Source organism: Fimbriimonadales bacterium (assembly GCA_035559795.1).
Classification (GTDB): Bacteria; Armatimonadota; Fimbriimonadia; order Fimbriimonadales; family ATM1; genus DATMAR01.
In genome coordinates this window covers 57672-115342 of the sequence record DATMAR010000013.1, presented here as the reverse complement: position 1 = coordinate 115342, position 57671 = coordinate 57672, and the positions used below count along the sequence as shown (strand labels likewise).

General features: G+C 46.9%; 52 protein-coding genes and 2 tRNA genes (2 of these 54 cut by a window edge). 28 read left to right on the top strand and 26 right to left on the bottom strand.

What is annotated here, in order from left to right:
• The 7 genes from VNK96_10255 to VNK96_10225 all read right to left on the bottom strand — a co-directional run.
• Nucleotides 1-1194 carry the 5' portion of a tetratricopeptide repeat protein gene (locus VNK96_10255; protein ID HWP32087.1) on the bottom strand. 303 nt of this gene lie to the left of the window's left edge, so the window shows 1194 of its 1497 coding nt (coding positions 1-1194); its start codon is at nt 1192-1194; its stop codon lies beyond the left edge, outside the window.
• 97 nt (nt 1195-1291) lie between these two features.
• Nucleotides 1292-2485, bottom strand: coding sequence for a tetratricopeptide repeat protein (locus VNK96_10250; GenBank protein ID HWP32086.1), 1194 nt, complete (start codon nt 2483-2485; stop codon nt 1292-1294).
• 132 nt (nt 2486-2617) lie between these two features.
• Nucleotides 2618-3424: a ribonuclease H-like domain-containing protein gene (locus VNK96_10245; GenBank protein ID HWP32085.1), complete on the bottom strand. Its 807-nt coding sequence runs from the start codon at nt 3422-3424 to the stop codon at nt 2618-2620.
• Between the two features lie 12 nt (nt 3425-3436).
• Complete coding sequence (locus VNK96_10240; protein HWP32084.1) at nt 3437-4546, bottom strand: J domain-containing protein; 1110 nt, start codon at nt 4544-4546, stop codon at nt 3437-3439.
• A 60-nt stretch (nt 4547-4606) separates the two neighbouring features.
• Entirely contained in the window at nt 4607-5821 is a 1215-nt protein-coding gene (locus tag VNK96_10235) for a type II secretion system F family protein (GenBank protein ID HWP32083.1), read from the bottom strand.
• Nucleotides 5822-5867: 46 nt separating this feature from the next.
• A complete protein-coding gene (gene folK, locus VNK96_10230) occupies nt 5868-6407 on the bottom strand; it encodes a 2-amino-4-hydroxy-6-hydroxymethyldihydropteridine diphosphokinase (GenBank protein ID HWP32082.1) in 540 nt (179 codons plus the stop codon).
• A complete protein-coding gene (locus VNK96_10225) occupies nt 6382-7167 on the bottom strand; it encodes a M15 family metallopeptidase (GenBank protein HWP32081.1) in 786 nt (261 codons plus the stop codon). Before VNK96_10225 ends, folK begins: the two co-directional genes overlap by 26 nt.
• A 608-nt stretch (nt 7168-7775) precedes the next feature.
• Here VNK96_10225 and VNK96_10220 point away from each other — a divergent pair.
• Nucleotides 7776-8324, top strand: coding sequence for a phosphatase PAP2 family protein (locus VNK96_10220; GenBank protein HWP32080.1), 549 nt, complete (start codon nt 7776-7778; stop codon nt 8322-8324).
• A 109-nt stretch (nt 8325-8433) separates the two neighbouring features.
• On the opposite strand, the gene VNK96_10215 is transcribed toward VNK96_10220, so the two are convergent.
• The 4 genes from VNK96_10215 to VNK96_10200 all read right to left on the bottom strand — a co-directional run bounded on the left by VNK96_10215 (nt 8434) and on the right by VNK96_10200 (nt 12897).
• Nucleotides 8434-9348 carry a hypothetical protein gene (locus tag VNK96_10215; GenBank protein ID HWP32079.1) on the bottom strand — a complete coding sequence of 305 codons (915 nt, stop codon included), beginning with the start codon at nt 9346-9348 and terminating at the stop codon, nt 8434-8436.
• A gap of 323 nt (nt 9349-9671) precedes the next feature.
• Entirely contained in the window at nt 9672-10238 is a 567-nt protein-coding gene (locus VNK96_10210; GenBank protein HWP32078.1) for a hypothetical protein, read from the bottom strand.
• Nucleotides 10216-11877, bottom strand: coding sequence for an N-acetylmuramoyl-L-alanine amidase (locus VNK96_10205; protein HWP32077.1), 1662 nt, complete (start codon nt 11875-11877; stop codon nt 10216-10218). Before VNK96_10205 ends, VNK96_10210 begins: the two co-directional genes overlap by 23 nt.
• Before the next feature lie 36 nt (nt 11878-11913).
• Nucleotides 11914-12897: a hypothetical protein gene (locus VNK96_10200; protein HWP32076.1), complete on the bottom strand. Its 984-nt coding sequence runs from the start codon at nt 12895-12897 to the stop codon at nt 11914-11916.
• A gap of 136 nt (nt 12898-13033) precedes the next feature.
• Here VNK96_10200 and VNK96_10195 point away from each other — a divergent pair, with 136 nt between their 5' ends.
• The 3 genes from VNK96_10195 to VNK96_10185 all read left to right on the top strand — a co-directional run bounded on the left by VNK96_10195 (nt 13034) and on the right by VNK96_10185 (nt 16153).
• Nucleotides 13034-13753, top strand: a complete 720-nt coding sequence (locus VNK96_10195) for an aquaporin (GenBank protein ID HWP32075.1) — start codon at nt 13034-13036, stop codon at nt 13751-13753.
• A 195-nt stretch (nt 13754-13948) separates the two neighbouring features.
• Nucleotides 13949-15289 carry a S41 family peptidase gene (locus tag VNK96_10190; protein ID HWP32074.1) on the top strand — a complete coding sequence of 447 codons (1341 nt, stop codon included), beginning with the start codon at nt 13949-13951 and terminating at the stop codon, nt 15287-15289.
• Nucleotides 15290-15520: 231 nt separating this feature from the next.
• Nucleotides 15521-16153, top strand: coding sequence for a superoxide dismutase (locus VNK96_10185; GenBank protein ID HWP32073.1), 633 nt, complete (start codon nt 15521-15523; stop codon nt 16151-16153).
• A gap of 187 nt (nt 16154-16340) precedes the next feature.
• On the opposite strand, the gene glyA is transcribed toward VNK96_10185, so the two are convergent.
• Nucleotides 16341-17627, bottom strand: coding sequence for a serine hydroxymethyltransferase (gene glyA, locus VNK96_10180; GenBank protein HWP32072.1), 1287 nt, complete (start codon nt 17625-17627; stop codon nt 16341-16343).
• A 173-nt stretch (nt 17628-17800) separates the two neighbouring features.
• On the opposite strand from glyA, the gene VNK96_10175 reads away from it, so the two are divergent.
• The 7 genes from VNK96_10175 to VNK96_10145 all read left to right on the top strand — a co-directional run bounded on the left by VNK96_10175 (nt 17801) and on the right by VNK96_10145 (nt 26729).
• Nucleotides 17801-18223: a c-type cytochrome domain-containing protein gene (locus VNK96_10175; GenBank protein ID HWP32071.1), complete on the top strand. Its 423-nt coding sequence runs from the start codon at nt 17801-17803 to the stop codon at nt 18221-18223.
• Nucleotides 18193-19368, top strand: coding sequence for a hypothetical protein (locus VNK96_10170; protein ID HWP32070.1), 1176 nt, complete (start codon nt 18193-18195; stop codon nt 19366-19368). The genes VNK96_10175 and VNK96_10170 overlap by 31 nt, the downstream gene beginning before the upstream one ends.
• 71 nt (nt 19369-19439) lie before the next feature.
• Nucleotides 19440-19643 carry a dodecin family protein gene (locus VNK96_10165; protein HWP32069.1) on the top strand — a complete coding sequence of 68 codons (204 nt, stop codon included), beginning with the start codon at nt 19440-19442 and terminating at the stop codon, nt 19641-19643.
• 563 nt (nt 19644-20206) lie between these two features.
• Nucleotides 20207-21370, top strand: coding sequence for a CofH family radical SAM protein (locus VNK96_10160; GenBank protein HWP32068.1), 1164 nt, complete (start codon nt 20207-20209; stop codon nt 21368-21370).
• 92 nt (nt 21371-21462) lie between these two features.
• Entirely contained in the window at nt 21463-22845 is a 1383-nt protein-coding gene (locus VNK96_10155; protein ID HWP32067.1) for a hypothetical protein, read from the top strand.
• A 40-nt stretch (nt 22846-22885) separates the two neighbouring features.
• Complete coding sequence (gene uvrA / locus VNK96_10150) at nt 22886-25768, top strand: excinuclease ABC subunit UvrA (GenBank protein ID HWP32066.1); 2883 nt, start codon at nt 22886-22888, stop codon at nt 25766-25768.
• Between the two features lie 52 nt (nt 25769-25820).
• A complete protein-coding gene (locus VNK96_10145; GenBank protein ID HWP32065.1) occupies nt 25821-26729 on the top strand; it encodes a bifunctional riboflavin kinase/FAD synthetase in 909 nt (302 codons plus the stop codon).
• A 62-nt stretch (nt 26730-26791) separates the two neighbouring features.
• On the opposite strand, the gene VNK96_10140 is transcribed toward VNK96_10145, so the two are convergent.
• Together VNK96_10140 and VNK96_10135 are read right to left on the bottom strand one after the other, a co-directional pair.
• Nucleotides 26792-29815, bottom strand: coding sequence for a BTAD domain-containing putative transcriptional regulator (locus tag VNK96_10140; protein ID HWP32064.1), 3024 nt, complete (start codon nt 29813-29815; stop codon nt 26792-26794).
• Between the two features lie 64 nt (nt 29816-29879).
• The gene (locus VNK96_10135) at nt 29880-31211 is read right to left on the bottom strand and encodes a hypothetical protein (GenBank protein ID HWP32063.1); all 1332 of its coding nucleotides are present in this window, start codon (nt 31209-31211) and stop codon (nt 29880-29882) included.
• 268 nt (nt 31212-31479) lie between these two features.
• Here VNK96_10135 and VNK96_10130 point away from each other — a divergent pair, with 268 nt between their 5' ends.
• Nucleotides 31480-31986: a hypothetical protein gene (locus tag VNK96_10130; GenBank protein HWP32062.1), complete on the top strand. Its 507-nt coding sequence runs from the start codon at nt 31480-31482 to the stop codon at nt 31984-31986.
• Between the two features lie 57 nt (nt 31987-32043).
• Here the strand turns inward: VNK96_10130 and VNK96_10125 are convergent, their stop codons facing one another.
• Nucleotides 32044-32712, bottom strand: a complete 669-nt coding sequence (locus VNK96_10125; protein ID HWP32061.1) for a response regulator transcription factor — start codon at nt 32710-32712, stop codon at nt 32044-32046.
• 20 nt (nt 32713-32732) lie between these two features.
• The gene (locus VNK96_10120; protein HWP32060.1) at nt 32733-33854 is read right to left on the bottom strand and encodes a hypothetical protein; all 1122 of its coding nucleotides are present in this window, start codon (nt 33852-33854) and stop codon (nt 32733-32735) included.
• 423 nt (nt 33855-34277) lie between these two features.
• Between VNK96_10120 and VNK96_10115 the strand changes: the two genes are divergently transcribed.
• The gene (locus VNK96_10115; GenBank protein ID HWP32059.1) at nt 34278-34943 is read left to right on the top strand and encodes a dienelactone hydrolase family protein; all 666 of its coding nucleotides are present in this window, start codon (nt 34278-34280) and stop codon (nt 34941-34943) included.
• 269 nt (nt 34944-35212) lie between these two features.
• Here the strand turns inward: VNK96_10115 and VNK96_10110 are convergent, their stop codons facing one another.
• Together VNK96_10110 and VNK96_10105 are read right to left on the bottom strand one after the other, a co-directional pair.
• The gene (locus VNK96_10110; GenBank protein HWP32058.1) at nt 35213-35725 is read right to left on the bottom strand and encodes a GNAT family N-acetyltransferase; all 513 of its coding nucleotides are present in this window, start codon (nt 35723-35725) and stop codon (nt 35213-35215) included.
• Nucleotides 35726-35979: 254 nt separating this feature from the next.
• Nucleotides 35980-37995, bottom strand: coding sequence for a S8 family serine peptidase (locus VNK96_10105; protein HWP32057.1), 2016 nt, complete (start codon nt 37993-37995; stop codon nt 35980-35982).
• 177 nt (nt 37996-38172) lie between these two features.
• Between VNK96_10105 and VNK96_10100 the strand changes: the two genes are divergently transcribed.
• Nucleotides 38173-38589, top strand: coding sequence for a hypothetical protein (locus VNK96_10100; protein ID HWP32056.1), 417 nt, complete (start codon nt 38173-38175; stop codon nt 38587-38589).
• Nucleotides 38590-38687: 98 nt separating this feature from the next.
• Here the strand turns inward: VNK96_10100 and VNK96_10095 are convergent.
• Nucleotides 38688-38772, bottom strand: a tRNA-Leu gene (locus VNK96_10095).
• Between the two features lie 197 nt (nt 38773-38969).
• Between VNK96_10095 and VNK96_10090 the strand changes: the two genes are divergently transcribed.
• From VNK96_10090 to phoU, 8 genes are all read left to right on the top strand, one after another.
• Complete coding sequence (locus VNK96_10090) at nt 38970-39140, top strand: hypothetical protein (GenBank protein HWP32055.1); 171 nt, start codon at nt 38970-38972, stop codon at nt 39138-39140.
• The gene (locus tag VNK96_10085; protein HWP32054.1) at nt 39137-39709 is read left to right on the top strand and encodes a hypothetical protein; all 573 of its coding nucleotides are present in this window, start codon (nt 39137-39139) and stop codon (nt 39707-39709) included. The genes VNK96_10090 and VNK96_10085 overlap by 4 nt, the downstream gene beginning before the upstream one ends.
• 421 nt (nt 39710-40130) lie before the next feature.
• A tRNA-Gly gene (locus VNK96_10080) sits at nt 40131-40205 on the top strand.
• A gap of 49 nt (nt 40206-40254) precedes the next feature.
• Nucleotides 40255-41550 carry a trigger factor gene (gene tig / locus VNK96_10075; protein ID HWP32053.1) on the top strand — a complete coding sequence of 432 codons (1296 nt, stop codon included), beginning with the start codon at nt 40255-40257 and terminating at the stop codon, nt 41548-41550.
• Nucleotides 41551-41611: 61 nt separating this feature from the next.
• Complete coding sequence (gene clpP, locus VNK96_10070; GenBank protein HWP32052.1) at nt 41612-42199, top strand: ATP-dependent Clp endopeptidase proteolytic subunit ClpP; 588 nt, start codon at nt 41612-41614, stop codon at nt 42197-42199.
• A 32-nt stretch (nt 42200-42231) separates the two neighbouring features.
• Nucleotides 42232-43503, top strand: a complete 1272-nt coding sequence (clpX, locus tag VNK96_10065) for an ATP-dependent Clp protease ATP-binding subunit ClpX (protein HWP32051.1) — start codon at nt 42232-42234, stop codon at nt 43501-43503.
• 103 nt (nt 43504-43606) lie between these two features.
• The gene (locus tag VNK96_10060) at nt 43607-44689 is read left to right on the top strand and encodes a hypothetical protein (GenBank protein HWP32050.1); all 1083 of its coding nucleotides are present in this window, start codon (nt 43607-43609) and stop codon (nt 44687-44689) included.
• 106 nt (nt 44690-44795) lie between these two features.
• Nucleotides 44796-45470, top strand: a complete 675-nt coding sequence (gene phoU / locus VNK96_10055) for a phosphate signaling complex protein PhoU (protein HWP32049.1) — start codon at nt 44796-44798, stop codon at nt 45468-45470.
• On the opposite strand, the gene VNK96_10050 is transcribed toward phoU, so the two are convergent.
• A complete protein-coding gene (locus tag VNK96_10050) occupies nt 45441-46766 on the bottom strand; it encodes a hemolysin family protein (GenBank protein ID HWP32048.1) in 1326 nt (441 codons plus the stop codon). The two genes, phoU and VNK96_10050, sit on opposite strands and share 30 nt — an antisense overlap.
• A gap of 111 nt (nt 46767-46877) precedes the next feature.
• Between VNK96_10050 and VNK96_10045 the strand changes: the two genes are divergently transcribed.
• Entirely contained in the window at nt 46878-47399 is a 522-nt protein-coding gene (locus VNK96_10045) for a sigma-70 family RNA polymerase sigma factor (protein HWP32047.1), read from the top strand.
• Nucleotides 47400-47401: 2 nt separating this feature from the next.
• Entirely contained in the window at nt 47402-48598 is a 1197-nt protein-coding gene (locus VNK96_10040) for a hypothetical protein (GenBank protein HWP32046.1), read from the top strand.
• Nucleotides 48599-48691: 93 nt separating this feature from the next.
• Here VNK96_10040 and VNK96_10035 read toward each other — a convergent pair whose 3' ends face one another.
• From VNK96_10035 to VNK96_10020, 4 genes are read right to left on the bottom strand one after another with little or no spacing between them, the layout of a single operon-like run.
• Nucleotides 48692-49357: a Gfo/Idh/MocA family oxidoreductase gene (locus VNK96_10035; GenBank protein ID HWP32045.1), complete on the bottom strand. Its 666-nt coding sequence runs from the start codon at nt 49355-49357 to the stop codon at nt 48692-48694.
• 9 nt (nt 49358-49366) lie between these two features.
• Nucleotides 49367-49789, bottom strand: coding sequence for a Gfo/Idh/MocA family oxidoreductase (locus VNK96_10030; GenBank protein ID HWP32044.1), 423 nt, complete (start codon nt 49787-49789; stop codon nt 49367-49369).
• Nucleotides 49790-49803: 14 nt separating this feature from the next.
• Nucleotides 49804-50247 (bottom strand): hypothetical protein, encoded by a 444-nt coding sequence (locus tag VNK96_10025; protein HWP32043.1) that lies wholly within the window; start codon nt 50245-50247, stop codon nt 49804-49806.
• The gene (locus tag VNK96_10020; protein ID HWP32042.1) at nt 50234-51046 is read right to left on the bottom strand and encodes a hypothetical protein; all 813 of its coding nucleotides are present in this window, start codon (nt 51044-51046) and stop codon (nt 50234-50236) included. Before VNK96_10020 ends, VNK96_10025 begins: the two co-directional genes overlap by 14 nt.
• 141 nt (nt 51047-51187) lie before the next feature.
• Here VNK96_10020 and VNK96_10015 point away from each other — a divergent pair, with 141 nt between their 5' ends.
• Nucleotides 51188-52942 (top strand): glycosyltransferase family 2 protein, encoded by a 1755-nt coding sequence (locus tag VNK96_10015; protein ID HWP32041.1) that lies wholly within the window; start codon nt 51188-51190, stop codon nt 52940-52942.
• Here the strand turns inward: VNK96_10015 and VNK96_10010 are convergent.
• Nucleotides 52906-53922, bottom strand: a complete 1017-nt coding sequence (locus tag VNK96_10010) for a glycosyltransferase (GenBank protein HWP32040.1) — start codon at nt 53920-53922, stop codon at nt 52906-52908. The genes VNK96_10015 and VNK96_10010 overlap by 37 nt on opposite strands.
• A 338-nt stretch (nt 53923-54260) precedes the next feature.
• Between VNK96_10010 and VNK96_10005 the strand changes: the two genes are divergently transcribed.
• From VNK96_10005 to VNK96_09995, 3 genes are read left to right on the top strand one after another with little or no spacing between them, the layout of a single operon-like run.
• On the top strand, nt 54261-54647 hold the full coding sequence (locus VNK96_10005; GenBank protein HWP32039.1) for a YkgJ family cysteine cluster protein: 387 nt from the start codon (nt 54261-54263) through the stop codon (nt 54645-54647).
• Nucleotides 54648-54704: 57 nt separating this feature from the next.
• The gene (locus VNK96_10000) at nt 54705-55907 is read left to right on the top strand and encodes a dipeptidase (GenBank protein ID HWP32038.1); all 1203 of its coding nucleotides are present in this window, start codon (nt 54705-54707) and stop codon (nt 55905-55907) included.
• A gap of 47 nt (nt 55908-55954) precedes the next feature.
• Nucleotides 55955-56425 (top strand): nuclear transport factor 2 family protein, encoded by a 471-nt coding sequence (locus VNK96_09995; GenBank protein ID HWP32037.1) that lies wholly within the window; start codon nt 55955-55957, stop codon nt 56423-56425.
• 269 nt (nt 56426-56694) lie between these two features.
• Here the strand turns inward: VNK96_09995 and VNK96_09990 are convergent, their stop codons facing one another.
• Nucleotides 56695-57671 carry the 3' portion of an acyl-CoA dehydrogenase family protein gene (locus tag VNK96_09990; protein ID HWP32036.1) on the bottom strand. Its footprint extends 139 nt past the window's final position, so 977 of the gene's 1116 nt are visible here — the last part of the coding sequence; its start codon lies beyond the right edge, outside the window — the gene reads right to left on this strand; its stop codon occupies nt 56695-56697.

The window sequence follows — 57671 nt, the reverse complement described above, 5'->3', positions numbered from 1 at the left end:
TGCTTCTTTGATTAAATTGCTGACCCCCGTAGAAAGACTGATAAAAACGGAATCCAAAGAGGGCACATTTCGACGATAGCGACGGAGACGATGAACGGGCTCTTCGGAGAACCCGATTTTTTTTGCACTTTCGATGTCCTGCAAGCCTTTTTCGAATTCTCCCATGAGGATGTAGGCTTGGGCTCTTTTATAAAACGTCTCACCTTCCTCCTTTCGCGTAAGCGCTTGGTTGTAGGCTTCGACCGCCTCTGTATATTGCAAAGAGCCGAGAAGCAAATCGCCTTTCAAAACATAAGCATCGGCATTGAGGGGATCTTTGGCTAAGGCTTCTTCCACCAGTTTCATGGCACTATCGAATTGCCCCCCCTGAAGATAGGATTCAGCGGCGGAAAGGAGTAAGTCGGGATTGTCGTTCAGAAGTCTCGCGCCTCGAATCGCTTCCTCTGCGGCGAGGAACGGTTTATCCTCCCTGCGCAGAGCTTCGATCAATAAAAGTCTTGCCTCGATGTGAAACGGATCGGCATCTACCGATTCGCGCAAAAGAGAAATCGCCTCGGTCGTTCTGCCCGCATTCAATGCAATTTTTCCGTTTTCGAAAGGACGCTTGTCCGGCTCGATGGGCAGACTCGGTTTATAGGTAGCTTCGCCAGGGGGGGGATTTTCCACGTCTGGCGGAGGAAGCAAATTTTTGAAAGGACCGACTTCGAGCTTGGTGGTCCAACTATTCGCCAACGAAAGCGCAGAGGATTCCCTATCGAGTTGCCCCTCCTTGATGATCGACGTCGTGCTCGTGTCTTGAAACACAAGTTTCGAGTTTTGATAAAGCTCTATTTTCCCGTTTACGAGCCCCCCCACTGCAGTGGCTTTTACGATGGCGAGGTAATCCGCTTTGATGACTCTGGCGAGACGAAAGGCATGCTCTCGTGTCGGGGGGTCTTGCCAGCGAAACAAACCGTCTTGAATAGCAGCAGCGACGTAGGGGTCGGCTTGATTGACTAAAGCCGCAATCACTTTTCCTGTGTTTTTCAAAGCGTCGGATAAGGGAATCGCGATTTCGAGATTCGGGTCGGTGTCTGTAAACTCGATTTGTCTTTCTTGAAAGATGAGGATTAAAGGTTTGATAAGCGTGGTGTTAGCATTGCGTTCCCAAACAGAGTTTGGGAACGAGAAATTGTTCGCTGCCGGGCGTTCCAAAACAGAGTTTGGGAAAGAGTATCCCGAGCAGAATATAAACAACGAAAGGAAACACAATGATGAACGAATCATTTTCTAATAAAGACTCGAAAAGAAATCACCCTAAAAGTTGCAGTTCTTTTTCGCAAGCCTTCTCTTCTTCCGTTTGCCCGGCTTGTTTATAGAGCCGTTTCGCGTTTTCGAAATGTTGCCGAGCGTTTTCTTTATCACCGAGTGCTTTATAACAACGAGCGATGAGTTGGTGCGTGAGCGCGGGTTTCTGCGAACCATTGAGCGACGCCAAAAAGTCTTTGATAGCCCCTCGATAGTCCCCCGCTTTCATTTTGTTTTGCGCGATGCGATAAATATTTTCACTGACTGCAGCGGGATCCGTCGCCGATTCGTTCTCGTCGTAAACTTGGATTTTTACGATTCCACGATGGGGGGGCTTCGGAGGTTCGAGAATGTTTTCGTCCTCTTTCGGTGTTTCCGTAACTATATTTTGATTCGTGTTTTGATTTCCCGAAGAAATCACCGAAGGTGAAACCGAGGGAGTTTGATTCATTAAATTGGGATTCGAAGACCCCGAAGACGGGTCTGGCAGCGGTTGTAATTCCGCATCACGAGTGATGGATAAAGGACCGGGGTTCCATATCCTCGACGGAAACGGATTCGGCTGGCGAGATGCGGATGGATCGTTCTGCTGCGCACCGTAAGAGGGGGGATTCTGTGTTTGTTGATTTTGAGGTTGAGGCGTTTTTTGTTGAACGGGTATTTCGAAACCGAGCGGCAGGTTAGAGGCATAGCGCTCTTTTTCGGTATTAGGCACGCTCGAGGATTTCGAGGTTGCCAAAGCAAGCACGACGCCCAAAACGATTACAGTGAGACACGCACCTGCCCCTGCTAAAAGTGCCAGTGACCTTTGGCTTTTTTGCTCGATGCTCTCCAGCGGAGCTTTCGCTTCGAGCTGTTTGTGAATTTGAATCAAACGAATTCTATCGAGAGTGGAATCCGGTTTGAGGGAAAGAATTTGCTCGTAAAGGCTCAAGGCAGTTTCGAGGTCTTCTCTTTGCTCGTGTACTAAGGCTTTCAGTGCCAAAGCCGAAGTGTTTTTGGGGTCGGCTTTGAGAACCGTTTCTGCGATATAGAGGGCTTCGCTCGGCTTATCGTTTTGAATAGCGCTATACCCCTCTGCGAGCAGAGATTCGGTTTCTTCGGGGGTCAAAACGACCGGCGCCTCTAATTTCTCTCCGCACATATTGCAGAATTTAGCGTCTTGAGCATTCTTAGCCTGGCAATTCGAACATTCCATCACGTCACAACTCCACGACTTTAGACGGGTTTAGCCCCTCATGAAGTCTATGTTTCTGCGAGTTTACCCGTTAGAAGTTGTACTTTATTCCGTCTCGAAGCACCCCAGAGAAATTCGATTGAATGAAAATTTCTAAAGTAACGGCAAGCCATCCTCGACCCTAACGGATATTCGAGGAGCCGAGTCTGACCAGAAAGCCTCCAGGGCTTCCCTCCGAAGACGCTCGTAAGCGATTTGCATCAAAGTTTTCAGGTGCATCACGTCTTCTTTGTTATATTGCACCAACAAATCCAACGCGCTACTTTCTCCTCTACGGTGTCGTTTCCAAAGAAGGACAGCGTGGCGACCTGTAAGCCCTTCCGTATCATTACTGCGTCTGATTCCGAATCGTCGCTCGATTTTCTTCAAGCCCCCCCTCTGCCCTAAACGCCGCATAAGGGGATGAAGATCTATATGAACTTTTTTCTTCAAGACACCGCCAAATTGACGATTCACAACCGGCAAATCGAAGCATGTCCCGAAAAATGTAACGACACCTTTGAAAGGCTCGATGTATTCGGGAAATTCCCTCAAGTTGATTCCTTCGATAAAAGAGCGATACTCTTGACCGTCGTAAACGCCAATCATCGTGATGACATCGCCGTAAAATCCTCCATCTGTTTCGATATCGAGATAGGCGATATCCGATTCGAACTCGGGGAAAAATCTCCAATACTCTCGATGGGAAAGTTTGCGAGCGAAATAATGAATATCTCGCATGGATAATCGCTTATGGCTATTTTTTATAATGCGCTCTGCCGTTCGCAAACAGATATTTTCGAGTTTCCATCGAGAAGGCGAGGCGAGAAACTCTGCCCAAGTTCGTGCGCCTTGCGACCAGAGGAGTCTCTCCTCTTCGTAGGAGATGCCTGGAATGTGAACGAATGTTGAAGTCAGCAACTCGAAAAAATTTTACCGAAAAGCGTCGGCAACTGCCCAGCCGCAAAGGGCTCCCAAATAAATCACGTTTCCACCCCACAACAAAGTTTGCATCGGCTGCAACGTCGGCGAAAAGGCTGCTGTGAATGCATAAATTAATGTCAGTATCGCGACTCCGGAAACCAAACGACTAACGCTAAAGGTGTATGAACGCTGAACGAAGCCCAACAAAAGATACAAACCAGCAGAAAACCAAAAATTGACCAAAGCCACAATGCCCAAGGTTGCCGCTTGGCTCCATCTCCCCGTGCTCGCTCTCGCGATGCTTTCCCATCGGTCAACGACATGACTCGTCGCAAGGGTCGCTCCTAAGGAAACACCATTCAAAAACATCATGATAATTAGACCGAGTGACCACGAAGCAATGGGGGGGATTGCTTGCAATAAAGGCGCTTCTCGGGATATTCCTACATACAAATTCGCTAAAAACGTAACGAGAGCGACCACGAACAAAGGAGATACCAACCTCGAACTTTGTGTCTGCTGGCGCGCATTCTCCATCGTACTTACTTGGCGAAGAAGCCCTTCGTATCGTATTTGAAACGTAATATTCCGAGGTGCGAACTGAATGGCATAGGCGTAGTGTTTTAGCGCACTTTCCAAATTTCCCCGAAAACGTTCTATATCTCCTAAAATCGCATGGGACATCGCAGAACGGGGGTCGCGCTCTAAAATCCAACGCGCAGTGGATTCCGCACGCTCGTATTTTCCTTGCGAGAATAAAGCCGCCGCTTCCGCAACACGGGCGGACAAATCGCTCGGAGGTTTTTGTGCATGACCGGGGTCTCTTCTTTCATATTGATATCGAGGTTTCGGAGTCTCTTGTTGCGTTCTTTTTGTTTCTTGCCTCGTATGCGAAATGCGCCGATGACGAAGAGTTTCATCGTAATGCCTTCTTCGAACAGGATTCGAAAGCGTTTTATACGCCTCTTGAACTTGCACGAATCGCTCCATACGAAAGTCTTTTCCTGCGCGATCCGGATGAAGTTTCATGATTAATAGGCGATAAGCGCGTCGAATTTCCTCCATCGTCGCGTTTTCGCTGATGCCGAGAATTTCGTAATAGGTTTTCGGTAGTTCCACTCGATCGCTCTATTTTATTATTCGTTTATTATTCGAAATCTTTTTATTATTCGAACTCTTTTATTCGAAATCCCCCGCTTGCGTAACCTTTGAAATGTAGCCGGTCCAAAATTGAATTAGGATGTAAGCAACCAGCGCAGCGACGAGAAGATACACAGCGAGCGTAATGACTTGGGTGGACTTCTGAAGCCTAACTGCCGCTTCGTCTTCGTATTGCTCCGCCATGCTGTCCATCATCGCTTCTATGTTTCCGCTTCGTTCACCTGTATAGGTCATTTGGAGAGCGATAGAAGTGAAAGCACCCGTTTTTTCGAAACTCGCTCCGATTCCTTTTCCTTCTTGCAGCCATCGCGCTGCAGGAAGGATTTTTCTGCGGATGACCTCGTTGCCACATGCATCTGCGGAAAGAACGACGGCATCGGCAATCGGAACCCCGCCTCCGTACAGAGCGCTAAAGGCTCGACTGAATTTTGCCATCGTGAGCATGTGAACCGTAGAACCGATGTAAGGCAACGCCAATAAGATGTTGTCGTAGAAATACTTAATCGGTGCATACTGAATCCCCCACCGGAAAAAGATATAAATCCCCCCCGCTATGAAGACCAAATACCAAAACCACCATTGCCCGGCGAGCGAAAAAATAGGAATCGCCAGACCACCTCTGGCAGAAGCAATAGAGGATACGATGATATTGACGAAGATCGGCATCAATATCGCGAATGCCACGACGATTTTTGGATAAAACGTGTAACGCTTAATTGCATTTCTAAGTTCGATTTCACGGCGCAGATAATCTCGAATTTGTGCGAAGCTATTTTCCAAAGCACCTGCTTTTTCGCCGACTTTCACCAAACTGATTTGAAGAGGACCGAACACTTCGAAATATTTCTCCATCCCCTGAGAGAGTTTTTTGCCTTCCAAAACGAAATCGCGCAAATCTTTGACGACATGCCGCATTTTTCCGCTCGTCTGACTCGCCGCTAACGTGTCCAACGCTTGAACTAAAGGAACCCCTGCCCGATACATTGACCAAAGTTGGGAATAAAACCTCTCGAGCACTTCGAGGGAAACTTTTCCGATAATCGGACCGACGACGTGCTTCGAGAGGGCTCCTCTTTTATCGCTTTCGATTTTTCCTTCCTGAAGGGTTTCGACTAACAAACCCATGTTCTGAAGTTGCATTCGAGCAGCGCTTTCGGACGGGGCTTCGAGGACTCCAGTCGTTCGTGAGCCACTTTTATCGAGCGCAACGTATGTAAAGGTCTTCGTCGGCATAAATCCCCACTTATTAATACATTAGACGGTTGTTCGAAGGATTCCCTCAGGTAGCCTTCTCGACGGAAGAAAAAATTCTCACATCCTGCGATTGGACAGCGACTTGCTCGAGCGCCTTCGCCACAGTCATACAGTCGGTAATTTGTAAATGCGGAGCGAGTTCAGCCAACGGCTCTAAAACGAAACGCCGTTCGCTTGCGAGGGGATGAGGTAGGGTCAGTTCTTCATCATGATATGTAATGATGTTTCCCGAAGAATCCGTCATCGCAACCATGTCTATGTCGATTTCTCGCTCGTGAAACCGCGCTCTGGTTTTGCGCCCGAGTTGGCTTTCGATCCTCTTTGCGGCGTGCAAAAGTTCTTTAGGTGCTAACGAAGTTTCGAGTTCTAAAACGATATTGAGAAAACTCGGCTGTTCTTCCACATAAAGCGGTGCGGTTTCGTAAATTCGCGAAATTCTACGAATCGAACCAGCATTTTCTTCGAGGAGAATCATTGCGCGAAGCAGGGCTTCTACTCTGTGCCCGAGATTACTTCCCAATCCGAGATAAGCGAGCATACTACCGGACGAACTCCAAAGGTTCATCTACATCCTCGCCTTGGGGGGGCTTGTAACCGGGAGGTTCGATGAGCCCGTAAATTGCATAGGGGTGACCACCACGATACGCCCATCCCTGGTCTCCATAACTATAATGCCAGTACTCGCTCGGATAATTCGTGATTCCTGCAGATTCCATTACTTCTTTTAGTATCCGACGGTTCTTTCTCGCTTCCTTTGAAAGATTTTTTGCATCAAAAGGATATGCACGAGGTTCACCGGTCTTATAAGGTGAAATCATGTCGAGTTCATTTCCGTTTTCATCGCACAAACGAACATCTACTGCACCGCCGGTCGTATGGGGGGGCGGAACTTTTTTGTCGATCGGAGCGGTGAAGCGATTCGTAAACCTTTTGAGTTGTGCAGGGCTCCAATCGGGATGCCTTTCCTTCCAACGCAGATAAGCAGAGAGATGCATTCTTCTTTGGATATGCAACGGCCTCCATCCTTCGACGACTGCCAGGCGATAGCCTTTCGGCAAATTCCGAGCCGCCTTGCATAAACGCTCGGCAACGCTCAGCCTCAATAAATGCTCACGCGTGTAATTCCAAACGGGCTTCGCCCATAAAATTTCAGGACACATTTCTAAAAAATCTACCAAAGGTTCGCCGCATTCGATGATTTTGATTTTTCGCAATTCCGAAACAGGTTCGTTCGGAGAAACCTTCCTATGAAGATACGCATGCGGCGACATGAGGATTTGAAAAATACCCGATTCCGAATAGGACCCTTCATCGGAATTCTTCATCGCCTTCCTTGCTGATGAAATGTTTTTTTACAAACCTGTTCCCCTTGTGAGCAAGGGAAACCTTTAGGGAGGGGGTATTTCTTTTTTCTGAGTTTATTTCGAGGACAAATATATCAAAAGCCTCGACTGCAGGAGCAGTTGAGGGCATCAAGAAATTTGAGGCATCAAAAAATTTAAATTCGTCTCGAACAAGTGATAGATGTCTTTTACAAACCGGTTCTCCTTGCGCAAGCAGGGGAACCCTACGGAGGGGGTTTTTTCTTTTTTCTGAGTTTATTTCGAGGACAAACGCATCAAAAGCCTCAACTGCAGGAGCAGTTGAGGCATCAAAAAATAAAGCATCTTGTTTGAAAAATTGAAAATTTATTTGACCCCCTCCTTAAAGGTTCCCCCTCTTCGCTACGCTCGAAGGGGAACCGGGTTACTTATAGATTTTCATACATGGAATTGAAAAGAAATGAACTCGTTTGTGGCATATAAACGTATCAAAAGCCTCAACTGCAGGAGCAGTTGAGGCATCAAAAACAAAAACGAAAAAAGCACAGATTCCTCTCTTCAACGCCTAAAATATCTTGTTGCAAGAAATTGGTTGTGGCATATAATTGCACATGCGAGGGGATTTCGATACAGCGCTGTTTTACTGGATAAACAGAGGTTGGGAACCGCTCGATGGCTTTTTTATATTTTTGAGCACGGGAATTCGAGACTGGCCATTGAGGGTTTTGTTGGGCGTAGTCTTTTTCGCCATGCTGATTATCGGAAGTCGTTCTCGTGCTGCAGCGATACAAAGTGCGATTGCCTTTCCTATCGCCAACGAATTGAGCGATATCGTAAAAAACTTCCTTAACTCCCCTCGACCGTGTACGGAACTACTCGATTGCCGGTTGTTGGTGGATTATCTTTCGAGTCCGGGGGCTATGAGCGCGCATGCCGCGGCAATGGCTGCGGTTGCAACGGTGATGTGTTATCGCTTGGGAAGGTGGGGATGGATTTGGATTGTCATCGCATTTCTCGTAGGCGTGTCACGAGTTTATGTAGGTGCACATTATCCTTCGCAAGTTCTCGTCGGATGGATGGGGGGGTTCTTATCCGGATGGGTCGTGATAAAAGTTTGGGACGGGGTCGTGTATTTTATTGCGAGAAAAAATTCGAGATAAGAAATCTTGAATTTATCGCCTTACAGATCAATATTCTTATGCGTATCCCTATTATTCAAAAACTACTAATTTATGGATGCAATATATAGATTCAAATTCTGGTAATACCCTATGGCCATTCCCAAGGAAGTTTGAACAATTGTCCAAGGGTCTTACCTTCCACAAAGTTCAACATACCATCTGCAACTTCATATCTTGGCAACCCCGCTATTCTTGCCTTTGGTGGGTATGAGATATATGGATTCTCAAATGCAATTAGACTTGCGCTTTCTATAGTCCATGGTGTAAGTTTGCGCACACCAAGAACTGCTATTAGATTAGAATTCTTTGGGTGCCCACGTTTGTCAAGCCAAACTCCATCGCAGGCTCTTGTAAATTTTAGTTGATGACTTCCATAAGAATACGTAGTTATATTCAGCACCCCTGAACCGTAAAGTGCATCCATGAAGTCTTCTGATTGGGCACTCCGATTGCACGCATTTACCGCTATAATATAAGGTTTGCCATCAATAGAGTGATGCTTAACCTTAGAGTTTACAGCTTTCCTAATATCATCATCATCCTTGCAACGTACTACCTTGGGCATACTGAATACACCTAATGGTCTGTGATTACTCTTTCCAATACATTCTTCCTTTTTTGGTATTGGGATAAACTCAAGCCTCCACCCGCCTTGTTCAAATATATATCGTATAGGTGTTTTATTTAGACCATGCTTTTGACACTGTTCCATAACCTCGCTATAAGAGATTCCTTTCCTAAATTTCCCAATCTCATAAACGATTTGTTTTCCACTTATAGGGGCATGGCCATGTTCTAGCACGGTCACTTCCCATAAATATTCTGGTGACTCTAGATTCCGGTTGATTATGTCATAGACTTCGCGCAAGGTAGCTTGATGTTTGCTCTCTTTGTCTGACTGACCGCGTGCTAAGACAGCTTCCAAATAAAATTCAAAGTCGTTTGAAAGTCGTATGAGGAAATCAGGTCGTTTATCTGAGTTCTCAGAAACTTTCGGATGCACGAATATCTCCGCACCGACTGTTCGGAATAGCGCATGTAGCATTAGTTCGAAAAATGGACTCAGAAAATCGGGTTCTCGCGCGATCATTCGTTTATATAAATCTTTTTTGTGTTCGTCTGGGTAATCTACAAACCATGTTTCCAGAAGTGCCCGGATATTCGCTGCCTCGGGCCGACCCGATCTTTGCAAGTATTCGAAATCTCGTTCATTATATCTTTGAGGGCTAGTATTGTTTTGGTCTACAAAACTCGGATTGAAAAGCATATTCCTTAACAATTAAATATTACCCACTTTGAGACTTGTATTTCACATTCAAACTATTCTCAACGAACAGGCTGGGGTATTTCCAGTTCTATGTTCCCTAGTGAGCGAACCAGCTTTCCTTTTTCGTAAAACGTAACGGTTTTCGCTTTGCTGTTCTCGGAAACTGCAATCAAGATTCCCTTTAAAAGCGTCTGCTCGTCATCCGTCCCATAACCCGAAGAGAATAAGTTCTCGAATTCTAATTCTGCGTTCTCTCCACGATATCGAACTTCTAAAAGTTTCGCGCCTGGAGCGATTTTCGAAGATTCCAAAAAACGATTAACAGCGAGAACGACAGGGTCTACCCCATGCTGCGCTTGTACGATTTCGAAAGTCCATTCTACATTCCCCCCCCTCGCGAAAGGACGAGGTACGTAAACCTGCAGCGATTCTTCGATACGCTCCGAGGCCGGTTTCTTTCGCTCTTTCTTGATGACCTCCAACTTCGTCTTTTCCATCCGGGAGTATTCCCCTGCTGGACCGAAACGCACGTAAGCCGCAAAGCCCGCAAACGAAGCGAGCGCGATGAGCGCCAAAGCCACTAAAATGCCTTGCGTGTTTTTCTTATTTTTTTTCTTTCGTTTCACCGAGATACAACCTCAATCCATTTACGATTCCTTCTGCGACCTTTTCTCGAAATTCCTTCTGCTTCAAAAGTTCTCGGTCTGAATCATTGTTAATATACGCGACTTCGACGAGAACGCCCGGCACCTTCAAATGCCTAAGCACCGCAAAGCCGTTCGCATAGACCCTGGTATCGCTCTGGGCGCCTAAATTCGGCAGTCCGGTAGCAGCGACAATTTGCGATTGGATGCATTCCGCCAATAACCTCGAATCCTGATTATCCCCGTGATAATACGTCGTCGTTCCGGAGCGACTGTTCGCTACCGTGTTCGAATTGATATGAATGCTGATAAAAAAATGTGCCGAATTCAAATTAGCGATAGCAGAGCGCGTGTAGAGTTCGACGAAATAATCGTCATCGCGCGTGAGGATGATTGCACAGCCTTCCTGAGTCAAACGTTCTGTGAGCAATTTCGCAATCTCTAAATTGAATTCCTTTTCGTTCAACGTTTCTTCGCTCGATACATGACGTGCTCCTGGGTCGCTTCCTCCATGCCCTGGATCTATAACGACCAGTTTCTCGAAAAGAGAACCTTCGCTATTCTTCGGAGGAACGAAACGAAGTGCAATTTCACCCGGCTGTGAAGAAAGCGTGTAGGTCATCGGTCTCGTCAATTCGAAAGTCATCACTTGATAACCATTCGCGTTCGTGAAATCCGCCTGAGACAGGATTCCGCTTCGCAGGGAAACTTTCGGAAGTTCTTCCGACCATTCTCCGTTTTGGATTTCTATGCGATAAACGTTCGGTTTTTCTCGAACAATTCGAGGTTGCGCAGGCAATTTCCCTTCGTAAGGCAAACGAATGAGGAATTCTTTTTCGTCATCCGATTCGATGATGGGCAATTTTAAAAATACTTTTTCGAGTGTTTCATTCGGTTTTTCCGCATCAGACGGAGAATTAGTCGAGTTCGTCGAGTTTGTCGAATTTGTCGAATTTGTAGAATTTATCGAATTCGCTCGATTCGGTGACGAAATTATCACTTTAGCGTCTTTCCATTCTACTTTCGCAGCATTACCGTGAGAAGAAACGCGAATCGAAGAAGGCTGAGCATCTACTTCTGCAACGACTCGAAGCGTATCGGGATTGAATTGACCATAGCGAATATTTCCGATAACTTTCGGCGGTTTTTTTGGGTCTATCCGGGTGTTTTGAAAATCCATCACGACACGATTTGGATTTTTCAATGAAAATACGCGCGCTTTCGATGGCAATGTGCATTCGACCGAAACCGCGTTCTTTACTACTCGAATCCTTTCCAGTATCGAAAACACGCGAAGTTTTGTCTTTTCTCTATTCCATTCAGTCGAGCCCCCCATGGAATAAATTACAGTACGCACCGGTAGATAATTTTGCTTGTCGAGTTTTCTAATGCCCGTTTTTATGCTTTTCCCATTCGATGTAACCGTTGCCGATTCCCCTTCGATTTTCACTTTCCATCCCAGTCGTTTCGTTGCATTCAACGGTAACAAACACTCTTCCCCGAAACGAACTGCAGGAAAATTCGATTCACCGGAAGGAAAATCCAACGTGACAGAGGCAAGTCTGTCACCGTAAGCGGTGCAGACCATCCATGGCAGCAGCACGACTAACGTGCATCTCATTGTTAACTTCCTTGTCGGTAAAAAAAGCGAATCCGTTCAGATAGATGCGTTCGAACTTAGAGCTTTAGGCTCGCTGTCATCCGAATCATTAGCGCCATCGGAATCATTCGAACCTTTCTCTTTCCGAGACAAACCGAGCGTGAATAACGCGTGTTCGACGAATTTGCGTAGACCCATTATCCATTTGTCTACATCATCCAAGCGAATATTCATCTCTTCGATATCATCCACGCTGTAGGTGAGTTTAAAGACGTCTTTTTCCACTGGTTGAATCGCACCCATAGGCATCCCTGCAGTACAAACATACTCAGCCACACATTGGTCTTCCTCTGTAAAAGCCTTGTAGCATTCGTCTTCACAAGCATCCACAATCCGCAAGGGCAACACGATAGGGATTTGTGGGTTAACGTCCGAATTCAATGACAAAGCCATTTCAATCGTATGTCGGGCGATTTGCTTCGGAAAGTCAGGACGATATCCCACTGCATAACCGAAAGGGATTTGATGATTGATGTTCAATCCCATTTCGTCTGCAAACGAAGACAAGGCTTTGAGAACGACTTTCTCGACCTCTGAGCGAACCAGACGCCCAGCGCGATTCTTCGGAGCCGTCTCCGACCATCGAATCACGGATTCAACGGCTTGGTCTTCACCGCGATTATCGAACTGCAATTTGGCTGAGAAACCGGCTCGTTCGAACCGGAAAAGCCCTCGTGAACTCGTCCCTTCTACCTCCACGAAAGGAATGTCGGCGTTTCGATAAAGTTCTCGTATTCCAGCGCTAACGGTTTCCGTTTCGAAAACGAGTAAAGGTGTGGCATCGAGGTCGTCTTTACGAACCAACGCAGCAAAGGCTGGTTTGCTGAGTTCTACGGATAAATTAGAAACGTTAGGCTCTTCAGAAAACAGCCTTTTCCGAGCAGGTCTGAAAGACAAACGCATTTTTGGGAGGTGCGAAAAATTTTCTACTACCAGTAACTGGTCACCTTCCAACACCAAACGATTCGGCTGAAACCCCACAGTATTCCTCCGCTTTCCAAGCGATATATTGTCAAATTACTTTTCTAAAGGTGCTTGGAGGTTCCATTTTGCACCTATATTTCGTCTTTTCGCAAGGAGTTGCTAAAAAAATTCGACTTTTTCAGGAGGTTTCTTTATGACTGGAGGACTTTTCAAGGCTGGAATCGCAGAAGGGCTCGGGGTTTTCTTTTTAGTGTTATTCGGTGGAGCTGCTATTTGTATGGACACATACTTGGCATCTACTCAACAAGGGGGCATCGGGCTTTTGGCTATCGCGCTCGCTCACGGCATCGCTCTGATGATTGCAGTGTATATAGCAGCCGGGATTTCAGGGGGACACATTAATCCGGCAATTAGTATCGGTCTCGCCATTATAGGAAAATTCGGTGCAAAAGAGGCTTCGGTTTACGTCATTATGCAGATCTTGGGCGGAGTAGTCGGAGGGTTAGCAGTTTGGAGTCTCTTTCCGACCATGCGAGACACCCCACCCTATCTCGGGACACCACAACTGGGTGAAGGAGTCGGGATGCTTCAGGGTATCGGCACGGAAGCGCTTATGACTTTCGCTTTGATGACTGTGGTACTCATGACTGCAATCGACCCATCGCGTCGCGCAAGACAAATGTTCGGACTCCTTATCGGATTGACCGTGACGATCGCGATTTTAGCGAGTGGGCCTTTCACAGGAGGCGCTGTGAACCCTGCACGCTACCTCGGACCTGCCGGAGTCAGTGGGAATTTGACTCCTCAGGCTGGTGTCTACATCGCGGGACCCATTCTAGGGGCGATTGTCGCTGGAATTTTCTATAAGATTTTCCTGGAGACAAAGGAGGAACAGCAGGAATCAGGAGGATAAACAAGAGATTTCTTGGTTCTCATTATAAATGTGGCAAAACCATTTACGTTCCCCAAATAGAGTTTGGGAACGAGGAAAAAGTTCGGGAACGAGGAAAATATAGGCAAGAAAATTAATCAGTACCCTTGCCTAATAAACACCTACTAAAACTTTGGAACCTTTCCAACCATTAAAAGCGTGATATCTAACAGAGACATGAATCAGTTGATTTCTCTCGCTCGAGTAAAAGGGCTTTTGCTTTCCTTACTGGTATTGATCCTATCCAGCGCAGTCTTCGCTCAAAGCATTTCTAAAGAAACTAAGGCAGAAATCTTAGAGGAAATCGGCAAACTCGTAAAAGAACGCGCTTATGTAGGTGGGGTGGATTTTTCACGTTGGGACGAATTTCAGCAAAAACATCGAGAAGAGTTCGACAAGGCAGACACTCATGACGAATTCGCAAGTGCCGTTAACCGCGCCTTCATGGAATTCGGTTTTTCGCACCTTCGGCTTTTGACCCCTCGCTCGACGCAAATTCAAAGAACCGGCAAAGCGGTCGGAATCGGAATCTCTGGGCAAATCGAACCGGGTGGAATGCGAGTCATCCGGGTAATTCCGGAAGGACCGGCAGAAAAGGCAGGGATTAAACCCGGCGACTTGATTGTCAAGGCGGACGGAAAACCTGTCAAAGGTCCTGAGCAAATACGTGGTGAAAAAGACACAAAGGTTCTCCTCGAAATCCAACGAGGAGACAGCGTTATCGAAGTGACTGTCAAACGGAGCGAATTCAGCACGCTCACCAAAGACGAGTTGAAATGGATTGACAAAAAAACCGTCATGATTCGCGTGAACACGTTCATGACAGGATACGACCGTGAATTAATAGACAAGTTCTTCGAAGAAGCGAGCAAAGCCGAACGTCTAATTTTAGACCTACGCTCGAACGGGGGGGGAAGTACGATTAACCTTTATCATTTAGCGGGAAAAGTCCTCACTCCCGACACATCGCTCGGAAAGTTCATCACGCGAATGGATGCCAAAAAATATTTAGAAAAACACCCCGACGAAAAAGATACTCCCGAAAAGGTGGCGAAGGAATTCGGGTTAGAAATTCGTGCGAGGGGTGACGAAGACAAAGTTTATAAAGGTCAATTAGTGGTTCTGACCGATGGTGGCACGGGAAGCGCTTCCGAAATTTTGGCTTCTGCGATTCAAGATCACAAACGCGGGAAAGTTGTCGGTGCAACGACTGCCGGTGCAGTCCTCGCCTCCACATTCTTCCGTCTGCCAGAAGGCTTTTCTTTGCAACTGCCCTTGATGGAATATGTAACTTACGGTGGTCGCCGTCTGGAAGGCAAAGGTGTAGAGCCCGATTATCCCGTGGATGCGAAGGATTTGGCGAACGAAGAACTCCTCCTGAAAGCAGTCGAGAAAGCATTCGTAGAAATGAAAGTTTCTATTTATGCCCTAACAACTGCATCTGCAGGGGATAGTTGGGTTTTTATCCCTCAAAGTTATTTTTCATGCCTTTCATGCCTCAACAGCTCCTGCTGTTGAGGCTTTTTTATCCCTCAAGTGATTTTTCATGCCTCAAAGTTATTTTCATGCCTCAACGGCTCCCGCTGTTGAGGCTTTAATGGAAACACGATCCTATGAGAAGGATGTATACTTCCTCATCGGAATCTCTCTTTGATGATTTCACGCAGAGAACTCTTTAAAGCAATCGGCTCTGCTTGGATATCGGCAGGTGTCGGTTCATTCGAGTATCCTTTCGAGAGGAGGAATATCATGTCAGAAGTAAAAGCACAAGAGGTCAAACTGGTAACTCCGGTTCCCTTGCCGGAAAAGATTTTTACGACGGAACGTGTAGGCATAAGCCGCAAAACGCACGAAGAGCATTTCAAACTCTACCAGGGCTATGCAAACAAAACGAACGAAATTCGAAAAGCCCTCGCAGAACTCGATAAAGACCCGTCGAAAGCGAATCAAACCTACAGTCAAGTCCGGTCACTCAAGGTGGATTACACTTTCGCATACGGCGGATTCATCAATCACACGATATATTTCGACATCTTAGGCGGTAATGGTGAACCGAATGGCGAAGCGAAAAGGCTCATCGAACGCGATTTCGGAAGTATCGAGGAATGGAAAAAAGATTTAAAGGCGACGGGGATCGCGGGACGCGGTTGGGCATGGCTTGCATACGACCACGATGAAAAAACTCTTTTCAATTACATCGGTGATGCGCAAAACACATTTCCGATATGGAACGCCACGCCGATTCTCGCTTTGGACGTATACGAGCATGCGTACTACCTCGATTTCGCGACGAACCGCGGCGCATATATCGATGCGTTTTTCCAAGTGCTCGATTGGGATGCGGTGAATAGACGTCTCGAAGCGGCATTGCGAAAAGGTTAAACAGAGATAAGCAACCATACGACTCGAGAAAATGAGTCGAGTTTTATGTATGTATGCCTCAACTGCTCGGCAGTTTTGTATGCCTCAACTGCTCCTGAGTTTTATCCTCAACTGCTCCTGGTTTTATATGCCTCAACTGCTCCTGCAGTTGAGGCTAAAAAAATATTTCAGAAGACAGGTTTATAAACTAAGCAATATCATGCACAGGGAATTGGGCAGTCAATTCCCTAACTTCTTTTCGAATCTGAGCCTTTTCTTTCTCGTCGTCTTTCGCCCGCAATGAACGTGCGATCAAGGAAGCAATCATTCGCATTTCGTCTTCTTTCATTCCTCTCGTAGTAACTGCCGGTGTTCCTAAACGTAATCCACTGGCAATGAAAGGTTTTTCTGGGTCGAAAGGAATCGTATTTTTATTCGTCGTAATTCCTACATCGTCCAAGATTTTTTCGGCGACTTTTCCAGTAATTTCGAAAGGACGCAGATCAATAAGCATCAAATGAGAATCCGTACCACCGCTAACGATGCGAAATCCCTCTTTGGCGAGCGCTGCCGCTAAGGCGTCGGCATTTTTACGGACTTGCTTTTGATATTTTTTGAAAGAGGGTTGTGCGGCTTCGTGAAAGCAAACCGCTTTCCCTGCTATACAATGCATCAAAGGACCCCCCTGTATGCCGGGAAAGACCATTTTATTGATTTTCGCGCCGATTTCTTCGTCTGCGCTCAAAATCATCCCCCCCCTCGGTCCGCGCAATGTTTTATGAGTCGTACTGGTGACGACATGGCAATAAGGAATAGGATTAGGATATTCCCCAGCCGCAATCAATCCTGCAGGATGAGCCATGTCGCACATCAAAATCGCACCAACCGCATCGGAAATTTCTCGAAAGCGCGTGTAATCAATCACACGCGAATACGCCGTCGCCCCACAAACGATGACCTTCGGTTTATGTTCGAATGCAAGCCGTTCTACTTCTTCGTAATCGATGAGTTCGTCTTCTTTTCGAACCCCGTAAGGAATCACTTCGTATAACATTCCGGTGAAATTCACCGGACTACCATGCGTGAGATGTCCGCCGTGGGATAGGTTCATCGCCATCAGCCGTTCACCGGGTTTGAGAAAGGTGAAATAAACCGCCATGTTCGCCTGCGCGCCGCTATGAGGCTGGACATTCGCCCAGGCAGCGCCATAAAGGGCTTTCGCACGCTCTATGGCTAAGTTTTCGACCTCGTCGTAGTATTCACATCCTCCGTAATAGCGCTTACCGGGATAGCCTTCCGCGTACTTATCGGTCATTACGCTACCCACGGCTTCCCTGACGGCTTTGCTCGTGATGTTTTCGCTGGCAATGAGTTCGAGATTCTGCTCTTGGCGAGTCTCCTCTTTTCTCAGGATGAAAGCGACCTCAGGGTCGGTTTGGGCGAGATTATTCGTTCGATGCGCGAGAACATCGGGGTCAGAGATTTTCAACGTCATGATGTGATTATGAACCTTCGTGGCACAAGGGTAGGGAGGCTTCGATAAGCGTGCTCCGAGCGAGACTTTTTGCAAAGCCCTGTAAAAAAAACCGGAACCCGATAAGGGGTGTTTCCGTTTCTGAAAAGGATGAGAAGGATAGAGCAAACCCTCTCGCATTAACCAATCGAAAAATGAGTCGCACACGTACTTTCAAGTTTTCGAAAACGATAATTACACTTATCGTTCTCGGTTTCATCTTTGCTATCTCCAGTGGCATAAGCGTTAATGCATTCGAAAAAAGTGAAGACGATACCGGAGATTACGAAAAGATTCCCACATGGAAAGAAGTTGCTGGAATTTTAAAGAAGGAATGCATAACCTGCCATTCCGCTAAGATTAAGACGGCAAACCTCGACCTTTCATCGTATCAAGCGATGATGCGAGGTGGAAGGAGCGGTGCTATCGTTGTTCCGAGAAACCCGAAAGCAAGTCTTATCATGAAGTACATAAAAGGAGACAAAAAACCGCGAATGCCGATGGGGGGGAAGCCCCTAAAACAACCCGAAATCAAACTTATTGAAAGATGGATTGCATCCGGAGCGCAAGAAAAGTGATGCGAAAACTTCTTCCGGTATTCATCATCGGAGTCTTCGTTTCGTTTATCGCATTTATCTTTTTCAATTCTGCCCAAGCGATACCGGCGTATACGAGAGAATTCGAAGTTCCTTGTTCTACTTGTCATGTCCATCCGCCAAAACTCAGCGCTACAGGGCTCTTGGTGAGATTGCGAGGACCAACCGCAGCAGGCTTCGAGTTGCGAAAAGGTCGTGTGCTGTTCAGTCCATTTGCCGCTTTCGATGCAAAAACATTAGAAGAGGAACCCGACACCATCAAAGGTACGCCCTCGGAAGTGGAACTCATGTTCGCTGGCGAGTTTAATCCTCGCCTTTTCTACCTCGCAGAATGGAGCGTCATAGAGAGAGAACTCGAAGACGGAGAGATTCATGACGAAAGCGGTTCTTTCGGACATTTCTACGTTCGATACAACCCGAATAAGAACTTTCAATTAACAATAGGGCAAGACACCGTTGCAAAACAATTAGAACCAGAACATTTGTTTTCGATTTCAGAATCGATTCTTTTCTCTTCTTCTTTAGAAGGTCCACCCACAGACGACGAAGACCTCGAAGAACTTCGAGCATTCGCCGTAGGAGAAATGTCTCCTCTCGTTCGCGCAACGGTATACAAACTCGACGACGAGTCCACCGTGGATGGATTTTTTGCTACCTTGACGATTCCCTTCACCGGAAGATTCTCTATTCCGCTTACAGAAGATGCAAAAGACCACGCCAAAGCAGAATTCGAGAACCAACCGAAAGGTTATTATTTGGAGGCGTATCGCCAAAATGGCGTTTCGAGTTTCGGAATATCTGCCTTCTCGGGAACGAACAACAGACTGCTTTTCGGTGCGAACGTCTACTGGGAAATGGGGAATTTTTATGCGATGGCAGGTTTAGCGAGTGCTAAACAAGAAGAAGAGTGGCAGACATTGGGGAGCGCGGAGTTGACCTTCGTGCCAAGTTGGGAAACGGCGTTGGGTATCCGCGTTGACGGAAAGACAGGTCAAACCGCCGTGATCTCACCCTATCTTTCCTATCGCCTCCCAGGGTTCGTAAACAACACGCGCCTCGTATTGGAGGCGAATTTCAGCGAGAGCGCTAAACCAAAATTCCTTTTCAAATTCGTATTAATGTATTAGCACCGTTTTCCTGAAAAGGGAACGGTAAGGAACGTTGGTAGAATAAAGCCATCGAAAAAAGGAGGTTTGCCATGTCTGTTGCGAAGGTTGTAGAAATCAGCTCCACTTCTTCCGAAAGTTTCGAAGATGCCATAAAGCAAGGCATCGCCCGAGCGAATAAAACGCTCCGCAATATCAAAGCCGCTTGGATAAAAGAACAAGAGGTCATGGTCGAAAACGGAAACGTAACTGCATATAAAGTGAATATGCTGATTACGTTCATTTTGGAAGACTAAAGATTTGGTAGGGGCAAGAACGGGCAAGAACTTGCCCCTATCATAAGAGATCTGGAAGCAAACACTAAAATAAATCTATAAGCAAATCGTCCCTCTTTGTAAAATGAAAATAAAGGCAGGGGGTGAAAATCGCGCCTTATGGTGCTCCTACAACTTCTGGTTCCCCTTCGAGCGAAGCGAAGAGGAGGAACCTTTAAGGAGGTGGGAAGAATTCTTTTTCGTACCAATGACGCAATTCCTCGATTTTTATGAACCCTTCCGTAAGGTTCACCCTGCTTAGCAAGGGGAACCGAATAAATTTTGCTCGTTACGCATTCCAAGTCATCGGGAAACTCGTTACGCATCCCAAGCCAAAGGAAAACTCGTTACGCACTCCAAGCCATAGGAAAATGAGGCTGAAATAATCGGGGATGGGCTGCAAGAATTCGGTTATGAATGCAAATAATCGCGCCTAACGGCGCTCCTACATGTTCATGTAGCGGTTTCCCTTCGAGCGAAGCGAAGAAGGGAAAGCTTTCAGGAGGTGAAAACCTTACGCTTTTGACGTATACTCACTCGAAATAATGAATTCAAAAGCGCTGATAGGTAAAGACCTCGTAGACCTCTATGAGAAGGTCCTTGCAGGGGAAAGACTGAGCTTCGAGGACGGGGTGCGGCTTTACCAAACGCCGAATCTCACAGGTGTGGGGTATCTCGCCAATATCGTGAGGGAAAAGTTACACGACGACAAAGCCTATTACGTGAGAAATCAGCACATCAACTATACGAACATCTGCAATAAATTCTGTAAATTTTGTTCGTTTTATGCGAAGAAAGGCGGTCCCGACCCTTATCAAATGACATTAGACGAAGTTCGTGCCCGAGTTCGTCGATACAAGCACTTACCGATTACGGAAATTCACATGGTGGGAGGGGTGAATCCTCGACTTCCCTATGATTATTATTTGGATTTAATTCGCGTCGTCAAAGAGGAGCGACCCGGTATTCATGTCAAAGCATTCACCGCTGTGGAAATCGTGGAAATTGCGCGTGTCGGGAAAACGACGATCGAAAAGGCATTGCGCGATTTAATCGAAGCCGGACTCGACGCTCTTCCCGGTGGGGGCATCGAGGTGCTGTCGGATAGAGTACACGAAGAGCTTTTCGAAAGAAAAATCGGGGGGGACGAGTGGAAAGAGGTCGCACGAACTGCTTCGCGATTGGGTCTCACGCAGTACGCCACGATGCTTTACGGACATATCGAAACCATCGAAGAACGAGTGGAGCATTTGCTTCAGTTGCGCGAATTGCAAGACGAAACGCAGCATTTCGTTTGTTTTACCCCCCTCTCTTTTCACCCTGAAAACACAGAATTAGAACACATTCCCCACCCTACTGGCGATTGCGACCTTCGTAACATCGCCGTTTCTCGTCTGCTATTGGATAATTTCGAACACATCAAAAGTTTTTGGATCATGAACACGCCAGCCGTTACACAAGTCGCATTATGGTACGGTGCGGACGACTGCGACGGAACGGTTTTGGAATACGAAATTACGTATCAAGACGACAAACCCGGCGTGAAGACACAAGCGCTCACGGTCGAGAATATGCGGCATATGATTTTAGAAGCGGGCAGAATCCCCATCGAACGAGATAGCCGATATCGAGAGGTCGCTACGACTGATACTCAGACGGAAGAAAAAACACAGCGCAAATTAACCGAACTGCCCTTGCTCAATGCCTGAGAAAAATACTAGATTTCGCCTTTTTGATGAAATTGTTAATTAAAAGCACGGTATAAGTAAAACTTATCTACTCCGAATTAGAAGCAAAAACCATGAAAGCTTTAGTAAGTCTCGTTACTTTCGTTAGTACCTTCACACTTTCCTACGCTCAAATTCTTCACGACCCTAATTATCAAATGAGCATAGAACTATCGGGACTATCGAATCCGATGGGTGTATCGATAGATGCGAATGGAATCGTGTACATCGCCGATTCGGCAAATGGGCGAATTCTTAAAGGCAGTAACGGGAATTATTCCGAGCTCATCAGCGGCTTTACGGTTTCGAGTTACTTCGGTTTCAATATTGGTCCTTTAGGAGTTTTCGTCGCTCCGAACCAAACTCTATTAGTAGGCGAAGGCGGGGGGGATACCGGAGAAGAAACCGTTTGGCATTACGACCTGAATGGGAATTTAATTAAACAATTCAATCCGGTTCCTTTCGGTGGGAATTGGAACGGTTTTTGCGTAGTGAGTTCAGACAACAGACTCCTCGCTACGAGTTCGAACGGAGATAAGATTTTTCAGGCAACTCCATCCGGAAACACATGGAACGAATTAAGCATCTTTATAGACACGGCTGTATATACTGGCGTTGCACCGACCGGTGTTTTCGAAAGAAACGGCGTTCTCTATGTCACGTTTCATGGCGGTTTTTTCCAAACGAATGGAGGCATCAAAACTTTCGATGCGAACACAGGAACACTCATCAACGGCAACTTCATTGGCGGCTTTAGCCCTCTCAATGCCATTACAGGTTTGCCCGATGGAAGATTGCTCGTAGCAGAATTCGGAAACAATGACGGTGAGGGAAATGTTTGGTACGTGGATTCCCTCACGGGCCAAACGACACTTTTGGTAAGCCAAATTAGTCACTGCACATCCGTCGCCGTTGCGCCTGACGGAACGATTTACTTCACCGACCTGGGAACAATGAACGGCACGAATGGACGTTTATGGCGTCTAACGCCGAGCGCGGAACAAATCAAACCGGAAACGATAACCATAATACGCGGTGAACACGTGAGTGGGGATGTCACTGACATGTTCGAAGACGACAACAGTTATTACATCGTAAAGCGTGGTCGAGAGCTCAACCTCAGCGGCGTTCAAATCATGTACGATGTAGTCGCTCACGCAACCGCTGCAAACGCGAGCAAATTAGAATTTAATTTAGTTTCCTCGAGCACGCTGAGCGGCGTAACGCAAAAAATCTTTTTATTCAATTACACGATGAATAAATACGATTTGGTGGATACGAGAACTATCGGAACGTCGGAAAGTTCGGTAACGATAACGATTACTGCCAATCCCGAAGATTACATTCAGGATAGTTCGTTCGAAGTGAAATCGAGAATTCAATGGATAAAAACGGGTTTCGCACCTGCGAATTGGCAGACGAAAACCGACAAAGTGCGCTGGCAACGAAGCCTCTAAGCGAAGGCAATTCGTTCTCTCTCGGGTAAAATTTTTATAGATGACCGATAAAATCGTCATTCATGGCGCGCGGGAACACAATCTTAAAAATCTCCATTTAGAAATTCCGCGCGATAAGTTAGTGGTTATCACTGGACTTAGCGGGTCAGGGAAATCCTCACTGGCTTTCGACACGATTTATGCGGAAGGACAGCGCAGGTACGTCGAATCCCTGTCCGCATATGCGCGCCAGTTTTTAGGGCAAATGAACAAGCCCGACGTGGACTACATCGAAGGTCTTTCCCCTGCTGTAAGCATTGACCAAAAATCGGCGAGTAAAAATCCACGCTCTACGGTCGGAACGGTAACCGAGATTTACGACTACCTTCGCATTCTTTTCGCCCGTGCAGGTGTTCCGCATTGTCCGCAATGTGGCAGAGCGATACAAAGACAAACGGTCGAACAAATCGTAGATGCAGTAAAAGAACTCGGCGAAGGAGCGAAGGTGCAAATCCTCGCACCGGTGGTAAGGGGAAGAAAAGGAGAATATCGCTCAGTGATTTCGGACATTGCGAAGGCTGGCTTTGTCCGCGTGCGTGTGGATGGAAAAATGTACGAAGTTACCGACGACATTCCGATGGACCGTTATAAACAACACACCATCGAAGTCGTCGTGGACAGAATCGTGATGAAAAAGGGTTTGGAGGGGCGTTTGGCGGATTCGATAGAAACCGCACTGAAGTTGGGAAACGGTTTAGTCAACATTCACATACTCGATGGAGAGGAGAGATTGTACAGTGAACATTTCGCTTGTCCTGATTGTGGAATTTCGCTTGGCGAAATCGAGCCGAGGTTCTTTTCCTTCAACTCTCCGTATGGCGCATGCGAAGAATGCAACGGATTGGGGACGAAGACGGAGTTCGACCCGGCGCTCATCGTTCCCGATCCTTCCTTACCGCTTCGAGGGGGGGCGATTGCGCCTTTCGTGCATAAAAACGGTGAGTTGAAGGAATGGTGGCCCGATGTTTTCGACGCATTAGGTCGCGCGATGGGATTCGATTCGAATGCCCCTTATTCGAAACTGCCTGCGAACGCTAAAAAAGCCGTAATGGAGGGCTATCCGAAAGCGTTGGTCGTAGACTACCACTACATGCCAGGTCGTTCTCGAAAGATTACGACGCACTTCGAAGGCGTCCTCAACATCTTGAAAAAGAAATACGAAACTACGGAAAGCGAATGGGTCAAAGAAGATTTAGAGCAATACATGTCCTCGCATCCGTGCCCCAAATGCGACGGGAAGCGATTGAAAAAAGCGTCTTTAGCAGTAACTTTAGCAGAGCGAAACATCTCCGAAATCAGCGATTTGACGGTCGAAGAATGTTTGCAATTTTTCGAAAAACTTCCTACTTTATTGACAGCGAGACAAAGGACGATAGGCGAACGGGCGATTCGAGAAATTCGTGAACGATTAGGATTTTTGAAAGATGTAGGATTGGGATATCTCACCTTGAGCAGAACTGCGCGCACACTCGCGGGGGGGGAAGCGCAGCGGATTCGCTTGGCGACCCAAATCGGCTCCGGTCTTATGGGGGTTTTGTATATTCTCGACGAACCGAGCATCGGCTTGCACCATCGAGACAATCAGAAATTGATTCGCACTTTGCAGCGCCTTCGCGATTTGGGCAATACGGTGATCGTGGTGGAACACGACGAAGACACGATACGTGCCTCGGATTGGGTGATCGATTTAGGACCTGGCGCTGGCGAGCATGGAGGATATGTCGTTGCCGAAGGTCCTTTGGATAAGTTTTTGAAATCGCGAACTCTTACGGCGCAATATCTCAACGGCGAAAAAAGCATTCCGATTCCCGAAAAAAGACGTCAACCCACCAGCAAAATCATTCGCTTGGAAGGTGCGACAGGAAACAATTTGAAAAATATAGACGTGGAAATCCCGTTAGGGCTTTTCATCTGCGTCACTGGCGTTTCTGGTTCTGGAAAATCCACATTGATTCAAGACACGCTGTATCCGCGTTTGATGTATGAAGTTTACGGAACGCGAACGAACTGGCTGCCCCACCGACGTATTACGGGATTGCAATTCATCGATAAAGTAATCGATATAGATCAATCGCCCATCGGAAGGACTCCGCGCAGTAACCCAGCGACCTATACGGGAGTTTTCGATTTGATTCGAGAACTGTTTGCGATGACACCCGAAGCGAAAATAAGAGGATACAAACCGGGACGATTTTCCTTCAATGTGAAGGGGGGGCGCTGCGAAGCCTGCCGAGGAGACGGGATTATCAAAATCGAAATGGTATTTTTGCCCGACGTATATGTTCCATGCGAAGTTTGCAAAGGGCTGCGCTACAATCGGGAAAGTCTCGAAATCAAATATAAAGGGAAAACGATTGCAGACGTGCTGGATATGACGGTCACCGAAGCTTTGGAGTTCTTCCGAGCGATTCCTCGAATTCAAAGGAAATTGGAGACATTGGAAGACGTTGGACTAGGCTACATCAAATTGGGACAGCCTGCGACGACGCTATCAGGGGGGGAAGCCCAGCGAATCAAACTCGCTGCAGAACTTTCCAAACGCGCAACGGGCGACACGCTTTATATTCTCGACGAACCCACGACGGGATTGCATTTCGAAGATATTCGAAAACTGCTCGACGTGTTGCATCGCCTGGTGAACCAAGGGAATACGGTGATTGTCATAGAGCATAACTTGGATGTGATAAAAACAGCGGATTGGATTATCGATTTGGGTCCCGAGGGGGGGAATGCGGGCGGATTCATCGTCGCATGCGGAACACCGGAGGATGTAGCCGCAATTCCTCAAAGTTATACGGGACAGTTTCTCAAACCGCTTCTCGGAATCAAACAAAACGGCGAGACCGAAAAGAAACACCCTATCAAGAAAGTGGCACGAAGATAACCGATCCCCAGTTCGACAAGTCTAAAATGATTTCGAAGGTAGACTCTTCGATGTGATTACCATTTACGGTCTCGAAACTCTTACTGCGTCTTGGAATGAGAGCACAGTTTCCATTGGTGTGTTCGACGGAGTTCATTTGGGGCATCAGGCAGTAATTCGAAGGGCATGCGAAGATGCGAAGAATCACCAAAGGCCCTGCATCGTTTTGACGTTCGACCGCCATCCGCTTTCTGTTTTGCGTCCCGAGCACTGCCCCCCCACGATTTTGCCTCCTGATCTCAAGATTCGCAAAATCGAGAAATTAGGCGTTGATATATTGGTTATCGTAAGATTCGATAAAGAGTTCGCATCGCAAAGTCCCGAACAATTTTTCGAAAATGTTCTCAGAAGTCGCTTACGCGCAGGCACCGTAGTCGTAGGGCATGACTTCGCATTCGGGAAAGATCGTACGGGAGATGTGAATTGGCTAAAAGAAAAAATCGACACGATTGCCGTCCCCCCCGAAACCTATGAAGGACAACGAGTGAGTTCTACGAATATCCGAAAGAAGATCGCCGAAGGAGACGTGAAGGGGGCGAGTATTTTGCTCGGTTCTCCTTACGGTATTTCTGGAATCGTCGTGCAAGGAAGCGGGTTGGGAAAAGAGTTGGGTATTCCGACTTTGAATATCGTCCCTGTGGTGGAACAGATTCTTCCCCGTTATGGAATCTATGCCGGATATGCAGAGACCTCGTATGGAAAGTTTCAAGCGGCTTTAAGTATCGGCGAGCGACCGACGGTAGGAACGGGGTTCGCCATAGAAGCGCATCTGCTCGATTTTCCGCCGCAAAATTTATATGGTCATCTCGCTGTATTGTTTTTCGTGGAGCGCTTGCGCGAGGAAGAGAAGTTTCTTTCAGTAGACGAACTGCGGATGCAGATGCAACGAGATATCGAGCAAGTGCGCGCGGTCTTGAGATGAACACCCCCTAAAGCGAAGCCAGAAATCACACCTTTCGGCACTTCTACTAAGTGCTATTAAATCTAAAGCACATCTTTCGCCGACACTGGAGAGGGAATTTTTTCTTTTCGAAATAGAAAATCTACCAACTTTTCGTCTGATGCGCGAGTGCCGAAAGATTCCGCGTTGTGGATTTGCTCCTCGTTCAAAGAGTCGAGAGCACGAGCGAATTCACGTTCATAGTCTTCTTGAATGACCGGCATCATGATTAAGCCATAGCGCTCTCGTGTTGCTTCCGCGCGTTTCCAACAGGCGACGGCTTCTTCGAAAAGGTCTTTTCCCGAAAGAACGATGCCGGCGACGGTTAGAGGATGTTGACCGAGGCGCACTCCGTTTTCCGTAAAAACACGAAGCGATTTGTATAGATAAAAGAGCGCTCCTTCGAAATTGCTATTTCGATATTCCGTCAACGCTCGCTGATAAGAGCAATGTGCGATTCGCTCGGGGTAGCCCCTCTTCTCGAAAATTTCGAGGGCTTTTTCGAAATGAGACCGTGCTTCTTCGTATTTTTCTTTGCTAATAGCGCAAGCTATACCGACTAATGCCTCGGCTTTAGCGCTATCTTCGTCACTACGCTCTGCGCTTTCGAGTGCTTTTCTGAAATAATCTTCAGACCCCCCCTCATCCCCACTATAATAAGTTAACCAACCAAGATTCAATTCACATACCGAACACAGTCGCGCATCTTTCGAGGTGTCGAGAAGAGTAAGAGTCTGTTTCAAGCTCTTCTTCCCTTCCTCGAAAAGTCCCAGAAGAATAGAGGGAACGCACAGGTCCGTACGCGCTTGCACGATGAGTGGGATGTTTTTCGTCGTTTCTGCCATTTCTGCCGAAATGCGATAATGCTGATAGGACGCCTCGATATCGCGTAAACCGTAATGCACTTTTCCAATGAGAGAATGTGCTGTTGTCGCGGTTTCTGACGAAAGTCTATTGTGTGTCGCTTCCAACAAATGCTCGAGAGGTTCTACCCAAATACGAAATCTCCCTCGCCGCCAAATATACTCTTGCAATCCGAATGCGAAACGCCAAGCTTCTTCTGCATCGATTTCTGCGGATTGCGCAACTGCCAACGCCACTAAGATGTTCGCTTGTTCCCTATCTATTCGAGAAACCCAGGAGTTGATATCCTCCTTTTTCGCATTCGTACAAAGATTCAAAAAGAAATCGAAATGCTTCTTTTCCGCATCCCGTTTTATGCTTTCGTCTTCGAGGAGTCTCTCATAAACGAGTTCACGTACGGTTTCCAAGATCGAAAATCGCAGATACTCTTCCGTTTCGACCCAATTCACTAAACCGAATTGCAATAAATTCCTGATTCGTTCCTCTGCCCTGTCTCCGAGTAATGCCTCTGCTAAATCGGACTCGAACCCGTCGTCGCATAGGGAAAGTTTCGTAAACGCAATTCTATCTTCGTCTTCCAACAATTCGTAACTCCATCGAATTACTTCACGCAAACTACGGTGTCTTTCCGGGAAATCGAGGCTCGTTGTGCTGAGATCTACTCTGCGTCCTATGGAACCTAATACTTGCGCAGGGCTTTTTGTTGCCAACTTCATTGCTGCCAATTCTATTGCCAATGGAATTCCTTCGAGGCGTACGCAAATTTCGTAAACACTGCGCGCATTTGCTGCAGTTACATCGAATCCCGGTCTCACGGATTGCGCGCTATGAAGAAGGAGCATAACGCATGGATTCGTTCTGAGTTCGTTCAAATCACGCCAATCTTTCGGCAACTCTAATGAGCGAACAGTCAAAATGCGTTCACCGGAAATGCCGGTGGGGATGCGCGACGTAACGAGTATTGAAAGTCCTTTGCATCTTTCGAGAAGCGCGTGAACCGTTTGCGCGCATACCGGCAGCAATTGTTCTAAATTGTCCAGCACCAATAATGCTGGTTTCTCGCCGAGTAGGTTCATGACTTCCTCGAAAGGCTCTTGTCCAGACCTCGAACTTTTATGCAATGTCATCAAGATGATGTCGGGCAAGTGCTTCGCAACGCGAACAGAAACGAGAGGAATCAACCAAGCGCGATTTTCGTAAGCAGAAATCAAGTTGGAAAGGGCTTTTTGCGCAAGCCGCGTCTTTCCGCTGCCGCCGATTCCCACCAGAGTTACCAAACGAGAATCCCCCCCCGGTTGTAAAAGCGATGTCAGTTCTTCGAGTTCCTTTTGCCTCCCATAAAAGACGCTTTGTTCGAGTTCCGTTCGTTCTCTTTCGATGCTGTGAAAAACAGGCGTCACAATTTTTTCTTCGAGGGGGGCTAATGTATCGCCATATTTCTTCGGCAATGACTCCAAAAGCTCGGTTGCCTCAGAAGAAGGCAATTCTCCCCACTCTTCATCCAGCATTTTTTCCAAAACCTCGTATTGTTGGATCGCTGCGCTCGTTTTGCCTGCCTGCACATAAGTGCGAATCAACGCAATATGCAAATCCTCTCGAAAACTGCAAAGTGCCATTGCGCGCTTGAGCATTTTCGCTGCCACTTCCCCATCGCCCCGTTGCGAAAGCAAATCCGATAACCGAGAAACCGCCTGCGCATAACTTTCTTCCAGTTCCAACATTTGCGGAAGTACCCAACTCTCCGTAAAACCAGAAAGAAGCGGGCCTTGATAAATCTCTATTGCCGATTGCAAAAAGCAAGCGCGTTCGTGATCGGACTTCGAAGTTTGCGCTTCGTCGAGATGCTTTCGGAATTTCAGAACATCTACTTCCACGAATTCGGGAAGAATTTCGCAAGTGTTGCGAGAAGTAACTAAAAGAGAGTCTATAGGAATGTCCGCTACAGTTAAGGCGCTTCGTATATCGTAAAGAGCCATTCGCAACGAGTGACGACTTTGGTCGGCATTTGCATCGGGCCAAAAACACTCGGCTAAAAGTTCTTTGGATATCGGCTTGCCGCAATAATACGCGAGGTACGCCAAAACACCCGCGGTTTTGCGCGTTCGAAAACGAGGCTTGAACCCTAAACGCGAGACATTGAACGTCCCGAGTAGTTCTATTTTCCACGGTTCGACGCCTTCTTTTTGAAAGGAAGGGACGCCCACATTTTCATATTATCACAGGGGTTTTCGCTGTGAGCGCCCCCTTTTCTCCTTTTCGTTATGGGAGTTATAAAACCATCCCTGTCGCTGGGTCGATACGGAGGGTCAAGATATCGAAACCTGATGCCGGGTCATAGGAGCGACCGGTGACTACGGGCATCACGTTCATGTTCAGAGTAAGTTCACTGGGGACGTCTTGCCCGGCATTACCGTAAGCCGATACCCAAGTAATTAATCCACCATCTATTCGGAGGGTTAAATACTTAGGATAGCCGGTAGCATCGTCTACACCGGTTACATATATCGGGCCGGCAGGGTCTACAGCGAGGTCAACAGCTAAATCCTCTCCCGGAAAGTTGGTAACTTGCAATCCGACAATCCCTCCTGTGGATGGATTGAGCTGATAGCATACGATGTCCGTGAGGAAGTTTTGATTTTGCGAGGAACCAGCAACGACAACCCCTATTGGACTTACCTTGACCTTTTTCGCTAGATCAAGCGAATTTCCAGGAAAGAGGTTAAAGTTATGAACCCACATGGTTGCACCGAAATTACCGGACCAACGCATGGTAGTTATTTGCATGTCGCTTGCTGCTGGTCCACGCGAGCGTGTACTCGTAATCAGCACATCACCACCGCCAGGAGCGACAGCGATGTCGTTGATCTCATCGTTACCACCGGCTACACCGATCACATACCGAGTGTTTGCCAGAACACCGCCTAAAGTGTAGCGAAGGGCAATTCCATCGACATCCGCAGGGTTGGTTGACTTCCCGACGATGTAAACTCCATTAGGGGTTACTTCCATCGCGCTGGAAATGTCGTCGCCATTCGCTCCATCCCAAAATTTAACCCACAATGGTGATAGACCAGGGTTATACTTTATGAGCAGGAAATCCTTTCCTGTTCCCGCATTAGTTGCCAGTCCGCGAACATAGACTCCACCGAACATATCGAACCCTATCTCTTGCCCGATATGGTCACCTTGCATAAGCCCTGCGAATGCATGTTGACCTACCAAAGCGCCATTGGGGGTGAAATGCAGGGTCGCTACGGCTGCAATACCGGTTACTGTGTCCCTGACGTAACCTGTTACGTAGATTTCTCCGTTCACGGGAGAAATTGCCACATCGAGTGCTTCGTCGTTCTGCCCGGGTCGGCCGAACCTTCTTGCCCACTGAAAGACACCATTCGCGTTGTATTTCACCAAGCACATATCGTTGAGTTGCGCAGCTCCCGCATATGCTGTCCCGGTTACATAGATGTCGCCATTCCCTGGGTTTGTCGTAACAGCCCAACCCGCGTCGTCATGAACTCCTCCACTGGAATACCGAAGTGGAGCGGCTTGCGCAGCGAGCGCAAAGCCGATTGCTAAAAGTATCGAGCATAGTTTCGTCATTTTCTTCTCCTATTTCGGCGCAAGGATTTCCGATTTGCGCCTTTTAGGAGATATTAAAATTTATAAGGAATCACGGAACCGTCACAGATTGTTGTGACGTTTCTGTGACGGTCTGCTTCTATCCCTCCATCCCCTCACAAGCCTGCTACAAGGGGGGGCAATTCATGGCGGCAGTGACGAAGGTCGACATTGTTCTGAATTTCTCCTTCTCGACACAACGAGTAAAGGAGACTTCTACCAAAAAATCTGCGTATAATCGAAAAGGATTATGAAGAAGTCACCGGTTTTTTGGGCGCTTGTTATCGGCGGGATTTGTATACTCCTCGTTCTTGCGGTGAATGTGGTGCTGATTCTAATGAAACCGAACGACGAGGCACAAATTCGCGAAGCCATCGAAGAAATGCGCAAAGCGAGCCTGGAGCACCGCCCAGGCGGAGTATTAGAAAGGTTATCTAATCAATTTCGTCTGCCCGAACCCTACAGCGAAGAGGTTCCGAACCCGCGTTACGAGGTGAGCCGGTTCATCCGCGAAGCAAAAATAACGAAACTCGAAATCAAAGTGAACTCTATCGAAATTTCTGGTGATTCTGCGATTGCCAAATGCCGACTCACTACAGATTTGACCTTTCGCGGCATTCGCTTTAACTACGACGGACCTGCGGAACTCGAATTTCAACGAGAGACGAAGCGAAGGCTTTTTATTATCCCTGAACCGGTTTGGCTAATGAGGGGGGGGACTCTCGACCCGTCTCAGATCGACATCTTTATTTTTTAAATTTTGTTGCTCAGGTAATTTTATCGCTCAAGTAAGCGTCCGAAATAATCTTTATCGCTATTCGAATTTATATCCTACATTTCTAACCGTGAAGATTCGCTGAGGACTTCCTGCCTCTTTCTCTAATCGTTTCCGCAGCCAACTGATATGAACGTCCACGGTTCTCGTGGTAAAGGTTATGTTCTCGCCCCACACTCGAGCAAGAAGCGTTTTCCGCGTGAAAACTTTTCCCGGATTGGAGGCTAAAAGTAGCAGCAAGGCGAATTCTTTCGGGCGAAGTTCTAATTTTTTTCCGTTGCAGATGACTTCTTGCCGCTCGGAATCGATAGACAAACCACCTGTTTCTATTCGTTTCTTTTCCGGGAGAACCTTCACTCTTCTCAGAATCGCGCGGACTCTCGCCGAGAGTTCAGAAAGATTAAAGGGCTTCGTCAAATAATCGTCCCCCCCCACTTCGAAACCTTTCAAACGGTCCTCTGAGCCGACCCGTGCGGATAAAAACAAAATCGGAATGTTGCTTTCTTCACGAATCGTTTGGGAAAGTTCGAATCCGGAACGTCCAGGAAGCATGACATCCAGAATCACTAAATCCGGTCTTTGTAGTCTTATCTTCTTGAGAGCATCTTCGGCAGTTTTAGAGGTGAGCACGGTGTAGCCGTCTTTAGTCAAGCGGTGCGAAACGGTTTCTAAAAGCAAAGGTTCGTCGTCTACAACGAGAATTCGCATTTTCGTCTTCTCCTCTTTATTTACGATGCAATGATTTCTACATTCGCGCGCGGAACCGTCACGATTCTTCCGTCCGTTAATTTCGCTTTTAACACACGAACCTCAGAGCCGGAATCAATCACCTGAAGTTCGGGAGGTAATTCGACCACCACACCTAATTCTCCGAAATAAGGCTCTCGAATCACACGAATCGGGGTTCCAATTTCCAATGTGCTCACCTCCGTTTGTTCAGTTTTCGTACCGATGGTTTCTTCGAGAGGCACGATGACCTCCGGTCGAATGACCCCGGCACGGATTTGTGTTGCTCCGTTGATACTCGCCTCACGCCCTTCCAATTGTTTGAATAAATTAAAAGTTCGTTGTGCCATTGCTAATTGTCCGAAGCCTTCTGTAATAACGATCGTCAGCGGAATAGGCTCTTGACCTGTGATTGCAACACCGATTTCATAACCCAAGTACTGAGTAATCACATCATCGCGCACCGCGCCAGCAACCAAGCCGACGACGTTTCTTTTCTCTGCTTCTCGAATCGCTTCCAAAGTGATTCCTGAACCACCGATAAGGATTTTTCCTGTGTCATCGGGTTGGATATGTTTGATGTCGAGTACTTCGTCAGGAGAAGAAACCGCTACGCGGATTCTCCCTACACGCTCTCCACCTATACCGAAAATGCCTTGAATCAATGCACCTTGCGCTTCGATAACCGCTCCTTCATTTTCTATCACTTCGACCACACGTCCACGAATGTAAGCATTAATTTCTACAGGAATCGGTGCCTCTCGAATTAGTACGTGCCCGCTCACTTCGGAGACTGCTTCCACGGTGCCCGCATATTCACTGTACACCTGCCCTTTGAACAATCCGAAAATCCCCTTCGATTCAGCAATTAGGTCGCCGACGTTTACGGTATCACCAATCTTTACCTTCAACAAGGAAGGGACCTCTTTGGGTTCTACACCGAGTTTTTCTGCGACCTTCACCGTTTGTAAATGTCCCGGCAAAAAGGTCCTCGCCACGATTGTATTCGGCTCGACTTCCATCCCTTCTTTCACGAGCACTTCCCCTTTCATTGGCAAACGGCGAACCTTCCGAACGACTACGTTCGGACTTACCGTTAACCCCGGAGTATATGCAGTACCCACGAATTGCACCCGAATTGGGAAAAGAACCAAGCCTTGGAGATTTCTAAGAGTTTAGCACGTTCGAGTGATATCCTGGCATTTTTTCAGCAAGTAAACGTCCTCGTTTTTTTGAAAACTTTGGTCAGGTCTCGCACTCCTACGGGAATGGACTTTATAAAAAGCGGAAAAAGGTAATCAAAGCAACGCAAGAGAGCTTTTTAGCCATCTTTTGCCTCGCCCTAAAGCAAACAAGCATGGATACCGTCCAGCCCTCGGACGGTCATTCCCTCCCCAAGGGGTCGGTTTTGCCCGCCGACCCCTATTTTGGTTTCACGATGATTCTGTAATTCATTCTTTTTTTCGATACCGAGGAAAAATTTCCGTTTTCACTAATGGACATTTAATCTTAACTTTTTCGTCATAATAGCCAGCATGCGTGGAGAAATGATTTCATTCATGGGAAACGGTATGGAGTGGCAAGGATATCTTGCACGTTCTGCGAAAGGAAAAGGTCCTGGAGTTATCGTGATACAAGAGTGGTGGGGTTTAGTGGGTCATATAAAAAATGTCTGCGACCGCTTCGCTGAGGAAGGATTTACAGCGTTAGCCCCTGACCTTTACAAGGGAAAAACAGCATCCGACCCCGATACTGCAGGAAAACTTATGATGGCGCTGAACGTTGTGGAAACCGAAAAGGCTTTGCGGGGAGCAATCGTAAGATTATTGCATGACGAAGCGACAGAAGGTGATAAAGTAGGAATCGTAGGCTTTTGTATGGGGGGGCAATTGGCTCTTTATGCAGCGACTGTCAATCCGCAAATCGGCGCCTGTGTGGATTACTATGGAATTCATCCGAACTTTAATCCCCAGTTCGAAAAACTGCAAGCTCCCGTTTTAGGGTTTTTCGCAGAAAGAGATGCATATGTAAATCGCGATGTCGTGGATGCTCTGGATAAAAAACTTACGGATTTAGGGAAAGAACACGAATTTATTATTTATCCCAATACGGACCATGCGTTTTTCAACGACGATCGTCCGGAAGTATATAATCGCGAAGCTGCAGAAGACACTTGGAAAAGAATGCTCGCCTTTTTCCGAGCGCATTTATAAAAACAGTTGCGTTTGTGAGTTTCTTTGTTGTAAGAAATTTACAGTATGTGAATCTGTAGGAGCGCCGTAAGGCGCGATTTTTTTGACCCCCTCCTTAAGGCTCTTCCTGCTTCGCAAGGGGAACCGTTTTTCATAAAAATCGAAATAGTTCATAAGATTTTGACATAATCCCAACGATAGAACATCAATGCATAATTCACAGTTTCAATTGTAGTTCGAGACAACAACAAGATACTTGCACTCTATTTCAATTTACGCTACTCTCATTCCTACCGTAGATAATCTTTCAAATCCAACAAAAACCCCCACTCTTCCCATCGTTCTCCTGAATCGGAATCTTTACAAACGCGTTCACCGATGGGAATCGCACCTATCGAGCGGTAGAAGTTATGCGCGGTTATAAGAACCTTGTCGGACCAAATTTCCATTTCCAAAAACCCACGAGAAAATGCATCCTTTGCAACGGCGTTAAAAATTTTCTTCCCCAATCCTTGCCCCCGAAACTGGGGAAGCAAATACATTCGGAGCAACTCACATCGTTTGTTATCATGCGGAATGTATCCGCAAGTCCCAACGACTTCTCCGTTTACTTCCACGACCCAGAATCCACCCCCCCTTTCATGATAGTGCTTTTCTATGGCATAACAATCGCGATTGGCGCTATTGGGAAGCCAAGGAAATCCGAATTCTTCGAAAACGGTTTTAATGACACTGCAAACAGCATCTGCATCGTTTGTTTCATAAGGACGAACTACACTTTCCGAAGTTTCTTTTGGCAGCATGACTTTCTTATGACAATTATGAACCTTATTTAAAGGTTCACCGCTTGCTCCTTAGAACCTCGCCGCATTTAGGAGAATGTAGGAGCGCGGTAAGGCGCGATTTCGGATGCCGTAAGGTTCGAAAAATCAGTTGGAAATGCTAAAAATTAAAAATCATCCCTCCTTCTAACTTTATGCTATTCCTGTTTGCACAGCATCTACAATAAAACAAAAAGCCCGCACACGTTTCGGTGTGCGGGCTAAGAAACCAAAGATTAATTCCAACCACCTAATCCAGGCATCAAAGGTTTCGTTACATCACCGGTTACGACCACGGCATAGCCTTGTTTCGTTCCTTGATTGATGATAACTCCTTTGACCTTCACGATATACATGCCGGTTTTGGGGGGGTTGAGGATGACCATCTCGGTACTATTTTTGACATCAGGACTACCACCGGTTTTCGATAATCCTACGGATTTGTCTATGTCGTTACCATAGTAGAGTATTCCGTCAGGATCGATAACCTCGAGGCTGATGTCATTAATCGGCGCATACGAAGCATTCACTTGCGCAGGATAATCGGCAAAGGTCATCGTAATGCGCAAAGGCTCTGAGTTGCCGGTTACATACATCTTATAGACATGCTCTTCACCGGTTCCGACACCTTGAGCATGTCGTTTATCCGCATAGAGCAACTTGCGCGTTTCACCACGGAACCAAAGCACGCCATCGAGCAGCAAACGACCCCAGCCTTCTTTATTGCCAGGATAACCGGATAAACCGGTCATATCTACGCCACCGTTCATGATCATCGCGCGAATCAACGAGCCGCTCGCAGAATGTGAACGACCTCCTTTCTTACCGTCGTCTGCAAAACCATCTGCGAAATACTGTCGCACTAACGCGCATGCTCCGGTGATCGCAGGACATGCCATAGATGTTCCGGTCATGGATGTCCAACCGTTCGTCGAACCGGATTTGGCAGAATAGATTCCCGTTCCGGGTGCCCAAATCTCGGGTTTCTGGCGACCGTCGGAAGTTGGACCAGTTCCGCCAGTATTCGCCTTAAATTGGTTCGGTGCTTGATAGGTATTTCCGACTGCCAAACAACTCTTAGCATTCTCCGGAGTTTTCAGAGTGGACAGGTTCGTTACAGCAAATGCGACAACACCATCTTCGAATTCATAGGAATATTGATCAATCGCTTTGCACCAATTCGTGTAGGCAGTCGTGCCATCGTTACCCCATGAATTGCTGTGGTCGCGAGCACCTGCATTGTGCGCATTCACGAATTTCGTATAGAGATTCGAACCGGTGATATCGCCTAACCAAGTGAAGACGATCTTCGCATGGTAAGCCATTCCGTTTCGATATGTGCTTCCTGTAACGGGTTCTTGGTCGCCAGCGAGTGTTCCCGAAGTGTGCGTTCCGTGAGAATCCCCACCGTTTTGTCCAGCGCTGCTGTAATAGGCAACGATTTTTCTATGATCAGGACCGGGGGGGTCGCCTTCTAAGTCACGGAAGACGTCGTGATTTTTATAGAGTAATCCATCGATGATTCCGACGATTTGTCCATCGCCTTTTACGCCTTGGTCCCAAATCGGCACCCAATCGGTAACGTTCGACTGAATGACCCATCGGGTGACCTGATTGCGATAAACGGCTTCGTCGGCTTCGTCTATAAAAAGCACGTCATCCAAAAAAGCCAATTGTTTCGCTTGCGCAGGCGTACCGCGCACTTCGATTACATAACCAGGACCGATTCTTCCGATATCGAGCACTTCGAGTCCCAATCCGAGGGCTGCATTGACTGTATCCGCGAAATCCTCGTTATCGAAAAGGCTGACGGTCATACGATGAAGTCCCCGTTTGGCCTCTTCCTTTCGTTCTTTCGTGAAAAGCGGACGAGTTCCGAGTTCACTGCTGATCTTGTAAGCAGGATGAATCGCTCCAATCCAGCGAACGCGATTCCACTTCGATAAAAGCTCGGAATTCATCCATGTGGTTTCGACCATCAAAGTGTTATGCGGCAAATAACCATCAATGCGAGCGCCGATGGATTCGAGATATGCTTCGTCGCTCGGCGTTTTGTACCCCTTGAATTGCACCAAAAAGTGCCAGGTATCCCAAGGGGTCGTTTTGCGCGCTCCTAATTCCGAAGAGACGCTCGGAACGGAAACGAGTGGGTCGAATTCTGCATATTTCAGATAGATTTTCTGTGCCCAAGCGGTGAAACCAAGCACAGAAATTGTGTAAAGGAGAATGAATGCGATGAGTTTCTTGTACATAATGTCCTTCCTCGCGTTTTCCTAGGGGCATCCCAAGGCATAAACGAAATTTTCCTAAAGGATACTCGCCCCTGAAGTTCATTTGCATGACGTTTGCCAAATGCCCGTAAGTTCGCCAGAAACTGAAAGAAAACTAAAGAAAATCGGAGTTCTTGCGAAGAGAGGTAACCTTTACGCATGACCCTCAACGAATGGGCGACCTCGAAAAAACTCGAGATTTTCGAGTTTTTGAAGAAGGGAAATCCGCCTCAGGAAGGAACATTCGACGAGCGGATTTTTCGTGAAGCGTTAGTTAAAGGCGCTCCGCAAGTGGGAACCACGCGTTACGAACCCTTTAAAGTCCATTTCGAGTTCATCTTTCCCGATCCATTGTCTGCGGCTACGATATTGACCGTCAGCGTCGAACCTCCGGAAAGAATTGTATTTTTGCCTGTGCCTTCGTGGGTGGTCGAGACGATTTGGCAGGGAGAAGTGCACGGGAGTTACCATTTCGAATCCGACGCAAAAAGATTGCTCGAAGAGTACGCAAAACAATTGGAAAAAGAGGAAAACGCCAAATGGTTTTTGCCACAAATGGCAAAGAGGCGTGAATAGAAATTCTTATCCCAGTAGATATTTTTATCCCACAAAGCATGAATGCCTCAATAGCAGAGACTCTTGAGGCATAAAAAATTCTTATTTCTTCAACGATTTGGTGGGCAGGAAGGGACTCGAACCCTTACCCCTTTCGGGACTGGATCCTAAGTCCAGCGCGTCTACCAGTTCCGCCACCCGCCCAAGGAATAAAACGTTTTTGTACGGTTCATTTATACCCCGCAACGAACTCTTCCTCGATTTATAGAGACAACCATGAACTTCGACATTTGCCCGTAAGAAGAAAATGCGCCGAAGATTTTCGAAGTCATGCTCATGAAAGATAGCATGCCGCTGAAAATAAGAGCACGAATTCTTCGGCAATCTGCTAACATTCGATTATGAGGAGAACGGATTTACTCGATACGTCGGAATGGGCGCATAAAGAAATGCTCCGCCGCATTCGGAGAATGAGCCCCGCCGAGCGTTTGCGAAAGGCGATAGAACTCAGTGAAATCGGACGTGAAATCGCTTTACGAGCGAAGCGAAGAAAGTTATCGAAGGCGAAGTGAGCATTCGAGATGTTTTCGTTGATTTCTTCTCCAAGATCCATCGCCTCGGTTTAGAATACGCCGTGGGGGGGTCGTATGCGAGCAGTGCTTGGGGAGTTCCGAGACAAACGAATGATTTGGATATCGTTCTCACCCTGGATGAAAAGAGTGTCTATGAATTTATAAGCACGTTCGAGAAAGACTATTTGCTGAACGAAAAGGAATTACGGGAGGCATTGAAATCGCATTCTCGATATAGAGTATTTCAGATCATTCATAAGAAAGAAGTTGTCAAAATAGATGTTTTTCTCGCTGGAACGGATGCCTACTCGAAATCGGAGATGAGGAGAAAAAAGAGAATCGAATTGCTGCCTAAGTTGTATATCAATTGCCTCGCTCCGGAAAACATCGTTTTACGAAAACTCGATTGGATAAAAATGCACCCAAGCGACCGTCAATGGAACGACGTTATAGGAATTTTGGAGACAAGGGAGAATGAACTAAACAAAAATTACATGCGAAGATGGGCGGCGAAACTCAAGGTTTCATCTCTATTAAAAAAAGCGTTCTCTGAAGTTAAAAGAAGTTAAAAACTGAGCGGATGGAATAAGTACTCGCTAAAACTTGCCCTCAATCCTTACCACACGCGGGACACTTGCCTAGAGCCCAACTGTAGGAGTGCACGAAATTACCGCACCGCTTGCACTTGTAAACGCTTTCCTTCCAAACTTCCGACATGCTTTTACCACAACCTGCGCAAGTAGATTGGTAATCGAAATTCAGATTCTCACATTTCTTACACCGCCACATTTTCTCCCACGCCATCTTTTTCCTCACCTTCGAATTAGGTTTTCTAAGTTTTAGTATAAATCCTGTGAAGAAACAAATTTTTAATGGAATGAAAGACCTACGTCTGGTGTCTCAGAGAGGAGATTCTGATGGCTCGACGATGGTTCGAGGTAAGCCTATTGCCGATAACCCCTTTTAGGTACAATTCTAATGACCTTTAGTGCGGGAGTAGCTCAGTGGTAGAGCATCTCGTTGCCAACGAGAGGGTCGAGGGTTCAAATCCCTTCTCCCGCTCCAGACCAACCGCGCTTACCCAGTATCCACGGGTATTCTTCAACTTCTTATAATGAATGCCACTTCCACAATGCAAGTCGTTACGGAGGAACTGAATCCGTGCACTCTTTTACTCAAAGTCACCTGCTCAGAGGAACAAGTTCGAGAGGGCTTCGATAGGGCGTACAAAAAAGCAGCAAAAAGACTCCGAATTCCCGGGTTTCGTCCCGGTGCTGCCCCTAAGAATGTCGTAAAGCAATACGCAAACCCCGAATACATTCAGGAATTGGCAAGACAGGAAATCGTTTCTTCTACGTATCGTGCTGTTCTGAAAGAGAAAGGGATCGAGCCTTATGGAGCACCCAGAGTCGAGGAACTCACTCTCGATGAGGAAACCGGACATTGTCAATTCCAAGTGAAGGTGCCGCTTCCACCAAAAGTCGAATTAGGTGACATAGAAGGTTTGGAAGTTAAAAAGCCGAAGGTCGAAGTCACCGACGAGGAAGTCGAAGCCCAAATCGAAGAATTACGCAAGAAGCGGGCTAAGCCGAAGCAGGTGCAAGAGCGCGGCGCAGAACTGGGAGATTACGCGATTGTAAACATAAAACCGGAGGAGGAAGAAGAGGGGAGAACGTTCATGACCGTGGTCGGACAAACCTTCCCACAATTAGACCAGGCTCTTTTAGGGATGAGTACGGACGACATAAAGCAAGTAGACCTGACTTTCCCTGAATCCTTCCAAGAAAAGGATTGGGCGGGGAAAACCCTCAGATGCCAGATTCAAATTCGCTCCTTGACTGCACCCGAGTTGCCTGAGTTGACCGATGAATTCGCCCAGCAATTGCAAGCACAATCAGTAGACGAATTGAGAGAAAAAGTCCGTGAAAGAATAAAGGCTGCAAAGGAAGCCTTTTACACCTCTTACGTCCAAGAGCAACTTTTAGACCAACTTCTTCAGCGTTCGAAGGTATTTGCTCCCGATAATATGTGGGAGAGCGTAGCCGAGCAGAGAATTGAACAGATAGCCGAGGATGCCTCGAGGGCTGGGAAAACCCTGGAAGACGTCGCCCGAGAGAACAACCTAACGCTGGAAGAGTTGATAGAAAGGATTCGAGAGGCGGCCAAGGAGGAAGTTCATCGCACCTTGCTCGTATCGGAGGTTTTCAAAAAACTCGACATGAAATTGACCCAGGAAGATTTACAGACAGCGCTCATGCAAATAGCCCACGAGAATCAAATTTCCCCCCAGGATGCGTTAAACATTTTACAGAGGACGAACCGTATGGACGAACTCCGTTTCCGCGCCATGCGGCAAAAAGTATTAGAATATTTACAAGAACACGCAAATATACAGGAGATTGAACCGTGAAACAGGAAGAATGTACAGAAAAAACGCCGATAATGAAAATCCGAACGATGTGGAGTGCTTCATGAGTATTCCGTGGGTTATTGAACAAACACCCCGAGGTGAAAGGACATATGACCTTTACTCCCGGCTACTCAAGGACCGCATCATTTTCCTGGGGTTTCCCGTAGACGACCAGATCGCTAATATCGTAGTCGCTCAACTTTTGTACTTGGAGAAAGAAGACCCTGACAAAGACATCGAACTTTACATCAACTCTCCCGGTGGTTCGGTGAGTGCTGGTTTGGCAATTTACGACGCTATGCAGTACATAAGATGCGATATCGCAACCACATGCGTAGGACAAGCAGCGAGCATGGGGGCGGTGTTGCTCGCTGGAGGCGCAAAAGGAAAGCGAGCATGCTTAGAGCATGCCAGGGTGATGATTCACCAAGTTATGGGGGGCTTTCAAGGCACAGCGACGGATATCAAAATCCAAGCCGAAGAAATCCTGCGGTATAAAAAGATGATCAACGAAATTCTATCGCGTCATACCGGACAACCGCTCGAACGAATCGAAAAGGATACGGAAAGAGACTTCTTTATGTCTGCCGAAGAGGCGAAGGAATACGGAATCGTAGATGTAGTCTTGAAGCCCGGGCAACGTAAATAGCGTCTAAACAAAAAGAGATAACTTAGATAAATATGGCAATGGAATTAAGAGATAAGTGTGTTCTTTGTGGCAAGCCGAAAGCGCAGGTTAAAAGCCTTATCGTAGGTCTTTACGGTGGGGTTTGCCAAGACTGCATAGACCTCTGCACAGATATTCTCCGTAGCAGTGGACAGGAAGATGCAATCGTTCGAACGCCAGAACGACCTGCTCTGAGCGCACTTCCGAAACCGAAGGAAATCGTGGCTTATTTGGACCAATACGTAGTCGGTCAAGATTCGGCAAAACGAGCCCTCGCAGTCGCTGTTTACAACCATTACAAAAGAATTTCGACCACGCCTCGAGCAGACGATGTTGATATCCAAAAAAGCAACATCTTGCTCATTGGTCCGACTGGTTGTGGAAAGACGTTGCTTGCGCAAACTTTGGCGAGAATTTTGAATGTTCCCTTCGCGATTGCGGATGCAACGAGTCTTACGGAAGCGGGCTACGTCGGTGAAGACGTAGAAAATATTTTATTGAAACTCTATCAGGCAGCGGACACAGGGGAGTTCGGTCAAAATCCCATTCAAGCGGCACAACGAGGAATCATTTACGTAGACGAAATCGACAAAATCGCGCGAAAGACGGATAACCCGAGCATTACTCGCGACGTAAGCGGAGAGGGAGTACAGCAAGCACTTTTGAAGATATTAGAAGGAACAATTGCGAACGTTCCACCTACGGGGGGGCGAAAACATCCGCATCAAGAATACATTCAAATTGATACCACGAACATTCTCTTTATATGCGGTGGGGCTTTCGAAGGGTTGGATGAAATTATTTTACAGCGCAAACGAGAAAGCACGATCGGATTCCGTTCTACCCCGAGTTCTCGAAAAGAGCGCAAAAAGGATATTCTGAAAGAAGTGATGCCGGAAGACTTGCTGAAGTTCGGTTTGATTCCGGAGTTCATCGGTCGTTTGCCCGTGATTTCGACTTTGTACGAATTGGACGAAGCCACATTAATGCGTATACTTGTAGAACCTCGAAACGCGTTGGTGAAACAGTTCCAAAAATTATTCGCTATTGACGGCGTGGAATTGATTTTCGAAGAAGGCGCACTGCGAGAAATAGCGCAAGAAGCACTGCGCAGAGGGACAGGCGCACGCGCCTTGCGTCAGATTATCGAGAGCATCATGTTGGATGTGATGTTCGAAGTTCCGAGTAGGGGAAGAGTGGAAAGAGTAATCGTGCCTTCGAATGTTCTATCGGAAAAGGCATCCCCGATTATTTACCCAAGCGAAGAAGAGTTACAGGCGAGTTAAAACCTTTATTTCTTCTCCCCTTTTCTATTTTTCCTTTGTTAGTGACACATAATGTAGCGAATGTAGTCACCGAGTCTTTCCCCACAGTGATTAGGGCAAAAAGATGTTTTGTCTCTTATATTTTTGTTTGATTGCCGATGTCCAGCAAATAAAACTTCCCGGACTTCAACTCGAAATAGAATCGAAAGAGGGACTTCGCAAAGTTGCCTATGAAGAGCTCCGAATGCCTCGCGCATTGGTGTACCCGCCTATCCCTTTTGAAACGAGATTCATCGTATCCGAAGACGGTAATGGGATTTACAGCGGTTGCGGCACTTTGAAATTGACTCGCGTCCTGTTAAAATTCAGCGAGTATATAGAATTCATAGAATTCAGAATAAACGGCAAGCCTCACATCTATACACTGCCCCAAACCAGAATGATGTCTCTTATGGGAAAACTTCCAAAACGTGAACTCAGCGGTCCAGCCTCCCACGTATACTCTATCTATTCACCCTCGGTTTATCAAATCATCCTGATTCACGATTCGGATACCTGGAAATGGCTCGAAAACGCTCCTCCGCTTTCTGGAATTTCTTATATCTCCGTCTCGGACGAGGATTTCCCTCTCAATCAATTGTTGACCTACTTCGATGAAAAGATGGAAGCGCTCATCGCCGCACGAGATAGAAAAACAATCTACAGAGACCTCGCGGTATTAATCGCTCCCCGACTCCTGCCAGACGAAAAGCCCCCCCTAACTCGAAAATGCGACCTCATTCTCATCGCTCATAACGGCGAACAAAAACATGTAGGAGAAATCGAAATTCCCTTTTTCCCAGAACGCTTGAAGTTCCTTCTTTACGATAAATCGAAAAACATGCTCATCCTAAAAGACACAGAAGAAAACATCGTCCTATTCGACTACGTTCGCAAGGAGATGCAAAAATTCCCGCTCCCTGGAACTGAAAAACGAAAGAGGGGGAAATTGCATAACTTGGCATGGGGTAAGGATGGGTCTTCTCTTTATGTCTCCATCGAACGTCCCGATGGAGAATATCGAATGTATCGGTTCTATTTGACGAACTGGGCTTGGAAATACTTAGGAGCGTATGCAATTCTAGGCTCGAGTACCTCCGGGGAGTGGTTATTCGTCGGAACTCCGCAAAACAAGGAAAACGGATGGACCATCAATCTAAGTCCATAAAGTTATTCATTTCAAAGAATAAAATATTCGATAACGTAAAATTTATAAAAGCAAACCGAACTTAACCAGCGTCTAATTCGTACCGATAACTATCAAGTCTATCTCTATGATTCAGCCGGCGAGAAAGCACTTCGATGAACTCCTTTCCGACCTGCGCGAGCAGGTCATGGAGATGGGTTCGCGTGCCGAAAGGATGGTCGGCGATGCGGTAAAGGCCGTTCTAAAAAAGGATATCCCGCTCGCACGAGAGGTCGTGGATTCCGATGGCATCTTGGATAGGATGGAACTAGAAATCCACTCTACAGCCATCGTCATCATCGCGCGGGAAGCCCCCGTTGCAAAGGATGTCCGACTCATCGCCGCAGTGATGGGCATTTCTTCCGAATTGGAGAGGGTGGGTGACGATGCGGTGAGTATCGCAAAAAAAGCGATCACCGTCCCCGACGAAATCCCTCCAGACGCTGCAAAAGAGTTAACAGAACTTTCAGAAAAAGCGCGCGGGATGCTTTTGAAAGCATTGAAAGCGTTTCGAGAAGACGATCCTGCGCTATCCGAAGAAGTGATTGCCGAAGATGCAGAAGTGGATGCACTGTGGAAACGCGCACGTCGAAGTGTGAAAGACAAGATTCGCAATAATCCCGATTTCGTAGATGCAGGATTGAAAATCATTCAAGCGTTGCATCATTTGGAATACGTAGGCGACCGCGCAGTTTCGATCGTCGAGCGCTTGGAATTCGTACGGACGGGAAATTTAGTTCGTTTTTGTCGCGCGAGTTTCTAAATCGGTTCCCAATAGAGGTTTTTGATAAGGAATCAACGAAACACGTGTGATTCGATTCCTCGCCATATTATCCACGCGAAGAATGCCTATCGGTGTTTGCACAGTGTCGCCGAGTTTCGGTGTTCGTCCTAATTGTTCGAGAATAATCGTCGAAATCGTTTCTCGTTCCAATGGGTTTTCTTCCCAACCTAAAAATTCGATAAGCTCGTCGGTGCGCACATCTCCCCTCATGGTCACCCGTTTATCCGGGCGCCAAAAGATACGAGGTTGCGCACTTTCCACCTGGTCGTCGAGTTCTCCGAAGATTTCCTCGACGATGTCCTCCAAAGTCAAAAGACCTGCTGTGCCACCGTGCTCGTCGCGCACTACGAGCATTTGTGCTCTTTCTTCACGCATTCGGTCAACGAGTTTGTCCAAAGAAAGATTGGGGGGGACGAATATCGCAGGACGAAGAACGGAACGAATATCTTTGGCTTCGCCTGCAATGACTTTCATTGCATCCTGGAGATGCAAAACACCGACGACTTCGTCCAAATCGTTGTCTTCGCATGCAAGCAAACGCGTATGACTCTGATTGCCTAAGAATTTCGCCAATTCAGAGGGTGGGGTATCGACGTCAATGGCAACGATATCCACGCGCGGAATCATGATGTCGCTCGCTTTTAATTCCGTGAGTTGCAGAAGTTTCGTAATGAAGCGGGCGTGTTTTTCTTCGATAACTCCTTGTGTACTGACTTCCTGCACGATTGCCGCGAGTTCTTCCTTCGCCGCTATGGGGGGGCGCTCTTTGCGCATATCGATTCCGAATGGTCTTAGAATCCAATACCCTGCACCTTCTAAAAAAACCGTTAAAGGAGCCAAAACCATCAATAAAGCATTGAGCGGATAAATCAGAAGCAAAGCAAAGCGGTCACAATTTCTAATCGTGAGATATTTCGGAACGAGTTCTCCCAAAACGACCAGCAAAAAAGTAACGAGCAAAAATGAAATCGCGCTCGCTAAGATGTGCAAACCAGCACCAGAGAAAAAGGGGCGGAGGCTGTCCGCAAGCCGCTGTTCTCCTATGGCACCTAATCCGATTCCCGCCATGGTAATCCCAATTTGGATGCCAGCGATATACCAGGGCAGGTTTTCCAAGGCTTCGACGACCCTTTGGGCATTCTTTTTCCCGCGCTTGGCTAAAACTTGAATTCGGGACTTCCTCGCGCCAACGAGCGCATACTCGGCGCTAACGAAAAACCCATTGATAAAGACGAGAGCGGCAATCAGTAGCCAGGTCCAAAGCTCGGACTCCATTGGTTTTTTATCATTCTATCGCAAAAGGACAAGGCTCTGACTCGCGCGATGTCCTTCGAATCTGCATTTTCAGTAAAGAAAACATCGGTTATGAGGGTTATTTAATACATAATGGCGCTTAGAACAGCGGTTCTTGGTACTACGGTGGACTCCAAACGAAGAGGAGGAGAAAGGGGCAATCCCATCGGATTCGGCGAATTTGTTGCTCGAGAGAGAAACAAAGCGATTCGCCGCGCATACCGGTTGTTAGGGGATAGAGAACTCGCAGAAGACATCGTTCAAGAGGCGTTCATGCGAGCAGCCCGTTCATGGGACAAACACATGGAAACCCATCAAACTGCATGGTTTTATAAAATTTTGCACAATGAAGCCATACGTGCTTGGAAAAAAAATCGAAAGGTGGAAGCAATCGACCCTTGCCACGAGGATATAAGATACGACCACGATAATCGTATCGCCGTACGAGAAGTTTTTAAAAAAATGGACTTCAGGGATGTAGAAATTCTCGTGCTTGCATACGAGGATGGGATGACGTACGAAGAGATTTCCGAAATATTGGGTATTCCTGCAGGGACCGTCGCCTCGAGAATCAATGCAGCGAAAGACAAATTTAAAAAAATGTGGGGAGCGTAACAATGGAAAATCCATTAGAAAATTTAGAGAAATACATTCGTGAAGAGATTCCGATAGACGAGCGAAAATTCGACGAAAGGCTTCTTTCGAGACTTGCGGAGCAGAACGAAAGAGCGAAAAAGGTTATGCTCGTTTCGATAATTACGGTATCTTTGGTATTGACTCTTTTTATAATAACTGTATGGCCACGCTCGTCCGAAGAAGCAGTGATGATTTCAGCAGGGGGGGGAATATGGAAAGGACTTCTGCGCGATTTGCCGGAAACGAACACTCCGGCTGTCGTTCTCGTATCCGAGAAGGGGAGAGTTACCGGAGCGGGAATCTATCGGCACCAAATGCCTTTACGAATACACCCAATCAAGCGCTCCGACGAAAGAAAAGAAGCGGAGTTGTGGTCGATGGCTATTGATGGAAAATTGAAATTCGAAGCAGCGCGCGAAGAAATCATCCAACGCACGAGTCTTGGTGCCGCTCTCATCTTAGCAGACGGACCTGGAAGTCCTTTTATAAGCGATTTTGTAACGGATGAAAGACGTGTCACTTGGGCGGAAGGCGCTAATGAATTAGCAGAAGAATTACGGAAGTTAGGGTTTGAATACGTAGAAGTACGTTTCAAAGCACCGGAAGGAATCGCAGAACTCAACAAATTCGACTTAGTTATCATCACTGCCTATAATCGCACGACGAATCCTGCCCTTGGAGACATGTTGAGAGAATATGTAAGAGATGGAGGAGGTGTAGTGCTCACGGAAGGAGTTCCGTCAATCATGTGCACACAGTACGGACCCAACGAAGATGTAGTGACGCGCGATAAGCAAGGCATTTCTAATGAAAGGAATTTATCGCGCATCGCGGACTGGTTCGGGGGAATTTACTATGAAAACACAGAGGGCGGCCCGGTTCGGATTACAGTGAATAAACCTTTCGACGAGCCGATTTTGTTAAATATTACCCTCGGGCTGAAAGGGTCAGCGGCGGTTCGGTTACCTGAAAAAAATTCTTCTGCCCTCCCTATTGCAATTTGGGAAAAAAACCGCAGTTGTTTTGCGTTTGCGAATCGGTTCGGTTATGGGCGGGTGTATTACCAAGCAACAGCCTCCGATTTCCATTATACGAGATCGCAAAACGAGGTGTTGAGAAAACTGTTTTTAGGAGGATGCCTTTGGGCAGCAGGCAACTGGGAGGATGTCAGTCAATGATGGCAAACCCTCGAGAATTTTCACAAAATTGACCGAAGAGGAGTGTCTCTTATCAAAACGTAGATTTAGAAGAACACGGCTCTCGATTAAAATTTAGAACCTTTTGCCTGTTATTCGCCCGTCTACGGATGAGGCTATGGGTTCTTCTCTTCCAGTTTCACTGCTACGATAAATCGCATCCATAATCGCATTCAAAATCAACCCGTGTTCGCCAGGTACTGGGCTGGGTTTATTTTCTAAAATCGAATTCACGAAGGCGGCAATTTCTGCGGAGTAGGTATTTTTCACGCGGGGGACATTTTTCGGAACGAGATCGAAGAGTTGCTGGTCTTTTTCCGTGTAAATACGAATCGGATCATCGCTGAACAAATCTATATCCGCACCTGCTTCCGTTCCGAAAAGAGAAGAACGCCAAATTTCTTTTTCGATATTCGCCATGAAACTGCTTTCTAAGGTTACGATGGCGTCATTTTCGAATCGTATAAAACCGATAGCGAAATCTTCGACAGAATATTTCGATCGGTCGTAGTCGCCCCATGCATTCCAATATTTCGGGTTCGTCGCCAGCGCTTGAAAAGTCTTCCCCGATGCAGAAACCGGTTTCGGGTATCCCATCAAATACAAAGTGAAATCCAAAACATGCACGCCGATATCCAATAGCGGTCCCCCCCCTTGTTGCTCTTTGTCAATGAACACCCCCCATCCTGGAACGCCGCGCCTTCTCAAGGCTTGCACACGCGCGTAATAAATATTTCCCATGTTTCCGTTTTATATATATCTGTGCATAAAAGAAGCAGCGCCAGAGAAACGAAATTGAAAACCGATTTGCAAAAGTTTTCCGCTCTTTTTTTGCGCAAGAAGCATTTCACGTGCTTCCTCGGCATTTCGAGCCATAGGCTTTTCGCAGAAAACGTGTTTTCCCGCTTCGAAAGAGGCAACGGCGGCATGTTTGTGAAATAAATTCGGCGTAGCTATACAAACCGCATCGATCTCTTGCATTCTCAAGAGTTCATGAAAATCTGAAAAAACGTGGGGAACTTCGAATTTTTGTGCCGCTTTGGATGCATTGTCCGGATTCGGGTCGGCAATCGCAAGAATTCGGCAACGATCCGAAAGTTCTGCAAACGCTGGCATGAGGCACGCTTGCGCAATGCCCCCGCTCCCGATAATTCCGATGCCTAACTTTTTCAAATCTTTTGCAACGGTTATATCTGCGCTGTACCGGCTGCTTGCGGTTTTTTCGGCGGAACTGCCTTTACTTCACCGCTCAAAAACGCGGTGACTATTCCATGCGGTTTCAATTGCACGGGGTCCCAAAGCAACACCGTTCGTTTCTTCGTCGCATCACTAAAGTCCTTAAGATTCTTGCCGGCTACGTTTTGCGAATAAACCAATAACGCTTTCCCGTTATGGCTCACCCAAAGTTCATCGAATCCTTCGGTGTTTCCGAATTCCTTTTTCAAAATATCCCGCAACTCGAGGCTGGTTTCCGCTTTCGGAAGTTGTCCGCCATGTTTGTCTGCATATCTTAAAACTAAACTTGCCGCTTTTTGAACACGGGCACAAACAACTTCCAAACCCTTTTCGGTAATCGGGGGTTGACGAAGTGATGTATCCCGCTGTTCCTCTCCTTTTCTACATCCCGCCATCGGAGCGCTTAGAAGAATCAGCGTGGTTAGTATCGCTATCGGGATTTCCTTCCAATAGTTTTTCAATTTCGAGCACCTCTTTTCGTTCTTTTACAGGTTTTCTTTTTACCTGGAGCGAGAGTGCAATTCCAATCACGATGATGGCAGCGGTTACCGTCCAGAAAAGAACCGGGCTCATGTGTACCACTCGCCACCCTAATTTATGATACTCATTAAGGCTGACCACCGACTGAACACCGAGTTTGATTCCTACCCAAAAAACCAGAGCATACGCCATATGCTCGAGGCCAGGGTATTTTTCGATGACCCGAGTTAACACGAAGGCTGCAAAGCGCAATAGGATTACCCCTAAAATTACTCCTGTATAAATAACCCATAGTTCGTTGCTAACAGCGACCGCTACCAGAACGCTGTCGATCGCAAAGGCGATGTCCGTAAGTTCGATCAAGACGACTGTCTGCCAAAAGCCCTTCCTTTTGACCTTGATTTCCTGTTTACGATGGGCTTGGTGGCGAAAAAGGTGCGTAATTGCAAGGTAGATGAGGTAAAGGGCACCGCCAGCTTGGAGAAACCAAAACTTTTGAAGCGTAGAGGCAGTGAACAGGGCGAGGAAACGCAGAACGAACGAGCCGATCAAGCCTACGAACAACGCTTTCCGTCGCTCGTTTCGAGGAAGACCTTTGACAATGATAGCGATGACGAGCGCATTGTCCGCGGAGAGTAAACCCTCGAGGAGGATAAGAATGCCGACGATGGCTGCGTAATGGATGTATTGAGGCGTCTCGGCTAAAGGAATCATTTCAAGCAGAGGGGAAAGGACACAGAGGAAATAATACTCGGAATTACGTAGGATGAATTTTCACAAGACGAAAAAAAGGGATAATCTCAGTAGATAATCAAATTGAACAAAGGTGCCTAGATAAGCAAAATTATTCCAGTTATGTCTAAACCGACGATTTCTGCGGCAATCAATACTTACAACGAAGAGCGCGATTTGCCTTTTGCATTGCGCTCGATTGCTTCTTGGGTAGACGAAATCATCGTCGTAGATATGCACAGCACAGATAGAACACGCGAAATCGCAAAAGAATTCGGCGCGAAAGTTTTTCTGCACGAAAATGTAGGATTTGCGGACCCTGCAAGAGCATTCGCTCTTTCTAAATGCAAAGGCGAATGGATTCTTATTTTGGATGCGGATGAAATGATTCCGAAGCCGTTGAGCGATTGGTTATTGAATGCCGCCGAAAACAATCGTGGCGATGTGTTCCGTATGGCGCGCGAGAATTACTTTTTCGGGGAGGTGATGCGTTATACGCGCACAGGTCCGACGACGGACCGCCATATGCGCTTCTTTCGTCGAGATTGCATCGAGTTGACAGATCGCATTCACAGTTTTTTGCATCCTATCCCGAATGCGCGCATCGTAGATGTACCTTACGAAGAAGGTAAAGCAATCGTGCATTTTTGCTATACAGACATTTCGGAATTGCTGGAACGAATGAATCGCTATACGACGATCGAAGCCGAACAAGCAATCGAAAAGGGAGCAAAACCTAGAACCTCTTTGCGGCGTGCGTTATTGGCATTTTGGCGCTACTATATTCGAGGGCGTGGATATAAAGACGGATGGCGTGGATTCTACTATTCGTTACTGGTGGGATTCTATCATCTCGCTATAGCGGCAAAAATGCAAGAACGGAAAGCGGTTGGCACACGCGATGCGGTGATTGAAAAATACCAAGCGGAAGCCGAGAAAATATTGAGCGCGTATGAAAATGACAGACCGAAGGAAAACACTAAAAGAAAAATATCGGTAGCCATCAACACTTACAACGAGGAGAAGAATCTCCCTTATGCCTTGCGTTCCGTAAAATCGTGGGCAGACGAAATCATCGTCGTGGATATGCACAGCACCGATAGAACGCGAGAAATCGCCGAATCATTCGGTGCTCGCGTTTTCTTGCACGAGTATTTAGGTTTTGCAGACCCTGCTCGTGCTTTTGCCATTTCCAAGTGCTCTGGAGATTGGATTTTGATCCTCGACGCCGATGAAGTCGTTCCTGAACCTCTGAGCAAAAAATTAAAAGCGCTCGCCGAATCCTCGAATGCTGATGTAATCAACATCCCGATGGAAAACTATCTCTTCGGTGAAATCGTAAAGTTCACTTCGAGCGGTGCTGGTCGAATTTGGCATCCACGATTTTTTAGAGTAGGTTCTATGCAAACATCTGACAGACTTCATCAGTTTCTTCACATCGCGGAAGGAGCGGGTATTATGAATTTGCCTTATCGAAGCGGAGAGGCAATCGTTCATTTCGCTTATGCAAATATTTCTGAATTGATAGACAAAATCAATCGTTATACGAGCATCGAGGCAGCACAAGAAACCAAATCGAAAACAAGCCCATTTCGTGCAATTCGCCGTGCGATGAGAATCTTCTGGCGTAATTACATCTTGGGAAAAGGCTGGAAAGGTGGATGGAGAGAATTTTATTATTCGGCTTTTTTAATGATGTATGAAATCACGGCTATGGCGAAATTGAAAGAAAGACAAACTGTTGGTTCTTCCGAGGAGGTAATCAATCTATATCAGAACAAAGCCAAAAAAATCCTGCTGGATTACACCTTGCAATCTATTGAGGAGAGGGGGGGATTCTCTCATGAAACACAGGTCAATCCGACTGCCTCTTCGTAAACCGTTTTCAACTGTTCCGCTATCCGTGACCAGGAATAGCGTTTTATAAAATATTCTCGTTGCGCTTCGGGGTCGTGAGGTTTGTCCCAAGCAATCTCGACACAACGGCGAATATCGGTCGGGCTAAACGGATTCGGATAAAGAGCATAATCGCCATATAATTCTTGTGGATGCCAACTATTGCTGAGCACGAGTCTTGCGCCTGCCGCTCCGGCTTCGATTCCCGCAATCAGAAAATCGTCGAGTATCGAAGGAATGCACACGACGCGCGCTGCTGCATAAGCACTCGGAAGCAAAGGACTGTCATGCGAGACGGCATCGAGAAACATCGCTTGCTCTCCCGCTTCTCGCTTGCATCGAGCGGCATACTCGAGAGAATGCAAGCGCCCCAAAAATACCATTTTGAAATTCGTGCCTTTGAGAGCGCGAATTAAATTCAATTGATTTTTTCGCTTATGAATCACCCCGACATGAAGCACGAAATCTTCTCGAATCCCTGTGTGTTCACGAAACAATTCCGGAGTGGCATTTGCGAATCTCTCATCCACTCCCGCGCTCGGAATGAACCGAAATTTCTTAGGGTCGATCCCGAAAAATGCGACGATTCTTTTTTGAGCCGCGTGAGATGGACATACAAGAAGGGTTGACCTTTTGAAAAGTTTTTTTGTCTGTTTAGGATAGCGAAAGCGAAGGGTCAACCAATACCTGCGAAGCCAGACTCTCCATATCGGCAGCGGTAAGTACCAAACCGACGAAGTGACTACGGGAACTTGCCTTTCTCTTGCATAACGTGCTGTATCTGCAAAATATCCTTCCGGACCGAACACGTGAAGAACGTCACCGATTTTCGTTGTAAGAGGAGTCAAAATTTCGGTCTCGATACCTATTTCATTCAAAGCGCGTAAAGTGTAACCGAGTTGGACTTCCCTGCCTCCGCTGGCAAGACCACCGTCGTGACGAGTCAAAAATGTAACTTTCACTTATTCAAGGAAGGCGAGTAATGGTTATTGCACATTGCACTGCGTATTGTACTAACTTTTACTCATCTTATATAAAATTGTACTCGCATAACAAAACTAAGTTACCTCTCACTATGCACACGCAAATCCTTAGCCGCCATCGCGTCTTATCACAAAGGAATCTCGACTTTATCCGCTTCCCCACGGACGAAATCCGACCGAGGAGCCCTTGGCAATCTCTTGGCACATCAAATAAAAAACCTAAGGAAAACAGGCTCATAAAATAATCCTCGAGTTTTTGATTTTGTTTCTCTCGAATTTCCATCTGAATATGACACGAAGGGCTACAATAGAGACCGATGCGTACAGCACTCAAGGTCTTTTACAATTGCAAGAATTGTCCGGCATATTGTTGCGCCTACCCGAGAATCACGGTTACGGATTACGATATCGAGCGCCTCGCAAAGCATTTCGGCATCAGCAAGGCGAAAGCGAAGAAAAGATTCACCAAAAAAGGAGAAGAGCCTGGTGAGCGAATCCTTCGAAAAAAATACGACCCTTATTTCGAAAGCGTTTGCAGGTTCTTAGATGTCGAGACGAGACAATGTACCGTATATCCGGCAAGACCTCGAACTTGCAGAGAATATCCCGGAACCGCGCGGTGCGGATATTACGATTTTCTGATGTCCGAAAGAGACCGTCAGAAAGACTCGAAAATGATTGCAACTACAGACCATAGGGATTAAAAGCAAAATGCCGAGCCAATCCACCGCAATAGATAAAGATTCGGGATAATAGTCTCCATGTTCAGCCTCATTGCACTATTCGTCTTCGCGGCAGGGCAAACTCCCTCGAACGATTACCTGATAAAGGCGAGAGAAATTCATCGACAAGTCCCTCTCGTTGATGGGCACAACGATTTGCCTTGGGTTATTCGGGCGAACGGAGGAGATTTCGAAAAATACAACATCGCAATGCGTCTATCCAAAGGTCAGACGGATATTCCCCGCCTCCGCGAGGGAGGTGTCGGAGGGCAATTTTGGTCGGTGTGGGTACCCACGAGTTTGCAAGGCTCAGACGCTGTAAAAACGACACTCGAACAAATCGGCACGGTTCACCGAATGATTGAAATCTATCCTAATGCATTCGAACTTGCGCTCAGTGCGGACGATATCGAACGCATTTTTCGAAAGGGAAAAATCGCAAGCCTCATCGGAATGGAGGGGGGGCATTCGATAGATTCTTCGCTTACCGCTTTAACAGCCTTTTATTACGCAGGTGCTCGATATATGACTCTAACGCACAGCAAAAACACACCATGGGCTGACTCGGCAACGGATGAACCGAAACTGGGTGGACTCAACGAATTCGGAGAGAAAGTCGTACTCGAAATGAATCGTTTGGGAATGCTCGTGGATTTGAGCCACGTTTCAGCGGATACGATGATGGATGCGCTCAAGGTTTCGAAAGCGCCCGTAATTTTTTCTCATTCGGGAGCGCGCGGAGTATGCGACCATCCGCGAAACGTTCCGGACGACGTGCTAAAAGAACTGAAAAAAAATGGGGGGATCGTAATGGTAGTGATATTAGCGGATTATGTTTCTCCGGAAATCCCCCGATGGTCTAAAAACAGAGATGCGACCCAAAAGCAATTACAGGAAAAATATCCGAACGACCCCGAAAAAGTGCAAAACGAATTGAAGGAATGGATGCAGAAAAATCCGAAACCGAGAGCCACGCTCTCGCAAGTCGCTGACCACATAGACCATATCCGGAAGGTGGCAGGAATAGACCACATCGGAATAGGAAGCGACTTCGATGGAGGTGGGGGCGTAGATGGGTTGGAAGACGTCTCGAAATTTCCCTACCTCACTGCCGAATTATTACGAAGAGGTTATAGCGAAGGAGAAATTAAGAAAATTTTGGGATTGAATTTGCTTCGGGTCATGCGCCAGGTGGAAAAAGTCGCAAAAGAACTTCGGCAAGCGGTCCAAAAGGCGGCATGAACCTTTCGCTTGACTCCATAATGAACGAACCATAAAGGAGGATTACGATGAAACATATGATTGTCTGCCTCTTGGGATTGTTTCTCACAACAAGCCTTCTCTCTCAAGGAGAAGACCCGCAACTCCGAAAAGAAATGGAGGCGGTATATCTGAAATGGGACACCCTTGCACAAAAAGGCGACCTAAAAGGGCTTTTAGCGATGATACATCCCTCCTTCGTGCAAATAGACGAAGACGGCAAACGCACGAATTACGCGCAATTCAAAAAAGAACTCACGGAAATCTTGAAAATGATTCGTGAGATTAAGTCTCATACAGTCGTGCATCATGTTTACGGCAATCGAGAGGAATGCTATGCATGGGTTACCACGAAAGCGAGTTTTAAAATGAAACAAGGAGAAAAATGGCAAACCGTAAGTTTCACGATGCATGCAGCGGAAACTTTGAAACGCACACCGAAGGGTTGGCAATTCGTACTCAGCCAAAGTTTGCCCAAAGAAAGCGTCATCGGTCAGTAACGCAAATTCTAACACTTCTCTTCCTTAGATGAATTCTCTCGTTCCCAAACTCTGTTTGGGAATGCTTTTTCTCTCGTTCCCGAACTCTGTTTAGGAACATCTTTTATAAAATTAATAAACCCCCTCCGTAAGGTTCCCCCTGCTAACGCAAAGGGAACCGATTTCATTAACGCAGTTAAATGAACAGGTCATCGCAAAATAGTAAAATCTCTCAACAAGAAACAAATAAAGACCCAGAAACACTCAAAAACAAGAAAAAAAGCAGAACTTTATTTCAGCAATGCTTTCGCGATGATCAGCCTTTGAATTTCGCTCGCGCCTTCTCCGATTTCCGTGAGTTTTGCGTCGCGCCAGAGTTTTTCAATTAAATAATCCGGCATCATGCCGCGCCCCCCGTGAATCTGAATCATGCGGTTCGTAACTTCTCTCGCCGTTTCGCTCGCGAAGAGTTTCGCGTAGGAGGCTTCTTTCACGATCGGCATCCCTTGGTCGTACATCCATGCCGCTTTATGCACTAAAAGCCGCGCCGCCTCTATCCACATCCCTGAATCCGCAATCATATTTTGAACGGACTGCATCTGTGCCAAAGGACGACCGAATTGCACACGCTGTTTACTGTATTCGATTCCCAATTCCAATGCTTTTTCCGCAATTCCGAGAGCCATCGCTCCGATTCCGACGCGACCGCGATAAAGCAAACTAATCACTTCGTCGAAAGTGCAAGGTGTATGCCACCCAATTGCGTTGTTCATGCGAAATCGCATCGTATAAGAGGCGCAAACCCCGACGGTCGGAATTCTTCCTAAATCTTCGAACCCAGGTTGGTCTTTCTCCATGAAAAAAGCGCTTAGGTTTTCTTCATCGAGCCGAGCGATAATGATGAAAAGTTTCGCGAACCCTCCGTTGGTAATGAACATCTTCTCGCCATTGAGATAGAAATATCCCGGTCGGTCCGGAATGGGAGTAGCGATCGTTTTCACTCTGCGAGCATCGCTGCCGGCATCCGGCTCTGTCAAACCCCATGCAAGAGGGATATCCCCGCTTAAAACACCCGGCAGATATTTCGCGCGCTGTTCATCGTTTGCGAAATGTTCGAAATGCGCCACGCAAAGGGCGTTGATTGCCGCAACGTTCATCGCTAACGCAGGGTCGCCCTTGGCGATGATTCGACACATTTCTGCATAGGTCGCACACGAAAACCCCAAACCTCCTAACGACTTCGGGAGGACCACATGAGTGATTCCCC

What these genes read in the sequence shown, in the direction of transcription:
- VNK96_10220 (HWP32080.1), top strand. Translation starts at nt 7,776, where the DNA reads ATGCGAGGGGATTTCGATACAGCGCTGTTTTACTGGATAAACAGAGGT.
- VNK96_10115 (HWP32059.1), top strand. Translation starts at nt 34,278, where the DNA reads ATGATTTCATTCATGGGAAACGGTATGGAGTGGCAAGGATATCTTGCA.
- VNK96_10225 (HWP32081.1), bottom strand. Translation starts at nt 7,167, where the DNA reads ATGAAGAATTCCGATGAAGGGTCCTATTCGGAATCGGGTATTTTTCAA.
- VNK96_10185 (HWP32073.1), top strand. Translation starts at nt 15,521, where the DNA reads ATGTCAGAAGTAAAAGCACAAGAGGTCAAACTGGTAACTCCGGTTCCC.
- VNK96_10020 (HWP32042.1), bottom strand. Translation starts at nt 51,046, where the DNA reads ATGATTCCTTTAGCCGAGACGCCTCAATACATCCATTACGCAGCCATC.
- VNK96_10125 (HWP32061.1), bottom strand. Translation starts at nt 32,712, where the DNA reads ATGCGAATTCTCGTTGTAGACGACGAACCTTTGCTTTTAGAAACCGTT.
- tig (HWP32053.1), top strand. Translation starts at nt 40,255, where the DNA reads ATGAATGCCACTTCCACAATGCAAGTCGTTACGGAGGAACTGAATCCG.
- VNK96_10025 (HWP32043.1), bottom strand. Translation starts at nt 50,247, where the DNA reads ATGGCGGGATGTAGAAAAGGAGAGGAACAGCGGGATACATCACTTCGT.
- VNK96_10105 (HWP32057.1), bottom strand. Translation starts at nt 37,995, where the DNA reads ATGTACAAGAAACTCATCGCATTCATTCTCCTTTACACAATTTCTGTG.
- VNK96_10235 (HWP32083.1), bottom strand. Translation starts at nt 5,821, where the DNA reads ATGCCGACGAAGACCTTTACATACGTTGCGCTCGATAAAAGTGGCTCA.
- VNK96_10155 (HWP32067.1), top strand. Translation starts at nt 21,463, where the DNA reads ATGAAAGCTTTAGTAAGTCTCGTTACTTTCGTTAGTACCTTCACACTT.
- VNK96_10040 (HWP32046.1), top strand. Translation starts at nt 47,402, where the DNA reads ATGGAAAATCCATTAGAAAATTTAGAGAAATACATTCGTGAAGAGATT.
- VNK96_10135 (HWP32063.1), bottom strand. Translation starts at nt 31,211, where the DNA reads ATGACGAAACTATGCTCGATACTTTTAGCAATCGGCTTTGCGCTCGCT.
- VNK96_10130 (HWP32062.1), top strand. Translation starts at nt 31,480, where the DNA reads ATGAAGAAGTCACCGGTTTTTTGGGCGCTTGTTATCGGCGGGATTTGT.
- VNK96_10205 (HWP32077.1), bottom strand. Translation starts at nt 11,877, where the DNA reads ATGAGATGCACGTTAGTCGTGCTGCTGCCATGGATGGTCTGCACCGCT.
- VNK96_10250 (HWP32086.1), bottom strand. Translation starts at nt 2,485, where the DNA reads ATGGAATGTTCGAATTGCCAGGCTAAGAATGCTCAAGACGCTAAATTC.
- VNK96_10035 (HWP32045.1), bottom strand. Translation starts at nt 49,357, where the DNA reads ATGGGAAATATTTATTACGCGCGTGTGCAAGCCTTGAGAAGGCGCGGC.
- VNK96_10160 (HWP32068.1), top strand. Translation starts at nt 20,207, where the DNA reads ATGAATTCAAAAGCGCTGATAGGTAAAGACCTCGTAGACCTCTATGAG.
- VNK96_10005 (HWP32039.1), top strand. Translation starts at nt 54,261, where the DNA reads ATGCGTACAGCACTCAAGGTCTTTTACAATTGCAAGAATTGTCCGGCA.
- VNK96_10050 (HWP32048.1), bottom strand. Translation starts at nt 46,766, where the DNA reads ATGGAGTCCGAGCTTTGGACCTGGCTACTGATTGCCGCTCTCGTCTTT.
- glyA (HWP32072.1), bottom strand. Translation starts at nt 17,627, where the DNA reads ATGACGTTGAAAATCTCTGACCCCGATGTTCTCGCGCATCGAACGAAT.
- folK (HWP32082.1), bottom strand. Translation starts at nt 6,407, where the DNA reads ATGAACCTTTGGAGTTCGTCCGGTAGTATGCTCGCTTATCTCGGATTG.
- clpP (HWP32052.1), top strand. Translation starts at nt 41,612, where the DNA reads ATGAGTATTCCGTGGGTTATTGAACAAACACCCCGAGGTGAAAGGACA.
- VNK96_10090 (HWP32055.1), top strand. Translation starts at nt 38,970, where the DNA reads ATGAGGAGAACGGATTTACTCGATACGTCGGAATGGGCGCATAAAGAA.
- VNK96_10170 (HWP32070.1), top strand. Translation starts at nt 18,193, where the DNA reads ATGGATTGCATCCGGAGCGCAAGAAAAGTGATGCGAAAACTTCTTCCG.
- phoU (HWP32049.1), top strand. Translation starts at nt 44,796, where the DNA reads ATGATTCAGCCGGCGAGAAAGCACTTCGATGAACTCCTTTCCGACCTG.
- clpX (HWP32051.1), top strand. Translation starts at nt 42,232, where the DNA reads ATGGCAATGGAATTAAGAGATAAGTGTGTTCTTTGTGGCAAGCCGAAA.
- VNK96_10015 (HWP32041.1), top strand. Translation starts at nt 51,188, where the DNA reads ATGTCTAAACCGACGATTTCTGCGGCAATCAATACTTACAACGAAGAG.
- VNK96_10190 (HWP32074.1), top strand. Translation starts at nt 13,949, where the DNA reads ATGAATCAGTTGATTTCTCTCGCTCGAGTAAAAGGGCTTTTGCTTTCC.
- VNK96_10165 (HWP32069.1), top strand. Translation starts at nt 19,440, where the DNA reads ATGTCTGTTGCGAAGGTTGTAGAAATCAGCTCCACTTCTTCCGAAAGT.
- VNK96_10000 (HWP32038.1), top strand. Translation starts at nt 54,705, where the DNA reads ATGTTCAGCCTCATTGCACTATTCGTCTTCGCGGCAGGGCAAACTCCC.
- VNK96_10195 (HWP32075.1), top strand. Translation starts at nt 13,034, where the DNA reads ATGACTGGAGGACTTTTCAAGGCTGGAATCGCAGAAGGGCTCGGGGTT.
- VNK96_10045 (HWP32047.1), top strand. Translation starts at nt 46,878, where the DNA reads ATGGCGCTTAGAACAGCGGTTCTTGGTACTACGGTGGACTCCAAACGA.
- VNK96_10175 (HWP32071.1), top strand. Translation starts at nt 17,801, where the DNA reads ATGAGTCGCACACGTACTTTCAAGTTTTCGAAAACGATAATTACACTT.
- uvrA (HWP32066.1), top strand. Translation starts at nt 22,886, where the DNA reads ATGACCGATAAAATCGTCATTCATGGCGCGCGGGAACACAATCTTAAA.
- VNK96_10110 (HWP32058.1), bottom strand. Translation starts at nt 35,725, where the DNA reads ATGCTGCCAAAAGAAACTTCGGAAAGTGTAGTTCGTCCTTATGAAACA.
- VNK96_09995 (HWP32037.1), top strand. Translation starts at nt 55,955, where the DNA reads ATGAAACATATGATTGTCTGCCTCTTGGGATTGTTTCTCACAACAAGC.
- VNK96_10060 (HWP32050.1), top strand. Translation starts at nt 43,607, where the DNA reads ATGTTTTGTCTCTTATATTTTTGTTTGATTGCCGATGTCCAGCAAATA.
- VNK96_10100 (HWP32056.1), top strand. Translation starts at nt 38,173, where the DNA reads ATGACCCTCAACGAATGGGCGACCTCGAAAAAACTCGAGATTTTCGAG.